At 66.4% G+C, this 55,473-nt stretch carries 54 protein-coding genes; 33 read left to right on the plus strand and 21 right to left on the minus strand.

The genetic code is table 11. The annotated features are described in order from the left end of the window. Positions 1-50 precede the first annotated feature (50 nt). Positions 51-1,625 (minus strand): S15 peptidase family protein, encoded by a 1,575-nt coding sequence (locus AC5P99_RS15195; RefSeq protein WP_495213298.1) that lies wholly within the window; start codon positions 1,623-1,625, stop codon positions 51-53. Positions 1,626-2,425: 800 nt separating this feature from the next. On the opposite strand from AC5P99_RS15195, the gene AC5P99_RS15200 reads away from it, so the two are divergent. Together AC5P99_RS15200 and AC5P99_RS15205 are read left to right on the plus strand one after the other, a co-directional pair. After that, a complete protein-coding gene (locus tag AC5P99_RS15200; RefSeq protein ID WP_495213299.1) occupies positions 2,426-3,166 on the plus strand; it encodes a DNA/RNA non-specific endonuclease in 741 nt (246 codons plus the stop codon). Between the two features lie 104 nt (positions 3,167-3,270). Continuing rightward, positions 3,271-3,966, plus strand: coding sequence for an HAD family hydrolase (locus tag AC5P99_RS15205; protein WP_099605217.1), 696 nt, complete (start codon positions 3,271-3,273; stop codon positions 3,964-3,966). 7 nt (positions 3,967-3,973) lie between these two features. Here the strand turns inward: AC5P99_RS15205 and AC5P99_RS15210 are convergent, their stop codons facing one another. Genes AC5P99_RS15210 through AC5P99_RS15225 form a run of 4 tightly spaced genes read right to left on the minus strand, consistent with a single transcriptional unit; the run spans position 3,974 to position 6,015 of the window. After that, on the minus strand, positions 3,974-4,204 hold the full coding sequence (locus tag AC5P99_RS15210; RefSeq protein WP_033834252.1) for a hypothetical protein: 231 nt from the start codon (positions 4,202-4,204) through the stop codon (positions 3,974-3,976). Further along, a complete protein-coding gene (locus AC5P99_RS15215; protein ID WP_049450762.1) occupies positions 4,201-4,626 on the minus strand; it encodes a VOC family protein in 426 nt (141 codons plus the stop codon). Before AC5P99_RS15215 ends, AC5P99_RS15210 begins: the two co-directional genes overlap by 4 nt. Positions 4,627-4,636: 10 nt before the next feature. Continuing rightward, entirely contained in the window at positions 4,637-5,092 is a 456-nt protein-coding gene (locus tag AC5P99_RS15220; protein ID WP_495213300.1) for a helix-turn-helix domain-containing protein, read from the minus strand. Next, complete coding sequence (locus AC5P99_RS15225; protein WP_049450765.1) at positions 5,089-6,015, minus strand: LysR substrate-binding domain-containing protein; 927 nt, start codon at positions 6,013-6,015, stop codon at positions 5,089-5,091. Before AC5P99_RS15225 ends, AC5P99_RS15220 begins: the two co-directional genes overlap by 4 nt. Positions 6,016-6,106: 91 nt before the next feature. Between AC5P99_RS15225 and AC5P99_RS15230 the strand changes: the two genes are divergently transcribed. The 4 genes from AC5P99_RS15230 to AC5P99_RS15245 all read left to right on the plus strand — a co-directional run bounded on the left by AC5P99_RS15230 (position 6,107) and on the right by AC5P99_RS15245 (position 8,931). Beyond that, on the plus strand, positions 6,107-7,147 hold the full coding sequence (locus tag AC5P99_RS15230; protein ID WP_149501126.1) for a twin-arginine translocation signal domain-containing protein: 1,041 nt from the start codon (positions 6,107-6,109) through the stop codon (positions 7,145-7,147). After that, positions 7,144-8,025 carry a TolB family protein gene (locus AC5P99_RS15235; protein ID WP_049450768.1) on the plus strand — a complete coding sequence of 294 codons (882 nt, stop codon included), beginning with the start codon at positions 7,144-7,146 and terminating at the stop codon, positions 8,023-8,025. The genes AC5P99_RS15230 and AC5P99_RS15235 overlap by 4 nt, the downstream gene beginning before the upstream one ends. Positions 8,026-8,093: 68 nt before the next feature. Next, positions 8,094-8,630, plus strand: coding sequence for a GFA family protein (locus AC5P99_RS15240; protein ID WP_164221250.1), 537 nt, complete (start codon positions 8,094-8,096; stop codon positions 8,628-8,630). Then, positions 8,623-8,931, plus strand: a complete 309-nt coding sequence (locus tag AC5P99_RS15245; protein ID WP_024957190.1) for a DUF6958 family protein — start codon at positions 8,623-8,625, stop codon at positions 8,929-8,931. Before AC5P99_RS15240 ends, AC5P99_RS15245 begins: the two co-directional genes overlap by 8 nt. Here the strand turns inward: AC5P99_RS15245 and AC5P99_RS15250 are convergent, their stop codons facing one another. Further along, positions 8,932-10,287 carry a sigma-54 dependent transcriptional regulator gene (locus tag AC5P99_RS15250; RefSeq protein WP_059034510.1) on the minus strand — a complete coding sequence of 452 codons (1,356 nt, stop codon included), beginning with the start codon at positions 10,285-10,287 and terminating at the stop codon, positions 8,932-8,934. It lies immediately after the preceding gene. Between the two features lie 396 nt (positions 10,288-10,683). On the opposite strand from AC5P99_RS15250, the gene AC5P99_RS15255 reads away from it, so the two are divergent. The 6 genes from AC5P99_RS15255 to AC5P99_RS15280 all read left to right on the plus strand — a co-directional run bounded on the left by AC5P99_RS15255 (position 10,684) and on the right by AC5P99_RS15280 (position 16,093). After that, positions 10,684-11,214, plus strand: a complete 531-nt coding sequence (locus AC5P99_RS15255; protein ID WP_005413539.1) for a FapA family amyloid fibril periplasmic chaperone — start codon at positions 10,684-10,686, stop codon at positions 11,212-11,214. Then, positions 11,211-11,828, plus strand: a complete 618-nt coding sequence (locus AC5P99_RS15260) for a FapB/FapC family functional amyloid domain-containing protein (RefSeq protein WP_049450774.1) — start codon at positions 11,211-11,213, stop codon at positions 11,826-11,828. Before AC5P99_RS15255 ends, AC5P99_RS15260 begins: the two co-directional genes overlap by 4 nt. Before the next feature lie 43 nt (positions 11,829-11,871). After that, entirely contained in the window at positions 11,872-13,188 is a 1,317-nt protein-coding gene (locus AC5P99_RS15265) for a FapB/FapC family functional amyloid domain-containing protein (protein ID WP_024957186.1), read from the plus strand. Positions 13,189-13,287: 99 nt separating this feature from the next. Further along, positions 13,288-13,992: a C39 family peptidase gene (locus tag AC5P99_RS15270; protein ID WP_012480358.1), complete on the plus strand. Its 705-nt coding sequence runs from the start codon at positions 13,288-13,290 to the stop codon at positions 13,990-13,992. Between the two features lie 12 nt (positions 13,993-14,004). Beyond that, on the plus strand, positions 14,005-14,754 hold the full coding sequence (locus tag AC5P99_RS15275; protein WP_149501129.1) for a hypothetical protein: 750 nt from the start codon (positions 14,005-14,007) through the stop codon (positions 14,752-14,754). 46 nt (positions 14,755-14,800) lie between these two features. Continuing rightward, entirely contained in the window at positions 14,801-16,093 is a 1,293-nt protein-coding gene (locus tag AC5P99_RS15280) for a transporter (protein WP_108269824.1), read from the plus strand. 16 nt (positions 16,094-16,109) lie between these two features. Here the strand turns inward: AC5P99_RS15280 and AC5P99_RS15285 are convergent, their stop codons facing one another. Further along, the gene (locus tag AC5P99_RS15285; RefSeq protein ID WP_123958614.1) at positions 16,110-17,522 is read right to left on the minus strand and encodes a ComEC/Rec2 family competence protein; all 1,413 of its coding nucleotides are present in this window, start codon (positions 17,520-17,522) and stop codon (positions 16,110-16,112) included. A gap of 222 nt (positions 17,523-17,744) precedes the next feature. Between AC5P99_RS15285 and AC5P99_RS15290 the strand changes: the two genes are divergently transcribed. The 4 genes from AC5P99_RS15290 (at position 17,745) to AC5P99_RS15305 (ending at position 20,954) form a co-directional block, all read left to right on the plus strand. Next, a complete protein-coding gene (locus tag AC5P99_RS15290; protein ID WP_005409782.1) occupies positions 17,745-18,884 on the plus strand; it encodes an SPFH domain-containing protein in 1,140 nt (379 codons plus the stop codon). A gap of 20 nt (positions 18,885-18,904) precedes the next feature. Further along, entirely contained in the window at positions 18,905-20,257 is a 1,353-nt protein-coding gene (locus AC5P99_RS15295; protein ID WP_108269823.1) for a hypothetical protein, read from the plus strand. Beyond that, positions 20,254-20,514: a hypothetical protein gene (locus AC5P99_RS15300; RefSeq protein ID WP_033834266.1), complete on the plus strand. Its 261-nt coding sequence runs from the start codon at positions 20,254-20,256 to the stop codon at positions 20,512-20,514. The genes AC5P99_RS15295 and AC5P99_RS15300 overlap by 4 nt, the downstream gene beginning before the upstream one ends. 65 nt (positions 20,515-20,579) lie before the next feature. Beyond that, entirely contained in the window at positions 20,580-20,954 is a 375-nt protein-coding gene (locus AC5P99_RS15305) for a hypothetical protein (RefSeq protein ID WP_088436530.1), read from the plus strand. Positions 20,955-21,053: 99 nt separating this feature from the next. Here AC5P99_RS15305 and AC5P99_RS15310 read toward each other — a convergent pair whose 3' ends face one another. Beyond that, positions 21,054-21,950, minus strand: coding sequence for a tyrosine-protein phosphatase (locus tag AC5P99_RS15310; protein WP_088436531.1), 897 nt, complete (start codon positions 21,948-21,950; stop codon positions 21,054-21,056). Positions 21,951-21,967: 17 nt separating this feature from the next. After that, positions 21,968-24,256 (minus strand): TonB-dependent receptor, encoded by a 2,289-nt coding sequence (locus tag AC5P99_RS15315; protein ID WP_495213301.1) that lies wholly within the window; start codon positions 24,254-24,256, stop codon positions 21,968-21,970. 123 nt (positions 24,257-24,379) lie between these two features. Here AC5P99_RS15315 and AC5P99_RS15320 point away from each other — a divergent pair, with 123 nt between their 5' ends. Further along, positions 24,380-25,021: a TetR/AcrR family transcriptional regulator gene (locus tag AC5P99_RS15320; protein ID WP_088436533.1), complete on the plus strand. Its 642-nt coding sequence runs from the start codon at positions 24,380-24,382 to the stop codon at positions 25,019-25,021. Positions 25,022-25,068: 47 nt separating this feature from the next. Here AC5P99_RS15320 and AC5P99_RS15325 read toward each other — a convergent pair whose 3' ends face one another. Beyond that, a complete protein-coding gene (locus tag AC5P99_RS15325) occupies positions 25,069-25,374 on the minus strand; it encodes a hypothetical protein (RefSeq protein ID WP_141097924.1) in 306 nt (101 codons plus the stop codon). Between the two features lie 227 nt (positions 25,375-25,601). Here AC5P99_RS15325 and AC5P99_RS15330 point away from each other — a divergent pair, with 227 nt between their 5' ends. From AC5P99_RS15330 to AC5P99_RS15345, 4 genes are all read left to right on the plus strand, one after another. After that, positions 25,602-26,561, plus strand: a complete 960-nt coding sequence (locus AC5P99_RS15330; protein ID WP_088436535.1) for a cation diffusion facilitator family transporter — start codon at positions 25,602-25,604, stop codon at positions 26,559-26,561. A gap of 78 nt (positions 26,562-26,639) precedes the next feature. Next, a complete protein-coding gene (locus tag AC5P99_RS15335; protein WP_049450784.1) occupies positions 26,640-27,275 on the plus strand; it encodes a DNA-3-methyladenine glycosylase in 636 nt (211 codons plus the stop codon). Continuing rightward, positions 27,275-27,469 (plus strand): hypothetical protein, encoded by a 195-nt coding sequence (locus AC5P99_RS15340; protein ID WP_049450785.1) that lies wholly within the window; start codon positions 27,275-27,277, stop codon positions 27,467-27,469. Before AC5P99_RS15335 ends, AC5P99_RS15340 begins: the two co-directional genes overlap by 1 nt. Positions 27,470-27,589: 120 nt before the next feature. Then, on the plus strand, positions 27,590-29,308 hold the full coding sequence (locus AC5P99_RS15345) for a sensor domain-containing diguanylate cyclase (RefSeq protein WP_005413551.1): 1,719 nt from the start codon (positions 27,590-27,592) through the stop codon (positions 29,306-29,308). On the opposite strand, the gene xth is transcribed toward AC5P99_RS15345, so the two are convergent. Next, on the minus strand, positions 29,309-30,100 hold the full coding sequence (xth, locus tag AC5P99_RS15350) for an exodeoxyribonuclease III (protein ID WP_329752914.1): 792 nt from the start codon (positions 30,098-30,100) through the stop codon (positions 29,309-29,311). 161 nt (positions 30,101-30,261) lie between these two features. Between xth and AC5P99_RS15355 the strand changes: the two genes are divergently transcribed. Continuing rightward, positions 30,262-31,848, plus strand: coding sequence for an alpha-amylase family glycosyl hydrolase (locus tag AC5P99_RS15355; RefSeq protein ID WP_329752915.1), 1,587 nt, complete (start codon positions 30,262-30,264; stop codon positions 31,846-31,848). Here AC5P99_RS15355 and AC5P99_RS15360 read toward each other — a convergent pair. Then, positions 31,818-32,804, minus strand: coding sequence for a TIGR03885 family FMN-dependent LLM class oxidoreductase (locus tag AC5P99_RS15360; protein ID WP_446832092.1), 987 nt, complete (start codon positions 32,802-32,804; stop codon positions 31,818-31,820). The two genes, AC5P99_RS15355 and AC5P99_RS15360, sit on opposite strands and share 31 nt — an antisense overlap. A gap of 59 nt (positions 32,805-32,863) precedes the next feature. Between AC5P99_RS15360 and AC5P99_RS15365 the strand changes: the two genes are divergently transcribed. From AC5P99_RS15365 to AC5P99_RS15375, 3 genes are all read left to right on the plus strand, one after another. Beyond that, positions 32,864-33,247, plus strand: a complete 384-nt coding sequence (locus AC5P99_RS15365; protein WP_005409793.1) for a sensory rhodopsin transducer — start codon at positions 32,864-32,866, stop codon at positions 33,245-33,247. Positions 33,248-33,347: 100 nt separating this feature from the next. Beyond that, entirely contained in the window at positions 33,348-34,214 is an 867-nt protein-coding gene (locus AC5P99_RS15370) for a glucose 1-dehydrogenase (RefSeq protein WP_108269817.1), read from the plus strand. A gap of 5 nt (positions 34,215-34,219) precedes the next feature. Then, the gene (locus AC5P99_RS15375; protein WP_012480370.1) at positions 34,220-34,813 is read left to right on the plus strand and encodes a mechanosensitive ion channel domain-containing protein; all 594 of its coding nucleotides are present in this window, start codon (positions 34,220-34,222) and stop codon (positions 34,811-34,813) included. 117 nt (positions 34,814-34,930) lie between these two features. Here AC5P99_RS15375 and AC5P99_RS15380 read toward each other — a convergent pair whose 3' ends face one another. Together AC5P99_RS15380 and AC5P99_RS15385 are read right to left on the minus strand one after the other, a co-directional pair. Then, positions 34,931-36,874 carry a MacB family efflux pump subunit gene (locus AC5P99_RS15380; RefSeq protein WP_329752917.1) on the minus strand — a complete coding sequence of 648 codons (1,944 nt, stop codon included), beginning with the start codon at positions 36,872-36,874 and terminating at the stop codon, positions 34,931-34,933. A gap of 2 nt (positions 36,875-36,876) precedes the next feature. Then, the gene (locus AC5P99_RS15385) at positions 36,877-38,058 is read right to left on the minus strand and encodes an efflux RND transporter periplasmic adaptor subunit (RefSeq protein WP_329752918.1); all 1,182 of its coding nucleotides are present in this window, start codon (positions 38,056-38,058) and stop codon (positions 36,877-36,879) included. A gap of 329 nt (positions 38,059-38,387) precedes the next feature. Between AC5P99_RS15385 and AC5P99_RS15390 the strand changes: the two genes are divergently transcribed. From AC5P99_RS15390 to AC5P99_RS15405, 4 genes are all read left to right on the plus strand, one after another. Further along, positions 38,388-38,852 (plus strand): hypothetical protein, encoded by a 465-nt coding sequence (locus tag AC5P99_RS15390; protein ID WP_005413560.1) that lies wholly within the window; start codon positions 38,388-38,390, stop codon positions 38,850-38,852. Positions 38,853-38,899: 47 nt separating this feature from the next. Then, positions 38,900-39,616, plus strand: a complete 717-nt coding sequence (locus AC5P99_RS15395) for a response regulator (RefSeq protein WP_123958618.1) — start codon at positions 38,900-38,902, stop codon at positions 39,614-39,616. 4 nt (positions 39,617-39,620) lie between these two features. After that, positions 39,621-40,697 carry an ATP-binding protein gene (locus AC5P99_RS15400; RefSeq protein ID WP_495213302.1) on the plus strand — a complete coding sequence of 359 codons (1,077 nt, stop codon included), beginning with the start codon at positions 39,621-39,623 and terminating at the stop codon, positions 40,695-40,697. Positions 40,698-40,852: 155 nt separating this feature from the next. Beyond that, the gene (locus tag AC5P99_RS15405) at positions 40,853-41,779 is read left to right on the plus strand and encodes an ABC transporter six-transmembrane domain-containing protein (RefSeq protein WP_059034526.1); all 927 of its coding nucleotides are present in this window, start codon (positions 40,853-40,855) and stop codon (positions 41,777-41,779) included. Between the two features lie 96 nt (positions 41,780-41,875). Here the strand turns inward: AC5P99_RS15405 and AC5P99_RS15410 are convergent, their stop codons facing one another. After that, positions 41,876-42,964 (minus strand): DNA glycosylase AlkZ-like family protein, encoded by a 1,089-nt coding sequence (locus AC5P99_RS15410; protein WP_495213303.1) that lies wholly within the window; start codon positions 42,962-42,964, stop codon positions 41,876-41,878. 77 nt (positions 42,965-43,041) lie between these two features. Next, positions 43,042-43,626, minus strand: coding sequence for a TetR/AcrR family transcriptional regulator (locus AC5P99_RS15415; RefSeq protein ID WP_495213304.1), 585 nt, complete (start codon positions 43,624-43,626; stop codon positions 43,042-43,044). A 229-nt stretch (positions 43,627-43,855) separates the two neighbouring features. On the opposite strand from AC5P99_RS15415, the gene AC5P99_RS15420 reads away from it, so the two are divergent. Then, positions 43,856-46,051, plus strand: coding sequence for a TonB-dependent receptor (locus AC5P99_RS15420; RefSeq protein WP_495213305.1), 2,196 nt, complete (start codon positions 43,856-43,858; stop codon positions 46,049-46,051). Between the two features lie 156 nt (positions 46,052-46,207). On the opposite strand, the gene AC5P99_RS15425 is transcribed toward AC5P99_RS15420, so the two are convergent. Further along, complete coding sequence (locus AC5P99_RS15425; protein WP_005409805.1) at positions 46,208-46,873, minus strand: TraX family protein; 666 nt, start codon at positions 46,871-46,873, stop codon at positions 46,208-46,210. Positions 46,874-46,986: 113 nt separating this feature from the next. On the opposite strand from AC5P99_RS15425, the gene pip reads away from it, so the two are divergent. Further along, complete coding sequence (pip, locus tag AC5P99_RS15430; RefSeq protein ID WP_495213306.1) at positions 46,987-47,946, plus strand: prolyl aminopeptidase; 960 nt, start codon at positions 46,987-46,989, stop codon at positions 47,944-47,946. A gap of 9 nt (positions 47,947-47,955) precedes the next feature. Here pip and AC5P99_RS15435 read toward each other — a convergent pair whose 3' ends face one another. The 4 genes from AC5P99_RS15435 to AC5P99_RS15450 are packed head-to-tail and all read right to left on the minus strand — an operon-like array spanning position 47,956 to position 54,279. Next, positions 47,956-49,317 (minus strand): heavy metal sensor histidine kinase, encoded by a 1,362-nt coding sequence (locus AC5P99_RS15435; protein ID WP_049450806.1) that lies wholly within the window; start codon positions 49,315-49,317, stop codon positions 47,956-47,958. Next, positions 49,314-50,003 (minus strand): heavy metal response regulator transcription factor, encoded by a 690-nt coding sequence (locus tag AC5P99_RS15440; protein ID WP_049450809.1) that lies wholly within the window; start codon positions 50,001-50,003, stop codon positions 49,314-49,316. Before AC5P99_RS15440 ends, AC5P99_RS15435 begins: the two co-directional genes overlap by 4 nt. Next, positions 50,000-53,113 carry a multidrug efflux RND transporter permease subunit gene (locus tag AC5P99_RS15445; RefSeq protein WP_495213307.1) on the minus strand — a complete coding sequence of 1,038 codons (3,114 nt, stop codon included), beginning with the start codon at positions 53,111-53,113 and terminating at the stop codon, positions 50,000-50,002. The genes AC5P99_RS15440 and AC5P99_RS15445 overlap by 4 nt, the downstream gene beginning before the upstream one ends. Then, the gene (locus AC5P99_RS15450; protein ID WP_187757128.1) at positions 53,110-54,279 is read right to left on the minus strand and encodes an efflux RND transporter periplasmic adaptor subunit; all 1,170 of its coding nucleotides are present in this window, start codon (positions 54,277-54,279) and stop codon (positions 53,110-53,112) included. The genes AC5P99_RS15445 and AC5P99_RS15450 overlap by 4 nt, the downstream gene beginning before the upstream one ends. Positions 54,280-54,541: 262 nt before the next feature. Here AC5P99_RS15450 and AC5P99_RS15455 point away from each other — a divergent pair, with 262 nt between their 5' ends. Beyond that, complete coding sequence (locus AC5P99_RS15455) at positions 54,542-54,841, plus strand: EF-hand domain-containing protein (RefSeq protein WP_049450813.1); 300 nt, start codon at positions 54,542-54,544, stop codon at positions 54,839-54,841. A gap of 293 nt (positions 54,842-55,134) precedes the next feature. Then, complete coding sequence (locus AC5P99_RS15460) at positions 55,135-55,434, plus strand: hypothetical protein (protein WP_005409807.1); 300 nt, start codon at positions 55,135-55,137, stop codon at positions 55,432-55,434. Positions 55,435-55,473: the final 39 nt, after the last annotated feature.

Below are 55,473 nucleotides of genomic sequence, written 5' to 3' on the forward strand. Positions count from 1 at the left end.
AGTTTTCCAGCCTGGCGTACCGCACCCACCGCAACGGGCGCGGCCTTCCATCAATGCAGCGGCACCTTCAGCACCGAAGGCGCGTTGGCAGGCGAACTGAAGGTCACCGTACCTCCCAACTGGCTGATACCCGAGTAGCGCAGATCCACCGTATCAACCACCAGGGTCAGGCGGCTGCCAGCCGGAATGTTCCAGCTGCTGGCTTCCAGCCGCAGGTCGAGCGTTTTCGCCTGGCCCGGCGTAGCACCGCGCAAGGTGTACGGCTTATGGCTGATCAACTGACCATTGCCCAGCACATCCTCGGCGTACAGGTAGGCGTACAGCGTGGTGTTGGCACGGCTGGGCGTGACCGTCAGGCGCACTTCCGGCGCACCGTCCAGGCGTTTGGCGCTCCACTGGATCGGCCCTTGCCAGACACCGGCGGCACTGCGGCCAACAAACGGCACGTAGGCACCCGGCGGCAGGTTGATCATCTGCAGCGCGCCGGAGGCCATCGCCACGCCGGAATTGGCCGCAGTCAGCAAACCGCTGCCGATGCGGTAGTTCCAGCCGGTGCCGCCACCGTGCTCGGCCAGGCCGCCGGTCGGCAGCAGCAAACCAGAGGGTGCGGTCAGGCCGTAGCTGACCGCACCCATGCTGGTCGCCTGCCAGTCCGGGTAGCGGCTCCAGCTGCCGGCCTGTGACTTCAGCTGCACCGCCGGCTGGCGGTCGATGCCGTTGGCCACTGCCTTCAGATAGTGATCGAACCAGTCACCCACCTGGTCATAGACTTCGTTGGGAATGCCCAGTGCACCGAGCGCTTCGTTGAGCGCGTGGTCACCGTGCCGCAGCTGCAGCTGCTTCGGGCCTTTCAGCCGGTTGAAGAAATCAACCAGCTGGCCCGGCGGGAACAGGCTGTCGTTGAAGGCGTTGGCCAGAAACACCGCCGGCTGGTTGGCGTTGATCTCGTCGATGCTGGCCGCGGGACTGCGCTGCGCCGCCACCGGCAACAGCGAATCCACCGCGCCCTGGTAGTTGCCGGCCAGAACATTGCGGTTGATCGTGGCCAGCTCCGCGCCTGGACGTCCGGTCACCAGGCCGGCCGCAACCAGCAGTGCGATGCCCTGCGCGCTCGGGGTGTCGTTGCTGTACAGCGAGGCCTGCAGATCGGCCCAGCCACTGAGCGCGGCCACGGCCTTGATGCGCGGATCGCGTGCCGCCGCCAGCAGGCTGGTGCCCGCACCGTAGGAGATGCCCGAAACGCCGATCCGGTCCGGGTCAGCGCGGGTGTTGTCCAGCGCCCAGTCGATCAGCGCGCTGACATCCTCCACCGTGGAGGGCCCGGCGATGTCGATGCTGCCGCCGGATTCCCAGAAGCCACGCGAGCTGTAGCTGATCACCACATAGCCGCGCTGTGCCAGCGACTGCGCTACCCCCACGTACTCCACGCTGGGCACCGCCCAGCTGCTGGGCATCACCAGCAGCGGATAGCGCCCGCCGCCCGCATCCTGCGGTTCGATGACGAAGGCCCCGAGAGGCGTTCCATCCCAGCCGGGAATGGTGCGATGGGTGGTCTTGACCGTCGTAGCCCAGGCAGTGGGCGCCAGGCCGGTCAGCAGGATCAACAGCAGCAATACCTTGCGCATCGTCGTCTCTCCCCGTCGGTGGTGGTGCAACGGATCGGACCGTACCAGTGCGAATGGTGGGTGGCACCTTGCGACGCAGCATGGCGCTTTCGAAGCCGGCGGCCGGCTGGATCGATGCAGGATCACATTCAGGCGCGGTGAATCACCCACGCCACCACGCCCGCAAGTGGCATCAATGCAAGTGCGGCAACGACGCCCAGGCATCCAGACGCCCCGCGGTGCGGCGCGGACGCCTGCGGATGCGATCGCAGCCAGGTGGCATGACACGCCCTGCAGTAGAAGCGCTGCTTCCCGGCGCGCCAGGCGCCACTGGTACGTTCGTCATGGAGGGCAGCGTTGCCGCAGCGCCCACACTTGAAGCTGCGATGGGGCGGGCGTCTCTGTCGACGCAGCGCAGCCACGATTGCAACCCCGATCAGGGCAGCCGCAGCGCCCCCTGCAAGCAGTTCACTGTGGATCATTCGCCTTGCTCGATCCTGCGGTTTCCGGTCCTGCTGCGCAGGATATCGAGTCGTACACCCCCTGCGCTACGACGCCCTAGCACGCGCGCATGTCACCCACGCGGCGCATGATCTGACACCTCTCCAGTGCTTGCGCGCTGTCACAGCTTCGCCTTTTCGTCGTTGACCGAAAGGCGACAGCTTGTGACGCTTGCGACACCGCAGGGCCTGCATGGCCCCACCGTGCGGTCAGGTCCCACCGCAATCCGTAGCACCCGTCTCCGCAACGCCCTCCCATGACTTCGCCTCGGCCTGGTCGTGGCGGACGGCTGCGCCCTGAACTTCTGCTGGAGAACCTCAATGCGCCTTGCAAGCTTCTTCTTCGCGTTCGTCCTCAGTGCCTTCGCCGGCGCTGCCCAGGCCCAGGTCGTCACCCTCAACAAGGGCGGCTTCGTGCTCACCTACGACTGCAGCATCCACAGCGCCACCCGCTACGAATACACCCTGACCGCAGACGCCGGTTCGGCCGCGCGGCCGTCCAGCTTCTACAAGGACCCCGACCTGCCGGTCGGCTGCCTCGGCCAGACCAGCACCGCTTCCTACGCCAGCATCAGATCCGGCTATGACCGCGGTCATCTGGTGACCTCCAACCACATGGACTACAACGCGACCTACATCCGCCGCGCCAACTACATGACCAACATCGTTCCGCAGGTATCCAGCTTCAACCAGGGCATCTGGGTGAAGGCCGAGAACGTGGCCGAGTGCTACCGCGACATCGCGCCGGTGGATGTCTATGGTGGCGTGGTCTACGGCGACGCCTCCAACGACTACTTCCTCTCCAGTCACGGCATCCCGACGCCGGAGTTCTTCTGGAAGACCATCATCACCCGTGACCCGAACACCGGCACGGCCAAGGCGATCAGCTGGATCATTCCCAACGAAGCCAATCTCGGCAGCCTCGACAGCTACCTGGTGACCATCGCCGATCTGGAAGAGCTGCTGGGTGCCAGCTACGTGGCGATCAACGCACCGGCCTCGCTGAAGAACATGCTGCCGGCCAGCACCTGGCCGCAGCCGGCGGGTTGTGATCTGGGCTGACCGGCCTGCCGGGAATGGGTGGCACCCGCTCCGGGTGCCACGCAAGGTTGGCTGTGGGAAAATGGCGGGCAATTGCACCACCGCATTGCCCCCTGGAGCTGTAGATGTCCCGTTTCCCGTTTGATGCCGTGCTGTTCGACTGCGACGGCGTACTCGTCGATTCAGAGCCGCTGGTCGCCCGCGTTCTCTCGGAAATGCTGACCGCACGCGGCTGGCCGCTGACCCCGGCGCAGGCGGGTGAAGTCTTCCTCGGCCAGTCCGTGGCCCATCTGGCAGGCCTGATCGAGGAGCGCACCGGCAAGCCGTTCACCGAGGAATGGCTGGAGGAGTTCCGCCAGCAGCGCAACCGGGCACTGGAACGTGACCTTGAAGCGATCCAGGGGGCACCCGAGGCCGTGCGTGCGATCGCTGCGGCCACCGGCGGGCGGATTGCCTGCGCTTCCGGTGCGGACCTGTTCAAGGTGAAGCTGCAGCTGGGCAAGGTCGGCATCCTCGATGCCTTCGGCGACCACGTCTTCAGCGGCCAGGACATGCCACGCACCAAGCCGCACCCGGACGTGTATCTGGCTGCTGCCGCAGCACTGGGCGTGGACCCGACGCGCTGTGCAGTCATCGAGGACACCGTCACCGGCGCCACCGCCGGCGTCGCGGCGGGTGCGACCGTGTTTGGTTTCAGCGAGGGCGGCCCGCACCACAGCACGCCGGAAGCCCTGCGTGCTGCGGGTGCGAAGGTGATCTTCCAGCGCATGGACCAGCTGCCTGCATTGCTTGCGGCCTACGCCGCCGACGCAGCCGCCTGAGGCGGCCTCAGCCCGCAGTGCCCAGTGCGGCGCTGCGGCGCTTTCCGGCGTAGTGCAGCGCGAACAGGTACAGGCCGGTGAACAGTTGCAGGAACAGCGGCGGCAGCGGCGAATAGGTGATCCACGCTGCAGGTTCGCCCTGCCCCAGCCCGCGAACGGCGAAGTTGGCGATCACCGCCAGGGTGAACACGATCGAGGTCCAACGATGCACGGGCCGTGCCCAGCCACCGCGGCTCATTGCCGGCGCCTCGCTTCGGAACGGGCTTCGATCATCTTCCAGCCATTGCCTGATGGGTCACGGAATCCGGCGTCGACGGCGCCATAGCGCTCGATCGGCTCCTGGGTGAACTCCACGCCCTGTGCCAGCCATTGCGTGTAGCGCGCCTGGCAGTCATCCACGGCCAGCACCAGCGGCGGCATTGCGCCCTTGGCCACCAGCTGCTGCAGCGAAAGCGCGGTAGCGGCGTCGTGGGTGGGCGGGCCTGGCACGAACAGGCCCAGCTGGAAACCGTCCTGGCCCGGACTGCGTACCGTCAGCCATCGGTAGCTGCCATTGCGTACGTCGGTATGCACTTCGAAGCCGAGCTTGCCGACGTAGAACGCCAGCGCCTCATCCTGGTCGCGCACATACAGGCCGACCGTGTTCACAGTGTTCGTCATGGGACCTCCCTCAGGTAGGGTCCACGTTAGCAACCGCCTCGCGGCGGCGCTTCTCCAAAACTGCGATCTTCAGGTCCGGGCGCTGCGCGGCGCGTGCATGGCATTCCGGCACGCTGGCCGACGCCGCCCGGCCCGCACGCTCACGCACATTGCCCGGGCTGTCACCGGTGATGTCACGGAAGATGCGGCCGAAGGTACCCAGGCTGCTCCACCCGGTCTGCGCGGCGATTTCGGTGACCGGCAACTCGGTGTCACGCAACATCGCCACGGCCCGTTCGATGCGCCGGCTGAGGAGATAGCGGTGCGGTGGCAGCCCGAAGGCCTGCTTGAACGAGCGGGCGAAGTGCGCCGGCGACACCGCACTGACCACGGCCAGGCGCGCGACCGGCCATTCCTCATGGCTGGCGCGGTCCATCCGGTCCTTGGCACGCAGCAGGCGCCGCAGCAGTTCGGGGCTCTGGTTCATGGCACCACCGCCTGGGCCAGGTAGTGGCGTGCCGCGTGCCGCGCCTCAGCGGCCTGCTCGACCAGCCAGTCACGCAATGCAATGACCTTGGCACTGCCATTTCGCGCCGTGGGTGCCACGAACCAGAAGCTGCGACCGTCGCTGGCGACACCCGGATGCGCCTGCACCAGCCGCCCGCTGTCCAGCTCGGCCTGGAACAGGATCGGCGAACCAATGGCGATGCCTTGCCCGGCGATCGCGGCGCCGATATCCAGATGTTCGACAGCAAAGGGCGCGACGACACTCTCCGGTGCCGGCGGTGGAATGTGCCCGTGCGCGGCAAACCACAGGGCCCACCAGTCCGGCCGCCCGAGCAGAGGAATCTCCAGCGCGCTGCTGCCCATCCCACGCGCCTCGTGCAGCAGCGCCGGCGCACACAACGGTGTGAACACGCTGGGAAACAAGGGAGTTGCCTGAAGACCCGGCCATTCGCCCTGGCCATTGCGGATGGCGGCATCGAAGTGACCGGCGGCCAGATCCTGCGGCGCTGCCGACAGGTCCAGTTCCAGCACGAACTGCCGGTGGCGGGCGCGGAACGTGCCCAGCCGCGGCGTCAGCCAACTGGTGCCCAGGGTCGGCAGCACGGACAGGCGCAGTCGCGCCGCATCCCTGTCAGCGGCGCGCATGAAGCTCGCGCGCAGTGCATCGAATGCCCGGGTCGCCTCCTGGGCGACGCTGGCACCCGCCACCGTCAGTTCCACGTGCTGTGCGTGGCGCAGGAACAGGCAGATCCCGGTCTGGGCCTCCAGCCGCCGCACGTGGTAGCTCACCGACGCCGCACTGGTGTCGAGCTCCTCGGCGGCACGCGCGAAGCTGCCCAGCCGCGCCGCCGCCTCGAAGGCACGGATGGCGGCAAGCGATGGCAGCTGACGTTGGGTGACCATAAGTGTGACTTAGCCTGAGCCCCGATATCTGCGTGGTCAATCCCCCTGGTACGCGCAACGATGGAGGCACCTTCGACAGGGGATCACGCACATGGATCGACGGCAGTTCCTGGCCACCCTGGCCGCCACGGCGGCATCTACGGCGCTGCCCCCCGGGTGGGCCCTGCCCAGCCACAGCGAAGACTGGCAATGGTTGCAGGGCAACTGGCAGGTCCGGCACCGACGCCTGAAGGACCGCCTGGTCGGCGATACCCGTTGGGAGTCCTTCACCGGTTCCAGCGCGGTCTGGCTCACCCTGGGCGGACTCGGCACCATCGATGACAACGTCATGGCGCTGCCTTCGGGCCCCTACAGGGGCCTGGGCGTGCGTGCATTCGATCCGGTGTCTTCCACGTGGTCGATCTGGTGGATCGATGGCCGCAACCCTGCCCATATCGAAGCCCCTGTGCGCGGCGCTTTCAAGGGCGATGCCGGCAGCTTCCGCGGCACCGACCGGATCGACGGGCGCCCCATCGAGGTCTGGTTCCGTTGGCACGACATCCACGGCGAGGAGCCGTGGTGGGAACAGGCGTTCTCCGACGATGCCGGTGCGCACTGGGAAGTGAACTGGCGCAACTGGTTCCGCCGCACTGCTGCGGTCCCCTCTCCGCTTCCGAAGCTGCCGGATGCACCGGGCGATTTTGATTTCCTGGTGGGCCATTGGAACGTGCGCCATCGCCGCCTGCGCGCTCGGCTGGCAGGCAGCGATGCATGGGACGCGTTCAACGGCACCCTGCACAACTGGCCGGTCCTGGGGGGATTCGGCAACGTGGGTGACAACCTGATGCACATGCCTGGAGCGCCGCTGCGCGGCATGGGCATCCGCGCCTGGAATGCGGCGGAGCGGCACTGGCTGAGCTGGTGGCTGGATGGCCGGGAGCCAACCCGGATCGGCGCGCCACTGCGCGGAGGTTTCCAGGCCGGTGTCGGCCGCTTCTTCGGCGAAGACCAGCACGACGGTCGAACAATCCAGACACGGGTGATCTGGTCACGCGTCACCCCGCGTTCGGCGCGCTGGGAACAGGCGGCCTCGACCGATGGTGGACGCAGTTGGGAAACCAACTGGGTCAGCGACTTCGAGCGACAAGCATGAAGGCGCTGCTGGCCGTGATGCTGCTGGTTGCTGCGTCGGCTCCCGCGCCTCCATCCAGGGTGCTGCAGATCGTCGGCCCGGCCGAGCGCTTTGCCCCGGGCGTTGCATCCACGCAGTACGACGAGATTCGACTGACCTTGAGCCCGGACGGAAAAACCGCACTGTGGTTCAGCCGCAACCGGCCCGGCGGTCCGGGCGGGTATGACATCTGGGTCTCCCGCAACGATGGGCAGCGCTGGCGGCCGGCGACGCCGGTGCCGTTCAACACGCCGGGGCGCGACTTCGATCCCGCCTTTTCCGCCGATGGCCGCGTGGTGTATTTCTGTTCGGATCGCGCAGGCGGCCAGGGCGGCGACGATCTGTACCGGGTCAGCATGGGGAGCGACGGTCGATTCGGGGAGCCGGTCAATCTTGGCCCATCAGTGAACAGCGCGGCCGATGAATTCGCGCCGATGCTCTCGCCCGACGCAGCCACGCTGCTGTTCTCCAGCGATCGCGCAGGCGGTGCGGGTGGCCATGACCTCTACGTCGCAGCGATGGTCCGTGGCATGGCGCAGCCGGCACGGCCGCTGCCGGGAGACCTCAATACCGCAGCGCAGGAGTTCGATGCCACCTTCCTGGGCGACGGCCGGACGCTGGTGTTTGCCCGCGCCCTGGACTTCGGCAGTGCACCGGTACGCCAGTTCATTGCCTACGCGCGTGGAGACCGTTATGACGCGGGGCTTGCATTGCCCTCCCCCTTGAACGAGGCCTCCGGCGACAGCTACGGCGCGATGCTGGATGGCTCGCAACCCGACACCTTGACCTATTCGGCGCGGCGCGCGGACGGCGCAGGGTTGGATCTGTACCGCATCCGCTATCGGATGATGCGCCCTTGAAGGCAGATGTTGTAGATTTTCGGCGCCCCGGTTCGTCGAGAGGATGACTACCCCAGGAGAAAACGCAGATGGCCTCACACCAGTCCCTTGCCTGCGCCTGCGGCCAGGTGCGCCTGACCGCCACGGGCCAACCCATCGCCACCGTCGAATGCTGCTGCGACAGCTGCCGCAAGGCCGGCGCCATGCTGCAGTCGATGCCCCGAGCACCGGACGTACTGGGCCCGCACGGCCAGACGCTCTTCCTAATGCACCGCAAGGATCGCGTCAGCATCGATGCCGGACATTCCATGCTGCGCGTGTTGCGGTTGTCCAGCAGGGGCGGCAGCCGCCGCGTCGTGGCGGGCTGCTGCAATACACCGCTGTTCCTGGAGTTCAGCGGTGGCCATTGGCTGAGCCTGTATGGCCTGTTGTGGCCGGCGTCGGCAAGACCCGCCGTGGAGATGCGGACCATGGTCCGTGATCTTCCTGACCCGTCTGTCCTTCCAGACGATGTGCCGAACCTGAAGACCCACTCGCTGCGGTTCTACGCCCGCCTGATGAAGGCGTGGATCGCCATGGGCTTCCGCAGCCCGCGCATCGAAGTCGCGGGAGATACCCATGTCTGAGCCCGAGCGGATCGAGATCGAGAGCATCACCACGCCCGGGCACATCCAGCGCGTGGATCGGGCCAAGTATCTCGCCATGCGCCACGCCTTGCTGTGGGTCCTGCCTGCGCAACCGCCCGGCCTGACCGTTGCGCAGGCAAAACAGGCACTGCTGCCACATCTGCCCGCCACCCTGTTCCCGGCAGGTGCCACCGCTGGCTGGTGGTTGAAGGCCGTGCAGCTGGACCTGGAAGCCAAGGGCGTGATCGAGCGTGTCGCGGGCAAGCCGTTGCGCCTGTTCAAGCACCTCGCGGCCGGCTGATCAGCGCTGCGCAGGCAGCTCCAGCCGGTGCTTGCGGCACAGGCGATACACCGTCACCCGCGATATCTGCATCTGCCGCGCACACTCGGATACGTTGTAGCCGGTCTGGCGCAGGGTCTGCAGCAGCACATCGCGCTCGGCCTGCCCCCGTGCATCGTGCAGCATCGCCGCCGGCAGGACCGCCGCCGATGCGCCCAGCTCCAGGTCACGCTCACTGATCAGCTCGCCTTCGGCCATGATCGCTGCACGCTGCACACGGTTGAGAAGTTCGCGCACGTTTCCGGGCCAGTCGAAGCGCCGCATGGCCTGTACTGCGGCCGGTGCGAAGCCGCGTGCACGCACGCTGTGGCGCAACCGGAAGCAGCGCAGGAAGTGCTCGGCCAGCAGCTGCACGTCGGCGCCGCGCTCGCGCAGCGGTGGCATCAACAGGCGCAGCACATTCAGGCGGTAGTAGAGATCGCTGCGGAACCGCCCCTGCGCTACCGCGTGTTCCAGTTCGACGTGGGTCGCGGCAAGCACACGCACGTCTGCGCGCAGCGGCTGGCTGCTGCCCACGCGCTCGAAGGTTCCCTCCTGCAACACACGCAGCAGACTGGTCTGTGCCTCTGCCGGCAGATCGCCCACCTCATCAAGAAACACCGTTCCGCCATGGGCCGATTCGAAAACGCCGATCTGCCGCTTGTCGGCACCGGTGAACGAGCCACGCTCGTGGCCGAACAGCTCCGACTGCACCAGGTTGGCCGGAATCGCACCGCAGTTCACTGCAATGAAAGGCTTGCCGGCACGCCCCGACAGCGCATGCAGCGCGTGTGCGGCCAGTTCCTTGCCGGTACCGGTTTCACCTGTGACCAGCACCGGCAGCTCCACCGGCGCAAACTTGTGCAGCACCGTGCGCACCGCATGCAACGCGGCACTTTCGCCAATCAGCGCGTGCGGTCCGTGCCCACCGCAGGTTGCGTCGACAGGCGGATCATCCGCGTCGAACTGCTGGCGCATTGCGCACACCAGGTCCTGCAGGCCGAACGGCAGCGTGAAGCGCGCGCAGCATCGCTGCAGCAACGGCAGCCAAGCCGGTGATGTGGGTCCGGCACCCGGTGGCAGTACCGCGAGCCAGGGTAGATGCTGGTGCTGCTCGATCCACGGCGCAAGCAGCTGCAGCGCGACCGCATCGAGATGGCGCAGATCGAGCACGGCGAGCAAACGATCGCGCCCGCGCAGGCCAATCGCCATGGCGGGATCGGGATGGATGCTGCGCACATACCAGCCCGCTGCCGCCAGCGCACTGCGCTCGTTTGCCAGCGGCTCGCCAAACCAGAGCACGCAACGTGACGTAGAAGCCTCCGGGACCGCTGCCATGCTTCCCCCAGCATCCGGACACCGTCGGCGGACTGTCAGGCAATCACCGGCGTGCCGCCCCCCGCCGGGACCTCTACGGCCACCGGGGTGGCCTTTGTTGGGCGGATCCTAGCGCTTCCCTAAACGGCGGCGCAATGAGCAGTGCGTCAAGAAATTCGAGGCTGAAGCGGCACCGTTGCAGACGGCGACGCCACCTGTAACACCGATGCGACAGTCGCCCGCCGCCCTTGCCCTGCGGTGCCTGGGGCTTCGAAACCCCAACAATTCCGCGACGTGCGTGTAACAGCATGGCAGCAGCCCGGTCAGGTGCTGCACGGTCACCCTGTTGGCGCGTGGGCACTTCGAAGTTGGCACGGTTGATGCGTGGTTCCGCCGCACCCATCGCGGGAGATCGGCATGGACGGCACCACCCTGATTCGCGGCTTGGCCGCAGCGCTGGCAATAGCTCTGCTGTCGGTTGGCGCCGACGCGTCCGCGTCGGGCGCCCGCCAGGGCGTGAAGGCACAACCGGGCGAAATCGTCTTGTTGCGGGACGTCTCCGCGCGGCCGGCCTATCGCATGGCACCACCGGGCATGGCGCTGATAGCCGACCCGAAGCCGCAGCGCGAGATCGCCGCCGCATTGGGGGGCGGCGGCACGACGACCGGCATGGACGAGTTGAGCGATGAGGACTATGCCGGCATGGGCGCCGGCCAGGCCGCGTCCATCGCGGCGCCGGGCGGAACCACCGTTGAACGGGTCACTCAGCAGGCCTTGGGCGGCACGCTGGGCCGCAGTGGCGACGGCATGGTCGGCAGCAGCCTGGGGGGCGCCATGAGTGGGCCGCTCGGTGCGGTCGGCAGCAGCACCCGCGGTATCGCCGATACCGTGCGCGGCGCACTGGCCCAGTTCCCGCTGCAGGGCACGGCCCCGGCAGGTGGAAAATGAAGCCTCTGCACGGCGTACTTCTGCTGCTCGCTGCTGCACCCTGGGCGACGCGGGCCGATGACTACAGCGGCATGCTCGCATATCTCGACGTGGCCCGGATCGACGGCCGCGCGCTGGCCGGGGCGAATGGCGCCATCGCCGTGAACCAGGCCGCCGGCGACCTCAATGTGCAGGCCAACCTGCGGGGTATCGCCAAGGGCGATCGCGCCGACGTAGCGATCAATACGCGGCAACTGCAGCAGGGCAGCCGCGTGCTGTCCGGGTCGCTGCAGGCCACTGCATTCATTGGCGGTGACGCACTGGCCGGTGCCAGTGGCATCGCATCCATCAACCAGGCCAGCGGCATCGCCAACACGACGCTCAACGTCGTCAGGGCGACGCTGGCCCGACAGGGCATACGCGAAACCGACGATACGGCCTTGGCCGCCGAGGGTTCCGCGTTGGCAGGGGGGCGGGACGACACCGGTCGCGGCGTCGCGACGGGCACCCGCAGCGCCGGTGTAGCCAGCACCGCGCTGCGGGGATTCGACGGGGTCCTGCAACTCAATCAGATCGCGGGCAACGGCAACGATACGGCCAACGTGCTGGGCCTGGTCGTGCAGGACCGCCCGTGACAACCACCCAACCGATGCACCACCTGATGAGAGAGAGGGCACCATGAAAGCGACCGTCAAACAGACCATGCTCGCCATGGCGATTGCCACTGCCTCGACCGCCGCTGCGGCCAATGGCTGGGACAACCAGAACGCCAACGCGAACATCAACCACAACCACACCGTCAGCGAAACCCGCAACGATACGCACAACCACACCGACAACGACGTGCGCAACCGCACCGTCAACGTCAATGTGCAGAAGCACAGCAACATCCAGGCCGACGAACGCAAGGAGAAGAACAACCACGGCGTCGACGTGAACCTGGAGAAGGACCTGCGGCTGAGCACCGACATCAATTTCTCCGGCGATCCGAACATCACCGGCGACATCGACCTCGACTCGGCGGCCATTGCCGTGATCGACAACCGCCAGTCGATCAGCAACAACGCCACCAGCAACAGCCTGGTCACCAACAGTGCGTCCATCGGTGACAGCGTGGGTGCCGGCGCATCGGGCAATCTCGGCTTCAACGTGGTCTCCGGCGACAACAATGCCCAGGACAATGCCGCGTCGTTGTCCGCTGCCGATGCGTCCTTCAGCTTCGGCATGGCTGACGCCGAGGTGTTCGTCAACCAGGCCGGCTTCGGCAACGCGACCATGAACTCCGGCGTCACCAACGCCGCAGGTCTTGGTGGCAACGCTTTCGGCGGCGCGTCCGGCAACATCGGCGTGAACATCGCCTCGGGCAACAACAACGAGCAGAAGAACGCGCTCGCGGCCTCGGTCGCGACCACCGCGGTGGCCCAGTCGAGCATCAGCTCCAACCAGGTCTCCACCGGCAACACGGTCAGCAACGCCGGCTTCGTGCAGTCCTACACCGATACCGTGCAGGTCGGCATGCGTGGCGGCGTCAGTGGCCTGACCCTGGCCTATGGCGCGGGCACCTACCGCGGTACCGGCAACGCCTACCAGATGGCCAACTACTACCTGGATACGTGGAGTGGCGAGCTGCCACACCCGGGTGGCAACAGCACCGGCCACATCGACCTGGACAACCAGATCCAGAACGCCACGATGAACCCCAACCGGCCGGGGGTGGGCGGCCTGGGCTTCGATACGCGTGAGAGTGGCACCAGCCAGTTCGTCGAACTGGGCGTGGCCGACCTGTATGCCAGCCTCAGCGGCACGGTCAGCACCACGCGCTGGGTGAACGTCAACGCCACCAACACCTCGGCATTGTCCGGCAGCGCCTTCTCCGGCGCCTCCGGCAACATCGGCGTGAACGTGGCTGCAGGCACCGGCAACCTGCAGGCCAACAGCCTGGCCCTGGCAGTCGCCCAGCCCAGCACCGGCGGCGGCGGTGGCAACGGCGAGTAAGCGCACCACCCCGGCCGTCCGCCAATGGCCGGGTTCCCGGGAGCCCCTGTCCCTCCTCCCCCTTGGGGCAGGGGCTCCCCCCTGCTGCCGGAGACTGTGATGATCCGTTGCCGTCTTTCGATGTGCCTGCTGGCCTGCCTGTTGCTGCTGGCCACTGTTCCTGCGTGGGCGGGCGACGTGCGCTTCAGTGGCGTACTGCCCAATGGAGCGCTGCTGCAGCAGAAGGTGGAGAGCATGCAGGAGCGGCGCTACCGCAACGTGGTACGCCAGCACACCGACTACAGCTGCGGGGCTGCGGCGCTGGCGACCATCCTGCGCCACGCCTACCACCTGCAGACCGACGAGGCGACGGTGATTGAAGGGATGATGGGGGTGTCCGATCCAGCGCTGGTAGCCGAACGCGGCTTCTCCCTGCTCGACATCAAGCGCTACGTGGAGTCGCTGGGCATGCGTGGCCGGGGTTACCGCATCGACGAAACACGACTGCGCACCCTTCGCGTGCCGGGACTGGTGCTGATGGACGTGCGTGGTTTCCGCCATTTCGTCGTGCTCAAGCAGGTGCGCAACGGCATCGTGGAAGTGGCTGACCCGATCCTCGGCAACCGCAGCCTGGCGCTGCCGGAGTTCCTGGCCGCCTGGCCATCGCGCGCGGTCTTCGTGGTGATCGGCAGCGACTTCGATCGCAACACCGCTCTTCTGCAACCCAGCGAACGGCCCAGTGCCCGCGCGCTCTTCGCGCGGCAAGGGCCGATCACCGATGCCGAACTGGTCGACTTCGGCTTCAGCCACGCCGACCTGTTCTGAGGAGGTACGACCATGTTCCGCCGACACGTATGGATGGCTCTGCTGCTGATGGCCCCTGTCCTGCCCCTGCAGGCCGCCGACGGCAGGACCGGGCGTGGCCTCACGGAAATCCCCGATCCGGAGCTGAGCCTGATGCGGGGGCGCTACACCGTGGGCGGTAACAACGTCGCCTGGTTCGGGGTCACCATGGTGTCGCAGTGGCAGGCCAGCAACGGCACGACCCTGCAGGGCAGCCTGACCCTGGGCATGGACTTCCGTGGCGGTGGCGCGCCGAAACTCAGCTTCCAGCCCAGCGTGCATGTCACGGCAGCCGATGCGCCGCTGCCCGATACCCACGGACGCAGGATCGACAGCAGCGGCCTGGCCAACGCCAGCGGTCTGGTGCAGAGCGTGCAGGTGGCCGGCGATGGCAATCTCGCGCGCAACGTCACCACGCTGACGGTTCGCGAGGGTGGCGTGCCGGCAGCTCTTTCTGATGGCGCAGGTAATGTCAGCGCGCAGCAGGGCGGCGCCAGCGCGACGGCGGTGCTGGAAGGCAACCAGGCACGCCTGCTGCTGCAGGTGGACGGCCAGGGATTGGTACAGCAGTGGATCCGCAATGGCAGCGTCGGCCAGGGCATCGCCCTCGCCGGTGACGGCCAGATCGCCAGCAACCAGTTGCGGCTGGAGCTGGTGCGCAACGCCGTGGGCGGCAATCTGCCGTTGAGCCAGAACGTGGCCCAGGCGATTGCGTTGAACCGCGGCATGGGGCCGGGCCAGTAGCAGGGCCTGGCATTGGGGGAAACGCTCCACAACGCAGGACACGGACATGCACACCCTGATGAGGATCACCCCGTTGGCGCTGGCGGCGCTGGCGGGCACCGCCCTTGCCGCACCGACGACGCCGGACGATGGCGCTGACGTGCAGGCCCTGGCCAACCAGCTGGAACAGCTGAAGGCCAACTACGCACAGGAAGTGCGGCGGTTGCGCGAACTGGACATGCAGGTGCAGGCCATGCAGGCGCGCCTGGGCGGGCGGGTTGGCCCAGCCTCGACCCCACCGGCCGCGCCATTGTCGCAGGCAGCGGCCGCCGCGGCTCCACCGAGCAGCGAGGGTTACGCCAGTACCGCCGCAGAAGCACAACAGGCCAGGCAGGAGTCGCGCCGCAGCGTGGACGATGTGAAGCAGCAGCAATCGGCCCTGTTCTCGCGCCGCTTCACCATCGAGAACAGCCTCACCTACGCACGCTACGACCGCAAGCAGCTCACCCTCAACGGCTTCCTCGCGTTGGACGCCATCTTCCTCGGCAATATCGCCATCGAGAACGTGGAGTCCGACTCGCTGACCTACAACGTGGCGGCCCGCTGGGGCGTCAGCCCGAACCTGACGCTCAACCTGGATGTGCCCTACCTGGCGCGGCGCACCGTGTACCAGAAAGGCGGCGCCGGCGGTGCAGCAGCCGCCATCGCGCAGGAGCAGACCAACGGCAACGGCCTGGGCGACATTGGCCTGAGCGCGAACTACCGGCTGTTCGGCGAACGCGGCTGGCGCCCGGAGACCGTGCTCACGGCCGGCGTCACCGCCCCCACCGGGCGCGCACCCTACGGCCTGGACTGGAAGGTGATCGAGCGCGATGACGATGACTACATCCGCTTCGCCGTGCCGCGCGAGCAGCCCACCGGCAACGGCGTATGGCAGGCCAACCTCGGCCTGTCGATGGTGAAGACCGCCGACCCGGCCATCCTGTTCGCCAATATCGGCTATGTGCACTCCATCCCGCGCGGATTCAACGACATCGACAGCAATCCGGACACGGTCAATCCGGGCGACGTGAAGCTGGGTGGCTCGGTGTACTTCGGCGCAGGCGTGGCCTTTGCGTTCAACGAGCGGACCAGCCTGAGCCTGTCCTTCAGTGACCGCATCAGCGCCCGCGCCTCCACCCGCTTCCAGGGCGGCAAGTGGATGAAGGTGATCGGCAGTGATGCCAATGCGGCATCCCTGAACCTGGGCGTGACATATGCGTTGAACCAGCACACCACGCTGGTGACGCTGCTGGGCATCGGGCTGACCCCGGATGCACCGGACTTCACGCTGGCGTTCAAGATTCCGTACATGTTGTAAGGGCGCACTTGAAGTGTCACGGACCTGTGGGCAGGCATATCTGCGCATGTTCCACGTGGGTACAGCCACATCGAGGTGGAGCTGCGAGCAAAGGTATGTACTTATGCCCGTGCTGCTTCTGGCATCTGCTGCAATAGGAGCGCCAATTGGTCTGTGTCACGATCCAGCCAGCCAATTGAGCTTCTGACGATGATTGGGAGGATGGATTGCCGGGATACGCACCATTGAATGTTGAAAATACCATTCGACCTGGGCCGACCCCTGCTGGCGTGCTGTTCGCAGTAACCTCACCGCCGTGGTGAGGAGCTACCATTCCGGTGAGATCCTGCTTGGCAGATGACGGAATGGATGGATAGTCAGCGTCACCGGTCAGCAGAACGCGCGCATGATCGGATTCCACTCTTAGCGCCAGGGAAGTGTTGTTCTTCAGATATGCAGGCGTGTTGGGCGTATTCGGGCCCGGATTGCATCGATGGATCACCACAGAGCCAACACTGATATCCGGCCAATTACTGTTCCAGATGTGAAGCGCGCTCGCCCCTCCAGCCAGTTTCCTGCTTTTGAGAGACAAAAGAAGGTGGAGGTGACTTGCACCCAGGGCCACCGTCGATGGCGGCAAGCGGACAACCCATGGCCTTTCCCGAGCCGTACGACGGTATACAGGATTCACTATCCAGGCACCCTTGCTCTTGTCCCAGCGAGCCACACCAGACTTGAATGCGAAGTGCCAATGATCCTGATCCAAATGAGACAGGACCACTGGCTCGTTGGATTTCCACGACTTGCTGAAGACCAGAGGATTGAAGTTATCCAATGCTGGAGAGCTGAAGCCTTTTATGTATATGGGCCGGCCAAAATCAAAGAACAGACGAGGATGTTCGTATTGATCCACAAGGGCATTGAAGTTGGCCTGCCCGACGTCGTAGACCGCAACGCCATGCAGCGACACATCGACGCTACGAAGCGCTGCCTCGACCTGCGACGTCTCGGCAGCCTCACTCAGAAAGGAGCGCAGGTTATTGCTCGAGGTCGCCGCGCGTCCTGTCTCGTCCTTCTGCACGGACATGTAGAGTCTTTCAGGCCTACTTCCCTCACCAGAGCCATCACCAATTGGAAGTGTCCGCACAGAGATGGCGCCGGCGAAGTTGCGGTTGGAAAGAGTGATTAGGCACCAAGCGTCTTCGCCACGCGCATACTCTTCATCGCTCAGCTCGTAGTCTTCAACCTCACGCGCGTCGACGCTCAGCAGAAGAAAGTCGACGTTATCCGGCGCCTCGTCCATCGTGGCAAATGACTCGGCCGATGCGACGGGAATCGCATCAATCAGAACCGGAGCGTCAAGGTTCCAGCGCCCATTTTCCAGAATGTCAGTCGGCTCGAAGAGTGCGTAGTACTGTGCACTGCGTTCCTCGGATTTGTAGCGCGGCATGCTCTGCACCCTCCTTGGCCAGGCCCGACACAGCGTCGGCTGGGACGTCATTGCCCCTCCTCCGATTAGGCCCGGAGTCGGCGGCGGAATCAACGTCCGGACTATTACCGGGGCCCCGTGGCGCCCATTCACCTGCCGGCACCACAGCCGCCCCCGGCCACTGCTATATTCAGCCAAGCTCGGCAGGCATGGTGCCTGCCCTCGAATCACAGGGAGTTGGACATGGGTCTGGTACAGGCGGTGAAGGGTGCGGTTGGCGGTGTGCTGGCCGACCAGTGGAAGGACTTCTACACCGTGCCGGCGGGCCTGCCGTCCACGGCCGCCCTGTTCGCGGCGGTGCCGCAGGGCACCAATGCCGGCCGCGGCTCCAACACCAGCGGCTCGTCCAACATCATCACCAACGGCTCGAAAATCATCGTGCCCGAAGGTTACGGCCTGCTGCTGTTCCAGGACGGCGCGATCACCGCATTCGTCGCCGAACCGGGTGGCTACGAATGGCGTTCGGACGACCTGAACTCGCAGTCGATCTTCGCCGGCGACGGCCTGGTCAGCACCTTCATCAAGCAGAGCTGGGAACGCTTCAAGTTCGGCGGCCAGCCGGGCGCGCAGCAGGCGGCCTACTTCGTCTCGCTGAAGGAACTGCCGGACAACCGCTTCGGCACCCAGTCGGAAATCTACTGGGACGACGGTTTCCTCAATACCCAGGTCGGTGCGATCACCCGCGGCTCGTACACGCTGAAGATCGTCGACCCGATCCTGTTCGTGAAGAACTTCGTACCGGCCAGCTACCTGCGGCCGGGCCAGGTGTTCGACTTCACCGATCTGGACAACGCCGCTGCCAGCCAGCTGTTCAATGAAGTGGTCGGTTCGCTGGCCCCGGCCTTCAGCCTGTATACTAACGATCCGGGCAAGGGCAACCGCATCACTAAGCTGCAGCAGGACTCGCTGGGCTTCGCGCAGAGCCTGTCGGCCGCCGTCGAGCAGGGTTACCAGTGGAAGTCCGACCGCGGCCTGGCCATCGTCAAGACCGCCATCGTCTCGATCGAGTACGACGCCAACACCCGCGAACTGCTGAAGACCGTGCAGCGCGCCGATGCGCTGTCCGGTTCGCGCGGCAATTCCAACCTGCAGGCCAGCGTCGCCCAGGGCATCCAGTCGGCCGGCGAGAACGGCGGTGCGGCGGGCCTGGTCGGTGTCGGCATGGCCTCGGGCATGTTCGGTGTCGGCGGCATGCAGCAGCCGGCCACCCCGGCTGCCGACGATCCGGTCGCCAAGCTGAAGAAGGCCAAGGAAATGCTGGACCTGGGCTTGATCACCCAGAGCGATTACGACGCGCTCAAGGCCAAGGCACTGGGCCTGTAACAGCAGGACGCACAACCGACATGTCCGATCCCCGAAACGGCCCACCGCCGCTGCCCGGATCCGCGCCCGCGACGCCGCCGCCCTTGCCGGCGGCGTCGTTGGATGGGCCCGGTTCGCCGCAGGACGTCCCTCCCCTGCCCGGCAGCTTCCCGCTGGACACCTCGAAGCTGCCGCAGGCCATCCGCGATGAAGTGGAAGCGCCCGATCCCGTGGCCATCGATACCTCGGCCAACGAGCTGAAGGACGGCCTCAACCGCTGCCCGAAGTGCGGCGCCACCGACATCCGGCCCAAGGCCGGCACCGACATCCTCGTCTGCCTGTACTGCCGTCACGAATGGCATGGCGCGCGGGTCGAGGAGGAATTCGGGCTGGGCGAAGCCATCGACCAGCTGCGCGGCACCGTCATCGCGTCCGGCGCACGCGACATCGATGCCGACACCTCGGCGTTGATGACGTTCAAGTGCACCGGCTGCGGCGCCGAAGTCACGGTCAATACCGAAAGCACGATGACGGCGCGCTGCCACTGGTGCCGCCACGTATTCGGCGTCAACGAACAGATCAGCAATGGCGCGGTGCCTGATGCAGTGCTGCCCTTCCATATCAAGAAGGACGACGCGGTCGCGCGCATCCGCCAGTTCGTCGACAAACGCCGCATGTTCGCGCTGAAGGCCTTCAAGGACCAGTTCACCCCGGAAAACGTGGTGGGCGTGTTCCTGCCCTACATGATCGTCGACAGCAATGTCAGCGCGGCCGTGGCCGGCAAGGGCGAGATCAAGACGCGCGAGTACACGGTGGGCAGCGAGAAGAACAAGCGCACCCTGTACGATGCCGATGTCTACCAGGTGGAGCGCCAGGTGGATTTCACCGTTGATGACCTGCCGCTGGAATCCTCGGCCGAGCGCGGCAATCTGGACACCCGCGCCAACACCAACAACATCATCAACACCATCCTGCCGTTCGATACCAAGAACGCGGTGAAGTGGAACGCGTCCTATCTGGCCGGCTTTACTTCGGAGAAGCGCAACCTGGATGTGGAAAAGCTGCGGCCGCGGCTGGAAGACCAGCTGCTGTCGATTGCCCGCGCGCAGGTGGAAGGTTCGGTGAAGCGCTACAACCGTGGCGTGCGCTGGGAGCAGGAACAGCTGGAGGTGCATGGCACCCGCTGGGTGTCGATGTACCTGCCGGTGTGGTTGTACTCGTACCACCAGCCCGGAAAGAACGGCGGCATGCTGCACTACATCGCGGTGAACGGCCGTACCGGCGAAACCATGGGCAGCGTGCCCGTGCAGCAATGGAAGATGCTGCTGGCGGCACTGGCCACCGGCACCGTCATTGAAGCCCTCGCAATTGCCTTCCTAGTGGCATCGACATGAGCGACGACAGTGGCCTCTGGCTGTTGGCGGCAGGTCCAGCCGGCGCAACCGCGCTGTACTGGGCGCTGTACCGCTATTACCGCAACACCGACAAATCACATTCCTTCGAGCACGAGACCGAAATCGAGGCGCAGCCCGTGACCGGTTCGGACCAGCAGGTGGGCCGGGTCACCGGCACCGAGGAAAAGCGCATCCGCGGTGACAACGTGTACGAGTACCGGAAACGGGTGGTGAGGGTGAAGCCGGACGGGGATTGAAAAACCTCGGACAGCGGTTCCGCGCTGCGCTACGCTGTTGCACAACCCAACAAGGAAGCAGGTTCATGCAGCGCATTAGGAGAGTAGTTGCGGGACTTCTGGTCGCCATGGCGGCAGCCTCCACGACGGGCCCCGCCCATGCCCAGAAGGTGTGCAACGTCATCGGAAAAGTCGCGGGCCTGATTCCGTCGCAGGGCGTCGCCGGCTTCGGCATGACAGTGCCGCTGACCGGCTGCTCCTGCGATCACGCCATGATCTGGATTGATACCGCTACAGAAGGTGGAAAAGCCATGTACGCGGCGGTTCTTGCAGCAAAATTGAATGGCAGCCTGGTGCAGGCGACCTTCCAGGATGGCCAGGGAGCCAGCTCGCCGGGAAATGCCTCGATCGCGTTCCGCTATTTGGCCACCTGCAAACTGGCAGCGTTCGAAATGATGTAGCTGGTGTGGGCCTCGGTCCACGACCGGTCGAGACCGATGTGGAACCCGTGGACCCACCTGCGGATCGCTGCGTGGGCGCCCTCCTGGCCACGGCCCGCCTCAGCCGGCCTGCCCCAGCCGCACCTTCAGCTGCTGGATCTCCTGTTCGCTGACCCCGATCGACTTCAGGTAGCCCTCCGCACCACCGTACTGGTTGTGCAGCGCTGCCAGGAACTGCTCCATGTTGTCCGGCGCGGTACCGGCCATGCCCGCCATCTTGCGACCGATCTCCGGGTTCTGCTTGACCAGCGCCATGATCTGCGCGTTCATCGCGCTGTCCTTCGGCTGCCCTTCCAGATAATGCGCGGAGATCGCGTAGTTGTGCACGATCTCGGCCTTGGGCACGCCGGCCAGGTCCAGCAGCAGCCCGGCGATGATGCCGGTGCGGTCCTTGCCGGCCGTGCAATGGAACAGAACCGCACCGTCCTGCTGCGCGGCAATGCGCTGGAACACCTGCTTGAACTGCGGCTGGCTGTGGCCCAGCCACTGCACGTAGGCTTCGCCCAGCGAATCGGGGAAGCTGGTCATCATCTTCTGCAGGTCCATCTTCTCGGTACCCATCAGCGAGATGCGCTGATAGTCGAAGCGGTCGTCCCTGGCCAGCAGGTCCGGCGACTGTGCTTCCTCATCGGCGGTGCGCAGATCGATGTCCAGCTTCACGCCAGCGGCAGCCAAAGCGTCACGGTCGGCTTCGGTCAGGCGCCCAAGATCAGCGGTACGCACGAACGCATCGGCTGGAATCGGGCCGTGGCGACCTTGCAGGCGGGCGAACGTACGCACGTTCCACGCGCCCTGCAGCGGAATCACACGCTGCGCATCGGCAGCGACCGGCTTCACGTTGGCAGCGGCGGGCGCCTTCGCGGCGACGGCCTGCGGCGCATCAGCGGCAACAGCCGTCGCGGCCAGCGGCAGGCTCAGCATCAGGGCCAGGGCGAGTTCGGTATGGCGGGTCTTCATGGGGTTCTCCGTTCGAATCAGAAGTTGACGGCCACATCCAGGCCGAAGGTGCGCGGGTCGTTGAAGATGCCGCTCTGGCCCAGCGCCGCGCTGTTGATCTTGTAGAACAGGTGCTGCTCATCCAGCAGGTTGCGTGCCCACAGCGAGAACGACATCGTGGTGCCGGTGCCGTTGACCGGCACATCCACCAATGCCACCCGTGCATTCACCACGAACGAGCTGTCGGTGAGTATCTGGTCGTACTCGCTGGTGTAGTAGCCGTCGGACCAGTTGCCGTCCACATGGAACTTCAGTGCAGAGAAGTTGGCGAACGGCACCAGATAGTCGGCCGACAGGCTGCCCGCGTTCTTCGGTGCCAGCAGCGGCTGCACGGTCACCTGCACGCCAGCGCCGAACGGGTCGGTTGCTGTCTGCGCATCGATCTTCGTGTAGGCGTAGTTGAGGCCGAGGGTGAGGTTGTCCACCGGCATCACGTTGAATTCCAGCTCCGCACCCCGGGACTTGCCATCGCTCAGTGCGTTGGTGGTGACCATGGTGGTGCGTGTTTCACCGCTGTTCGGATTGAACGGCAGCGAGAAGTCCATCTGCTTGTGCGCGATGGTCGAATCGAACACGGCCAGGTTCAGGCGTGCACGGTTGTCCCAGAACTGCGATTTGAAGCCCAGCTCATAGGCCGTCACTTCCTCCGGACCGAAGGCTGCGTAATTGGTCGAACGTGAGTTGGCGCCACCCGCCTTGAAGCCGGTGCTGTACTTGGCATAGACCATGGCGTGTTCGCCAAGGTCGTAGGCAATGTTGACCATCGGGTCGAAGCGGCTCCAGCGGTCCTTGAACGCAAGATTGGTGGCGGCACCGTTGACGATGTACAGGTTGCCCTTCTTGTCATCACGTGTGTAGCGACCGCCGGCGGTCAGGTGCAGGCGCTGCAGTGCTTCCGGTGTCCACGTGGCCTGGCCGAACACGCCCAGGCTGTCGGTCCACGCCTTGCTGGCACGGTCGATACGCACCCGGGAAAGATCCAGCGGATTGGTCGCGGGGTTCACCGTGTAGCTGTTGCCACCCGGCCCCCACACCAGCATGTTCGGGGTCTGTGCATTGTCGCCAGCGGTCTCGTGGTAGTAGAACGCACCGCCAAGGAACTGCACCTGCGAGGTGTTACCGATCAGCTGGAATTCCTGGCTGTACTGGTGCTGGTAGACCTGGGCCAGGCTGTAGCGGCCGAACGGCGTGCCGGCGCCACCATAGGCCGAGATCGCATCGACCAGGCCCATGTCGAACTGGCCCTGGGTCAGCTCGCGGTAGGAACTGATCGACTTCAGCTCAAGGTTGTCATTCAATGCCCACGACAGGTTCAACAGATGGCCGCTGGTGCGGCCGATATTGTCTTCCTGCGGCCCGCCCAGGATGGCGCTGTCGCGGCGGTCCTGGCTGGCACCTGCCTTCTGCAGCGGACTGAGGTAGGCGCCCGGTACCAGGACCTGGGTGTGATACGGCGTGGTGGCATCGTAGGAGCGGTCGAAGGCGTACAGCAGCGAGAAGTCATCGCTCGGCTGCCACAGCGCGCTCAGGCGTGCGCCGCGCTTGTCGTAGCTGTTGAAGTCACGCTCGCCGCGCATCGGGTTGTCGGTGGTGCCGTCTCGCTTGGCCTGCACGGCGTCGATCTTGAAGCTGACATCGCCCACCTTGGGCAGGTCCAGGTGCAGCGCACTGTTGTACCCACTGAAGTTGGATACCCCGGCGCTGACGCTGCCGCCAAACTCGCCGGTCGGCGCCTTGGTCACGATGCTCACCGCGCCGCCTTCGGTATTGCGGCCGAACAGCGTGCCCTGCGGGCCCTTCAGCACTTCGATGCGCTCCACGTCGTAGAGCATGCTGCCCAGACCCTGCGCGCGGCCCATGAACACGCCATCGACGTAGATGCCTACGCCGGCATCACGCGCCGGCTGGTTGGCGTCGCCGGAGGCGCCGATGCCACGGATGCCGATATTCAGTGCGGAACTGCGGGTGGCGAACGGTGTGACCCGCAGCGATGGGATGGAGCCATCGGACAGGGCGCCGAGCGAGATCGCGCTACGATCCTTCAGCGCTTCGGCATCGACCACCGACACCGAGATCGGCGTCTCCTGCAGGTTGGTGGCGCGCTTCTGGGCAGTCACCATTACCTGGTCGAGGGCGACCACGGTACGTGCGGCATCGGCGGACGCGCCGGCGTCGGCGCTGGGGCTGTCTTCGGCATGGGCCAGCGTCGGCAGAGCGGCGGCGATGGCGAGGGTGAGCAGCAGGCGGTGCAGCATAGCGTGGCGCATCGGACTCATTCGCGGAAGGAGGAGGCCGGCGCAGTCTGGGAGGCGGGAATTACAAATGAATGACCGTTCATTCACACCTTTTGTGACGTACTATCCCGCCTCTGGACGCCCTGACCTCACGCAATGACGCCGAAAACCGCCGTAACCACCGCCGAAGATCCTGCTGCCGCCCATGCCGAGGCACAGCGACGGCGCATTCTGGACGCCGCCCAGAAGTGCTTCATCACTCGTGGATTCCACGCCGGGTCCATCGGCGATATCGCCGCCGAGGCCGAGATCAGCCAAGGCTTGATGTACCGCTATTTCGCCAACAAGCGCGCCCTGATCCTGGCGCTGATCGAGCGCCAGCTGCGTCACGACCAGGCCTCGATCAGCGCGATGCCGGCTGGCTCCGACCTGGTCGATGGGCTACTGGAGTGCTACCAGCAATGGGCGCGCGGTGAAGTGCTGCCGATTCACGGCAATGCGATTGCAAGCGTTGCGCTGTACGCGGAAATCAATGCCGAAGCCCATCGCGATCCGGAGCTGGCCGGTGTGCTGCGTACCCATGACAAGCAGACCAGCGCCGCCATCCAGGCCTGGCTGCGCCAGCGCGATGCCAGCCTTGGCCGGGTTCTGGACGAAGAGCAGATTGCCCGCCGCACCCTGCTGCTGCGCTTGCTGGTGGAGGGCCTGGCCATGCGTGCGGTGCGCGATCCCGACCTGCCACCGGAACGGGTACGCGCCCTGCTGGCCGATGCAATTGGGCGCGTGATGGCGGATTGAGCGGTAGTGCCGGCCGCTGGCCGGCACCCCGGGCCGAAACGACTGTATCAGATGAAGAAGCGGGCCGGCAGAACCTTCTGTGCGGCCTTCACGCTTGCCTTGAAGTACCAGGACGCCAGCGCAAGGAACCCCATGACGATCAGCAGCCCGTATCCCGGGCGCCCCCAGCTTGCGATCGGTGCTGCACCTGCCACTGCAACAAACGGGCGACCCGCAATGTACAGCAGGGTGCTGGAGATCGATGCGACGGTAGCGCAGAGCGCCAGACTGATAATGGCGTACCAGACGGGCACCTCTCCACCGTTCGAGCGGGGAGTAGGGTCAGGCATCGGCGAGGAAAGTTTGCGATTCATCGAAGTCTCTTCAGGTCATGGAAAAATAGTCGACGTCGCTTCGAACAGGATCGGCAACGACGACTGACCCAAGCGTAGGGCCTGGCGTCCGCATTCCCGTCGTCTAACCGGCTTGATCGCAGCGGCAGTTGGGCCCCTGCCCGGCCCCGGCACATCGGACACCTGCACATCCCGGGGACATGCCCGTCCGGAAGATCAGGCATCCACCTGCCCTCCCCCTTGCCTTGATGTCTGCCCCCACCGGTTCCCGTCTGGTCATCTACGCCGCCCTCGCGGGCAATCTGGCCATCGCCATCGCCAAGTTCATTGCTGCCGGCATCTCCGGCAGCTCGGCCATGCTCAGTGAGGGCGTGCATTCGCTGGTCGACACATTGAATGAACTACTGCTCTTGTACGGCCTGCGCCGCGCCGGCAAGGCGCCAGACCCCGTGCATCCGTTCGGCTACGGCCGCGAGCTGTACTTCTGGAGCTTCATCGTCGCCCTGCTGGTGTTCGCCGCCGGCGCCGGTGTTTCGGCCTACGAGGGCATCCAGCACATCCGCCGGCCGGAGCCGGCCACCAACCACGCGTTGAGCTACAGCGTGCTGGGCATCTCCATCCTGTTCGAGGGGGCTTCATGGTGGGTCGCGCTACGGGAGTTCCGGCGTACCAAGGGCAAACTGGGCTACTTCGAAGCCTTCCGTCGCAGCAAGGACCCGTCCACCTTCACCGTGCTGCTGGAAGATAGCGCGGCCCTGCTGGGCCTGGGTTTCGCACTGATCGGGCTCGTGGCCGCCCAGGCCCTGGACATGCCGGTGCTTGATGGTGTGGCGTCGCTGTGCATCGCCGGCGTGCTTGCCGCCACCGCCTTTCTTCTCGCACGCGAAACCAAGGGACTGCTGGTGGGTGAGCCGGCCCACCCGGCCGTGGCCGAGCGGATCATGGCCGTGGCGGAAACCGATCCGGACCTGCGCCGCGCAAATGGCGTGACCACCATGCAGATGGGCCCTGAACAGGTCGTGGCCATGCTCAGCGCCGAGTTCGAGGATGACCGGAAGACACCGCAGATCGAGGCGTGCATCACCCGCATTGAATCAGCCGTGAAGCGCGAGTATCCGGAACTGGTGGCACTGTTCATCAAGCCGCAGACACCCGAGGTCTATGCCTCCCGCCGCGCGGCACTGGCCGTTCCGCCTGCGCAGGAATGACAATGACACTGCGTCTGCGCCCGTTTCACCTGTCTGGTGCCACAGTGCCATCACCGTTTTCCCGAGCCTGCCTCTACCGTGCCGGATTGGTTGCCCGCCTCTCTTCAGATCCTCCCCCGCAGCTTCTATCGGCGCCCGCCCGTCGAGGTTGCGCCCGAGCTGCTCAACAAACTCCTGGTCCGTGACGATGGCCGGGCCGGTCGCATCGTTGAAGTCGAAGCCTACGCGGGCAGTGTCGATCCGGCCGCACACTCCTATCGCGGGCAGACCCCGCGCACGGCCAGCATGTTCGGCGAGGCCGGCCACCTGTATGTCTACTTCACTTACGGCATGCACTGGGGCAGCAACGTTGTCTGCGGCGAAGTGGGTGAAGGCGTGGCGGTGCTGCTGCGGGCCATCGAGCCGCTGGTGGGCCTGGAGCGCATGCGCGAACTGCGTCCCGCCGCGCGCCGCGACCACGATCTGGCCAGCGGGCCCGGCAAGCTCTCGCAGGCCTTCGGGCTGGACCGCAGCTTCGACGGCGCTGATCTGGTGACCGGCAACCACGGCATTGTCATCGCCAGCGACGGCGTGCCGCCGCCGGAGGATCCAGTGGTCGGGCCCCGCATCGGCATCACCCGCGCTGTTGATTTCCCCTGGCGTTGGCACATCCGTGATCACCGTCACGTATCGATCCAGCCACGTCGCGCTTCCGCCCCAGCGAGGAAACGATGATGACCCCGCTCGACAAACCACTGCGCCGCGAACTGCGCATCGACGGCCAACCCTACACTCTCACCGTGGCCCCTGAGGGCCTCAAGCTGGTTGAGAAGGGGCGGCGCAAGGGCATCACACTGCGCTGGCAGGACCTGGTCTCCGGAGACGCTGCACTGGCCACCGCCTTGCAGGCCTCGCTCCAACGGCACTGAGCCGGCGCGCCCACCTCACATCGGCATCACCCCGCCGTGGCGATACATAACGGCGCGCGCACTAGCGTAGCGCCAGACAGCCGCCGCAACCGCCCTCGCCACCCAGCCCTGAAAAGCGCCATGGACGAAGCCGAACGACTGCTCGAAATCGAACGACTGCACCTGTTGGATACGCCACCGGAGCCGGTATTCGATGCCATCGTCGCCGCGGCCCGCGCCGCGACCGGCCTGACCATGGGCCTGATCACCGTGGTGGCCGAAGACCGCCAATGGTTCAAGGCCAACATCGGTCTGGAGGGCGTCAGCGAGACCGCCCGCGAGATCTCCTTCTGCACCCATGCCATACGCCAGGACGAGCTGTTCGAGATACCCGATGCGCGCCAGGACCCACGCTTTTCCACCAATCCGCTGGTCACCGGTGGGCCGCGCATCCGCCACTACGCCGGCATTCCCCTGGGATCGACGCACGGCGCACGCATCGGCACGCTGTGCCTGCTCGACCCGATGCCCGGTGTGCTGTCACCCTCCCAGCGCGAACTGATGGTGCATCTGGCTCGGGTCACCACCCAGGTGCTGGAACAGCGCAGCACCCTCATGGCGCAGGTTGGCCAGGCCAAGGCGCTGCATCGCGAGCTGAAACGCAGTGAGGACTTCCTGGAGCGTACCAACCGTGCCGCACGGGTAGGCGGCTGGGAGATGGACCTGCTGACCAACGAGGTGCGCTGGACACGGGAAACCAAGCAGTTGCATGGCGTACGCAGCAACTTCACGCCCACGTTGGAGACCGCACTCTCGTTCTATCGCGAGGACAGCCGCAACATCATCCAGGCGGCGGTACAGCGCTGCATCGACGAGGGGACATCGTGGGAAGTACAGCTGCCGATGACCACGGCCGACGGGCGCGCGATCTGGACCCGGGTGGTCGGCAGCCGGCAACAGGTCGACGGCCATCCGCGCCTGGTCGGGGCGATCCAGGACATCACGGACGAACGAGCCGCGCTGGACGCGCTGGAAGCGAGCGAAACCCGCTACCGTCGGCTGTTCCACTACAGCCTGGGCCTGATCTGCACCCACACGCTGGACGGCACATTGACCTCGGTGAATCCGGCGGCGGTGCAGTCGCTGGGCTTCGAGGAAAGCCAGATGATCGGGCGCAGCCTGTGCGACCTGATGCCGCCGGAAAAACGCGAAGGCTTCAGGGCCTACCTCGCCCGGATCCAGGCAAACCACACCGACGCTGGCGTGATCGAGCTGATTGCCGCCGATGGTACGCGCCACTACTGGGCGTACCACAACGTGCTCGACAACGAAGCCAGCCCGCCCTACGTGCTGGGGCATGCACAGGACGTCACCGCGCTGAGGATGCAGGAGCAGCAGCTGCGCGACATGTCCTTCAAGGATCCGCTCACGCAGTGCTACAACCGGCGTTACCTGCACCGGCTGGATGAACTGATTGACGAGCGCTGGGCCTGCGTGATGTTCGATCTGGACCATTTCAAGCACATCAACGACACCCAGGGCCACCGCCGTGGCGATGCCGTGCTGGTCGAGTTCGCCACCTTCCTGCGCTCGCCGCTGGGCAAGGACGAGACCGTGGTACGGCTGGGGGGCGACGAGTTCATGGTAGTGCTGGTCGCGCCAGCGAATGGCCGCCTGAGCGAACTCGAGCACTGGTACCAGGACCACGCCGCGCTTTCGCCCAGCGCGTTCTCGATGGGCGCGGCCATCAACACGGCCGGTGAACCCGTGGCCGACACCATCCAGAAGGCGGACAGCCGCCTGTACCGAACCCGCGCGCGCGTGCGTCGGGAGCGACGCGAAGACCCTGCCGCGCGTTGATCACGCACGCACCGTCACCCAAGCCGGTGCGTGGTCGCTGGCCTTTTCCTGCAGCCGCACCCAACGGTCGACGCCCGCATCCTTCAGTCGTTCCGCCAGTACGGGATTCAACAGCAGATGATCGATGCGCAGCCCACGGTCGCGCTCGGCATGCTGGCGGAAATAGTCCCAGAAGGTATAGATCGTGGCGTCGCCGTGCACCTTCCGCAGCGCATCGGTCCAGCCCTGCGCGAGCAGCCGCTCGAAGGCATCGCGAACCTCGAGCTGGAACAGCGCATCGCGCCGCCAGGCCTTGGGATCATAGACATCGGCGTCAGTGGGAATCACGTTGAAATCACCCAGCAGCAGCGCCGGCTGCGGCAGCTCGACCAGGCTGCGTGCATGCCGGATCAGGCGTTCCATCCAGCGCAGCTTGTAGTCGAACTTGGGTCCGGGCTGCGGGTTGCCGTTGGGCAGGTAGAGGGCACCCACGATGACGCCGTGCACCGCCGCCTCCAGGTAGCGACTCTGCGTATCCTTGGGTTCGCCCGGCAATCGGCGGCGGCTCTCGACCGGCATGGCCCCCCGGGCCAGCAGCGCCACGCCGTTCCAGCGCGCCTCACCCTGCCAGAGCGCACCGTAGCCGGCCTCTTCCAATGCCGCAGCGGGAAACGCGGCGTCGGTGGCCTTCAGCTCCTGCAGGGCAACCACGTCCGGCGATTCCCTGTGCAGCCAGTCCAGCAGCTGCGGCAGGCGCGTGCCGATGCCGTTGACGTTGAACGTCGCAATACGAAGCGTTTTGCGGCGGGGCATGGATAAAGGCTCCTCGGCGCAGCGGGACGAGCATTCACTCTGCGCGCCCGGGCATGCATGGGCCGTGGATGCCACGTCATGATGCGGTGCCATTCGGTTCACGAACCGCTGCCACGGCGCACAGCAGGCTGGTCACCCGTGAGCAGTGCCGGAGAAGCCCCATGGCGGTGCGTCCGCTGCGCGCGATCTACCAGGTCGACCCGTATCTGTTCCGCGACAGCCAAGGCCGCGGCTGGGGCACCCTGGATGGCATCACCGAAAAGCTGGACTACCTGCAGTGGCTCGGCATCAGCCATGTGTGGCTGCTGCCGTTCTACTGCAACGCCGGCCGTGATGGCGGCTACGATGTCACCGATCACTACCGCATCGATCCACGCCTGGGCGACGAGACCGCCTTCCAGCGCCTGGTCGATGCGGCCGACGCGCGCGGCATCGGCATCATCGTCGAACTGGTGATGCAGCACACCGCCAGCGCGCACCCGTGGTTCGTCGCCGCACAGCAGGGCGACCCGGCCTGGCGCCGCTGGTACCTGTGGAGCGACCACATGCCTGACGACGGCCTGCAGCCGATGTTCCCGCCGATCGAGGCCTCTGTCTGGACATGGGATGCCACGGCCGGCGCGTTCAACCGGCACATGTTCTACCGGCACGAGCCAGACCTCGACCTGGCCCATGCGCCGGTACGCGTGGAACTGCTGCGGGTAATGACGTTCTGGCTGCAGCGCGGCGTGGCCGGCTTCCGCGTGGACGCCGTTCCGTACATAGTCGAGCGCGCCCGCCACGCCGACCCGCGCGACGATGGGTTGTGGCTGCTGGAGGCGATGCGCGCCACGGCAGACGCGCAGCAACCAGGGCTGCCACTGATCGGCGAAGCGGATGTCCGCGCGTCCCACTACGGTGACTTCCTGTGCCACGGGCGGCGGCTTTCGCACCTGCTGGATTTCCACCTCAACAATCATTTCTTCCTCGCACTGGCACGTGGCGATGCCAGCGAAGTGGCGCGGGTCATGGCCGAGTACGGCCCGCACGCGCCGCCGGACACACGCATTGCCTGGCTGCGCAACAATGATGAACTGGACCTTGAGCAGTTGGAGCCGGATGAGCGCGAAGCGGTGATGGAACGCTTCGCCCCTGAGCGTGGCATGCGCATCTATGGCCGTGGCATCCGCCGCCGGCTGGCACCGATGCTGGAGGGCGACATCGCATGGCAGGCCATGGCCTGGGCGGCGCTGCTGTCGCTGGGCCAAGTGCCGGTGATCCGCTATGGCGAAGAGATCGGCCTCGGTGATTGCCTGGAACTGCCCGAACGCAATGCCGTGCGCATGCCGATGCACTGGCATAACGGCCCAGGGGCTGGGTTCACCGACGAACCGCGGCATGCCTGGCGCGCGCCACCGGCAGACGGCCCCTACGGTTACCGCACGGTGAACGTCGAGGCGCAACGCGCGACGCCAGGTTCACTGCTGCTGCGGGTGCGCGAGCTGCTGCAGCAGCGCAATGCACATCCCGTGCTGCAGCAGGGTCCTCACACGCTCGACCCGCCCTCACCTGCGCTGCTGATGCTCCGCTACGGTGAGGCACCCCATCAGGCACTGGCACTGATCAACTTCGGCGACGAGCCGGTCGAGGTGGACGTGCCCCTGCGCGGCCCGCTGAACACGCTGGTGGGCCACGGCGCCAAACTGCAGGGTCGCCGCTGTTACCTGCAGGGTCACGGCTATACGTGGCTGGCTGCCGAAGGTGCCTGAGTGCGCAGCGCGGGCAGCACGTGTTCGGCGAAGTCGTCGATGAAGCGTTCCTGCTCGCGGTTCACGTTGTGCAGGTAGATGCGATCGAACCCCAGTCCCTGCAGCTCCTGCAGCCAGGCCCGATGCTGGCCCAGGTCTGGCGAGACATGCACGTGCTGGCGCACCACCTCGGCGCTGACCGATCGGGCCTGTGCTTCGAACTGTTCGGGCTGGTCCAGGCCTTCGGCCAGTTCCGGCGACAGCACGTTGGCACTCCACTGCTCCATCGCACCTTCCAGCGCCGCCTGTTCGGCGCGCGCGTAGGAGAGCTTGGCCTGCAGGTACATCGGCTTGCCCCTGCCACCGCCTTCCTCGAACGCCGCAACCACACGCCGCAACTGCGCCAGCGGTTGGCTGATGGTGATCAGGCCATCGGCCCAGCCCCCCATCCAGCGTGCGGTTTCCTCGGTGACGGCCGCCCCCAGCAGCGGCAGGGGAAGCGCCGGTCGGCTGTACAGGCGTGCCTTGCGCACCTGGAAGCCACCGTCGTGGTCGACCTGCTCGCCACCCCACAGCCGCCGCATCACCTCGGCCGCATCGCGCAGTGCCTTCTGCCGCTCCCACTTGGCTGGCCACGGCTGGCCGGTGATGCGCTCGTTCAGGGCCTCGCCGGTACCCAGCGCCAGCCAGATCCGTCCCGGCGCCAGCTGCTCCAGCGTCGCCGCTGCCTGTGCCACCAATGCCGGGTGCTGGCGCAGCATCGGGCAGGTCACCATGCCCAGGGTCAATGCGCTATGCACCGCCAGCGCGCCGGCCCACACCCAGCTGTGGCCGGACTGCCCTTGCGCAGTCGTCCATGGGTGGAAATGGTCCGAGCACATCACGGCCTCGAATCCCGCCTGTTCGGCGCGCAGCGCCAGGCCCAGCAAGGTGGCGGGCGGGAACTGCTCATGCGATGCGTGGTAGCCGATGGTCATCACGGATTCCGTGCGGGGACTGGACACGATGGCAACACCCCTCCAGCTAAAACGGCGTCATGGAAACGAACGCTTCCTGCATCGGGCATCGACGCTGGGCTATCGCCGAGGGCTACATTCCAGCCTGGAGCAACGGCCCGTCACCGGAGATGCAGAGTCACGAAACCTGCTGCGTACTCAATGCCGGCGACGAGCCCGCGCATGTCACGCTCACCCTCTACTTCGAAGACCGTGATCCGGTGGGCCCCTACCGGGTCACCGTGCCGGCGCGACGCACCTGTCACCTGCGCTTCAACGACCTGCAGGATCCGGCGCCGGTGCCGCGCGGCACCGGCTTTGCCACCCTCGTTGAATCCGACCAGCCGATCATCGTGCAGCACACGCGGCTGGATTCACGGCAACCGGCCAACAGCATCATGACCACGATCGCCCATCCGTTGTGAAGTCCTCCGCGCAGGCGTCCACGCTGCAACGACACCGCGCCCTCCGGCCGTTTACCCGTATAGGGGGAGACTGGCGCCGGTTTCCTTACGGAGAGTGACGATGGCCCTGCCCGACTACCCACGCCCGCCCTTCCCCGCCCAACAGCAATCCTTCCCCGGCAAGACCGCGCAGATGCAGCCGCGGCCGGACCACGGCGAGAACAGCTATCGCGGCCATGGCTTGCTGCAGGGCAAGAAGGCACTGATCACCGGCGGTGACAGCGGCATCGGCGCAGCCGTGGCCATCGCCTTTGCGCGCGAAGGCGCCGACGTTGCCATCGCGTTCCTCGATGGTGAGCAGGACGATGCCCGCCATGTGCAGCAGCAGATCGAACAGGCCGGGCGCAAGGCCGTGCTGGTGCCTTGTGACATCAGCGACCCGGCACAGGCGCGCTCGCTCGTGGACCGCGTGGCCAGCGAACTGGACGGCCTCGACATCCTGGTCAACAACGCGGCCTACCAGCGCTACTACGAGCACTTCGATGACATCACCCTGGATGACTGGAAGCGGACGTTCGATACCAATGTCCATGCCGTGTTCAATCTGACCCGGTTGTGCGTCCCGCACCTGCGCGGTGGCGGCGCGATCATCAACACCGCATCGGTCAATTCCAAGCGGCCGACCCCGAACATCCTTCCGTACTCCGCGACCAAGGGCGCGGTGGCCAACCTGACGCTGGGGCTGGCGGGCCTGCTGGCCGAGCATCAGATCCGCGTCAATGCGGTGCTGCCCGGCCCGATCTGGACGCCGTTCATTCCGGCAGGCATGGCCGCCGAGGAGGTCGAGCAGTTCGGCTCGCAGACGCCGTTCGGCCGCCCCGGGCAGCCAGCCGAACTGGCATCGGCCTATGTGATGCTGGCTTCGGACAGTGCCAGTTATACCTCTGGTGCACTGCTGACCATTTCTGGCGGCGCGGCGACGCTGTAGCCTCCATGACCGGATTGCCTGCCTGGATCGAGGACTGGCTGACCGTGGTTGTGCCGGTGGCGGAGGTGCTGGCCATTCTCGGCGTCGCATGGGTGATGGTGCGTGCGCTGGCGTGGCTGCTGGTGCAGGCCCGGCAGCGCGGCAGGCTGGCTCCAGAGCTTCATGTGGGCCTGCGCCGCGGCGGTGCCTTGCTGCTGTATCTGGCGGCCGCGCTGCTGATACTGGAGCGGTTGGGCGTTTCGCGCTCGGTGCTGTGGACCGCGCTGACCGGGTTCATGGCGGTCGGTGCGGTGGCGTTCTTCGCCGCATGGAGCGTGTTGTCCAACCTGTTCTGTTCGTTCCTGATCGTCGCCACGCGCCCGTTCCGCATCAATGACACCATCGAAGTGCTGGAAAGCGTGGACAAGCCGGGCCTGTGTGGTCAGGTGGTGGACATCAACCTGATCTACACCACGCTGAGTGATCGTGGCGAAGGCGCGCGCGGTTGCCTGCTGCGCGTGCCCAACTCGTTGTTCTTCCAGCGCATCACCCGACACTGGGGCGACAGCGGCTATTCGCAGCTGCCAGGAAGCGTGGCGATCAAAGGCAAGGCGCGCTGAGTCGCTGTAGCGCCGAACCCATGCTCGGCTCGCTGCGCGCGGCGCAGGGCGCAGCGCGGTCTGAACGGAGAGTAGCCGAGCGTGGGCTCGGCTTTACACGTGCCATAGCAGGCGAGCCTACTCCGCCGCCAATGCCTGGATCGGGTCCAGCTGTGCGGCATTGCGGGCCGGGAAGTAGCCGAAACCCAGCCCGATTGCAGACGAACATGCCAGCGCGGCGAGCACCGGCCCAGGCGTGAACAGGAACGGCACGCCCAGTGACAGCAGACTGGACAAGGCCCCTACGCCCAACGCGGACAACACGCCCAGCACCCCACCGAACAGGCAGATCAATACGGCCTCGATCAGGAACTGGCGCAGGATGTCGCCCTGCCGAGCCCCCACCGCCAACCGCACACCGATCTCGCGCACGCGCTCCTTCACCGACACCAGCATGATGTTCATCACGCCCACGCCGCCGACCACCAGCGCCACCGCCGCAATCGCCGAAACCAGTGCCGCCATCGTCTGGCTGGACTTCATCACCGCCTTGCGGATCTGGTCCGAGTTGTAGATGAAGAAATCGCGGCGCCCATGCAGCCGCTGCAGTTCCGCACCCAGCGAGGACTCAGCTGCACGGGTTGGTACGTCATCGCGCACGCGTACGGTGATGCTCTCCAGCCGCTGGCTGCCAAGCAGGCGCGAGGCCGCCGAGGTGTAAGGCACGTAGACCGTGGGCGTCGCGCCGCCTGCGAATGCACTGGCACCCACCACCCCGATCACGTCCACCGGCATGCCGCCCAGCAGCAGCGTGCCGCCGATCGGATTGCCGTTGAACAATGCCTTGGCCGCCTTCTGGTCGACCACGCCCACTGCGCGATGCGCCTCCACCTCGGCATCGGTGAAGAACCGGCCCGCCTTCAGGCGCAGCCCGCGCACTCGGGGTAGATCAGCGCCCACGCCAAGGACCTGTGTATTGGCGCGCCGGTTGCCCTGCAGAGCGGCCACCGAGCTGCTCAGGTTGGGGCTTACGCTGTCTACGTAACTCAATGCGGCCAGGTGATCGGCATCGTCCACGACCAGCGTTTCAATCTCGGCCGAGCGCGGGTCGCCGAAATCCGCACCCGGGAAGATCTCCAGCGTACTGGCACCCAGTTCGTTGATCTGTGACTCGACCTGCGCCTGTGCGCCCTTGCCCAACGCAACCACGGTCACCACCGCAGCCACGCCGATGATGATGCCCAGCATGGTCAGCAAGGTGCGCAGGCGATGGGCCAGCATCGAACGTACCGCCATCCGTGCCGCTTCCCTGGTCGCATCCAGGCGCGCGCGGCGCTCGGCGCCCGGTTCCGTGCTGCGCTCGGGCGCGACGGCCTTGCGTGCGACCGCAGGATCACCCGTACCACGGTCGGATACGACCCGGCCGTCTGCGATCTCGATCACGCGTGAAGCGTGCGCGGCAATCGCCGCATCATGGGTCACCAGGATCACGGTATGGCCTTGCGCATGCAGGCGCTTGAGTTCGACCATCACCTGCCTGCCGCTGGCATGATCCAGCGCGCCGGTCGGCTCGTCGGCCAGCACGATGGCGCCGCCGTTCATCAGCGAACGCGCAATGGAAACGCGCTGCTGCTGGCCGCCGGACAGCTGGCTGGGCCGGTTCGCGGTCCGCTCGCCCAGGCCAAGCGTTTCCAGCAGCAGGCGGGCACGCGTGGTGCGCGCATCGGCCTCCACCCCGGCATAGACGGCGGGCAGGGCCACGTTCTCGGTAGCGCTCAGGTTCTCCATCAGGTTGTAGCGCTGGAAGATGAAACCGAAATGCTCGCGACGCAGGTGCGCCAGTTCATCGGGCGACATCTGCTCGGTTGCTGCGCCCTGCACCCGGTAGCTGCCTTCGGTTGGCCGATCCAGGCAGCCCAGAATGTTCATCAGCGTGGATTTGCCCGAACCGGACGGGCCGATGATGGCGATGAACTCGCCCGCCGCGATGCGCAGCGACACGTCCTTCAACACCACCACCTCGCCCGCGGCCGAGCGGTAGGCGCGCGATACGCCATGCAGTTCCAGCAGCGCGTCGGCCATGCTCACATCCCCAGCAGGCTGGTGGGCTCGGCTTCCGCGCCACTGGGCGCCTGCCCGACCACCACGTTCTCGCCTGCCTTGAGGCCGGACAGGATCTGCACCGCAGTAGCGGTGCGCAGGCCGGTCGTCACCGCGCGCTCGCGGGCACGGCCCTTGGCGTCGATCACCTGTACGGTCGCGCGGTTGCCCGCCTTGTCATCGCTCTCGGACACTGCTGTCAACGGCACCTGCAGCGCGTTGGCGGCGCGCGCCAGCTGGATCGTCACCTTCACCGTCATCGACGGCTTCAGTTTCAGGCCCGGATTGGGTACGTCAAACAGCCCGGCGTAGTACACCGCCTTCGGCGTCTGCGCCGATCCACCGATGTTGCCGGTGGCCACATCGGCAATCGACGATGGCGCAGGTTCAAGCTGCTGCAGATGCGATTCGTAGCGGCGTCCGCCCGGCCCCAGCGTAGAGAACCACAGGGGTTGGCCAGGCGCGATCAGCTCCACGTCGGCCTCCGCGATCTCGGTGCGAACCGTCATCGTGTCCATCTGTGCCAGCATTACGATGGTCGGCGTAGTCTGCATCGAGTTCAGCGTCTGCCCGGCCTTGGTGACGATGGCCACGATGTAGCCGTCGGAAGGTGAGACGATGCGGGTGTAGCCCAGGTTGATCCGCGCCGTCTCCACCTGGGTCAGCGCCTGCTCGATCTGGGCCTGCAGCGCGGCGACGTCAGAGCGCGCCGCTTCGCGCGCCACCCGCGCGGACTCGAAACCTTCCTGCGAAACCAGCCGCGACGCCACCAGCTGCGACTGACGCTCATACGCGCGGATGGCCTGGGCATAGCGCGCCTGGCTGGCCGCATGTTGGGCACGCAGCGTGTTGGCAGCCGCTTCGGCGCTGCGCAGGGCGATGCGCTGGGGCTGCGAATCCACTTCGGCAATCAGGTCGCCAGCGTGCACACGCTGGCCCAGCACCACATGCAGGCGCTTGACCTGGCCCGATACCTGCGCACCCACCGCCACCAGTTCCTTGGGGTTGACCCGGCCAACGGCCTGCACGGTCTTTTCCAGGTCCGCCACCCTTGCCGGGGCCGTGATCAGCGCGGCATCATCACTTTCGGCGAACAGCCACACGCCGGTGCCGCCTGCCAGAAGCGCAACGATTGCGGCAATGATCCAGGTCCTGCGGTTGTTCATCGGAAGGCTCGCATGCACGCAGCCACCGGATGTGACCGCAGAATCCGCAGTCTGGTAGTTGGTGGTGGATGTTTCTTGGAGCCACTGTGGAGATTGCATGGAGGCCGCACATCCGTTCAGGCACGGGGCCCGCTCCTGAACGGCACGGATCGCGTCCACGAAATCTCGACACAATCTCGACCAAGTCTCCATCAACGGCCCCTAGCCTTGTCGGCCTCGCCGACTGCGTCCCCGCCGTGTCCTTCCCGTTTCCTGACCTGCCTCCCATCGATGTCCGCCGCGCCTACCTCGCCTGGTGCGCGCCTTCGCCGTGGCTGCTTGCACTGGTAATGGCGTCGACCAGCGCCTGGATGCTTGCCAGCGCAAACCCGGCGCCGCCCCTGCTCGCGGGCGCCGGTGCCGCCGCGCTGGTGTGCTTCCGCAGCGAAGGCCCCGCCCATTCGGCGCGCACGGGCACCCTGGCGTCGCTGGTGCTGATCGGCTTCGCGGCCTGGTCCGCCTCCAGCGCTGGCCTGAGTCTCATGCCTGCAGGGATAGCGGCGGTCCTGGTGGCTGCGTTGCTTGCCCGGCGCCTGTGGGCCCTGGTCCGCATGGCCCGCCGCTTGCAGGACCGGGTGGACGCAACGGGCATGCAATCACGGTGGAGCAAGCTGCCTGCGGCCGTATCGGCCCTGCTCGCACAGCACCTGCGCGGGACCGCAACGCTGGCGCCCGCCCTGCAGCACACGCTGGTGCTGGCCACCCTCGCCTGGGCCGCCCACGAAGAAGCACAGACCCTGGAACGGCCACGATGACACCGCCGCCGGCACTCCCCATCTCGCACTTGAAACTGCAGCGTTCAATGAAGACCGATGCACGCACGCACCAGGCGCCCCTGGTGCTGATTGCCGAGGATGAAGGCGAAATTGCTGACATTCTCGGCGCCTACCTGGCCCGCTCCGGGTTGCGCAGCGCCCGCGCCGCCGATGGCGAAGCCGCCCTCGCCAGCCACCGCCAGCTACGCCCCGACCTGGTGCTGCTGGACGTGCAGATGCCGAAGTTGGATGGCTGGCAGGTCCTGAGTGAGCTGCGCCGGCGCGGCAACACCCCGGTGATCATGCTCACCGCACTGGACCAGGACGTGGACAAGCTCACCGGCCTGCGCGTCGGCGCCGACGACTATGTGGCCAAGCCCTTCAATCCGGCCGAGATCGTCGCCCGCATCCAGGCGGTGCTGCGCCGTAGCGCAAAGCCCATGGCAGAAGAACCCAACGGGCTGATCCGGCAGGGCCCGTTCGAGATCGACCTGCGCAGCCATGAGGTCACCGTGCGCACTGATGACCATGTGCACGCTTTGAATTTCACACTCACCGAGTTCCGTCTGCTGGTGCACATGGCGCGCGCACCGCGCATGGTGCACAGCCGGCTGGATCTTCTCCAGACCTGCCTGCCGGAAGGCGATGCGCAGGAGCGCACCGTGGACAGCCACGTTAGCAAGCTGCGCCGCAAGCTGGAGGACGTCGGCATCATCGGCATTCCCGCTACCGTCCGCGGTGTCGGCTACCGCTTCCTGGACTGAACCGATGAACCGCAAAGGCAAGAGCATCGGGCGCCAGATCACGCTGTCCATCACGGTCGCGTCGCTGTGTTCAACCGTACTGTCGATCAGTGGTTTCTACCTGTTCTATTACCTGATGGAGGTGTTCTATCCCCGCTGGTATGACGAGCCGGAAACCATCATGCCGTCAGGGCTGGAGTGGCTGTGGATCGGCCTGACCGCCACTGTGGTGGTGGCACTGGCCACGTTGATCGCCTCGCGCCTGACCCGGCGCATCATCACCCCGCTGAACTCAGTGGCCGAAAGCCTGCGTCGCGTCGCCAGCGGTGATCTGGAGGCGCGTGCGCGCGGCGGCGACACCTCGATGACCGAGGCCGCCACACTGGTCAGCGACTTCAACTCCATGGCCGAGCGGCTCAGCCGGATGTCCGAGAACCGGGTGTTCTGGAATGCAGCGATCGCACACGAACTGCGCACGCCGATGACCATCCTGCGCGGCCGCCTGCAGGGCATCGCCGAAGGCGTGTTCGAGCCGGGCCCCGAGCAGTTCAACAGCATGCTCACCCAGCTGGAGGGCCTGACCCGCATCATCGAAGACCTGCGCGTGGTGAGCCTTGCCGAAAGCGGTCACCTGGATCTGCGCCTGCAGCGCAGCGATGTCCGCGTGCAGGTGGCGGCAGTGGTGGACGCGATGTCCGAGGCGCTGACCGAGAGTGGCTTCTCGGTGACATTGGAGGCACGGCCTTCACTGGCCGACTGCGATCCGGCACGCATCCGCCAGGCGGTGCTGGCGCTACTGGAGAATGCGCGGCGCCATGCGATCCCCTGCCCACTGCGGGTCCGTGTCACGCTGGCCGAAGGCCATTGCACCGTGACCGTTGAGGATGGTGGTCCCGGTGTGCCGGACGACCTTCGCGACAGCATTTTCGAAGCCTTCCAGCGCACCGATGTCTCGCGCTCGCGGCAGAGTGGTGGTTCCGGGCTTGGCCTGGCGGTGGTGCGCGCGATTGCCGTGGCCCATCACGGAACGGCGCGATGCAGGGCGACCGAACGCGGTGGTAGCGCGTTCGAGATCCGCTGGCCGGTGCACGCGCGTCGTTGAGGGCCATCGCTGCCCTGGAAAGCCCGAAATGCCGGAACTGCCTGGGTGGCGTCGACTGTCAGTCGACTTGCGCGCGCAAGCGCGGGTTCTTCCAGCAGTTCGCAAAGAGCAGTCGACCAACAGTCGACTCTACCCCCGACCCCCCCAGGGATCCCATGAAACACCCCCACGATCCAGCGGCCGCCGCCGGCAGCATCGGCCAGCAGAATGCGGCCGCCACCCTGAAGGCGATCCTGCGCACCTATCCCTGGCAGCTCACCGGCACGTTCTCGCTGGTCGCACTGGAGAACGCACTGCTGCTGGCCTATCCGCTGTTCGCCGGCTTCGCGGTAGACGCGATCATCAGCGGCAACATCGGCCATGCCATCTCCTACGCCGGCGTGGTGCTGCTGTTCTGGTTGGTCGGTGCCGCCCGCCGCGCGGTCGATACCCGGACGTTCACCCGCATCTATGCCGATCTGGCAGTGAGCGTAGTGCAGGCGCAGCGCCGGTTGGGCCAGGCGACCTCCACTTCGGCGGCACGCGTGGTGCTGGCCCGCGAGTTCGTCGACTTCTTTGAAAAGCACGTGCCGATCATCGCCACCGCACTGGTATCCATGTTTGGCGCTGCGGTCATGCTGCTCGCAATTGAACCGCTGGTCGGTGGAGCCGCTCTCCTCGCGCTGTTCGGTGCTCTCCTGCTGCTGCCGTCGTTCGCGCGTCGCAACGAGCAGTTGCATGGGCGCCTCAACAACCGCCTGGAACAGGAAATCCGACTGGTGGACCGGGTCAGTCCCTCGGTTTTGCGCCGTCACTACACCACGCTGTCACGCCTGCGCATCCTGCTCTCCGATCGCGAAGCCGGCGCCGTGCTGGCCGTCGGCGCGACGGCAGCAGCCCTGTTCGCACTGACCATCGGCCGCCTTGCCACCACCGATGGCGTTACCCCCGGTCACGTCTATGCGGTGATGACCTATCTGTGGACCTTCGCCGGCAGCCTGGACGATGCACCGTCGATGGTGGATCAGCTCGCGCGGCTGAAGGACATCGGCCGGCGAGTCAGCCCCGGCATGGACGATGCAGACCACAAGGACGCCGCTTGACCGGTAGATGCCCACCTTGGTGGGCACCGATGAAAGCCCGCGCCAACCAAGGTTGGCGACTACCGGGCGCGATGGGTACCCATGCGCCGCTTGGTGCTACAGGAACCCCGCCATGCGCTGCAGCTCGTCGTCCAGCGCACCACGAAATACCTTGTCGCGGGCCAGCGACTTGCCGGCATAACCCACGTTCGATACCAACTCACCGTCGTGCACGCTGAGATTGGCCCAGCCCACCACCTGGTCATGCCACAGCACCGGCAGTGCGTAGTACCCATATTGGCGCTTCGGTGCAGGCGTGTAGGCCTCGAACTTGTACACCCATCCCCACAACAGCTCGAAGCGGCGGCGGTCCCACACTACCGGATCGAACGGGGCGAGCAGGCGCACCTGTTCGTCCGGTGCATGGCGGCGCGAACGCGGATTCTCGTCCGGCGGCCAGTACCAGGTGGTGCCGTCCAGCATGCAGCTGGCCAGGTGCTGCTTGGCCAGCGCCAATGCCTTGCGGGTCTGCTCGGCCAGATGTGGGGCGCCATAGCCCAGCAGGCGCACCAGATAGGTCAGGCTGGCCGAAGGCAGCGGTGCGTACTTGCGCACCACCAGATCGATCAGGGCAGCGGCACGTTCGATCTGCGCCTGTTCGCTGGAATCGGGCTCGGCATGATCGGCCACCGCGTAGATGCGCGTACCGCTGTCGCGCCGCTGCACGCGCAGCAGGCCACGGTAGTGCATGCCATCCAGCAGATGCGTACTGGCGTTGCTGGTGCCGCCCCAGTAGTTGGTCACCCGCCCATGCGCGAACGCCTGGTCGACCTCGCGTGGGTGCACGCTGCCGCGCTCGCGCACGAAGGCCAGTACATCTGCTGCGCGGCGATGGGTTTCGGCATCCCACTCGCGTTTGGAGACACGCGGGTGCATCAGTGCCAGATGCTCGCGCGGCAGGAAGCCGTAATTCACCAGGCAATCCTCTTCCACCGGCAGACGCGTGTAGCGGCGCTCCAGGTCACCGGCGCGGTAGTCCTTCACCCGGTGGCGCAAGGTCAGGTCCTGCGCGCGCGCCGGTGCGCGGATCGGGTCGGCCTGCACGAAGCCCAGCCGCCGGATCGCGGTCAGCAGCGTGGTCGGCTTGAACAGGGTGCGCGCCACCGCGTAGCGGCGAAGGTCATCAAGGGTGGGCGTGGCAGGCATGGCCGCATTGTAGATCCACGCCATCCGTAGATGGGGCCGTGGCGAACCGTGCAACGGCACCCACGCATGGCGTGGATCTACCGAAGCCGCGATACTTCCAGCGAACCGATCACCAACGCCCGCATGCCCTGCTTGAACTCGGTGATCACCTGCCCCTCCTCGTCGTCCGCAATCGCATAGATCGTGTCGGCGCCGGCGATGCAGTAGAACGCGATCGTCGCCAGCAACCAGCGCGCCTTGTCCGCCGGCAGGCCGAAGACCTCGGCCACATGCGCCTGGTGCGAGGCAATTTTCTGCAGCATCGGCGTCGTGGCCACCGAACGCCGCAACAGGTAGGGCGGCAGCCCGGGATGCGCCTTCACCACCTCGCACAGTGACTCCACGAACCCCATCAGGTAGGCCTCCAGCCCACCCGGTGCGTCAATCGACGCGCGCGGAATCTGCCAGCGCTGGAACACCGCCTCCGCCACCAGGCGTTTCAACGCCTCCAGGTTGGCCACGCGCTTGTACAGCGCTGCCTGGGTCACCGCCAGTTCGGCGGCCACGTTGGCCATGGTCAGGTTGGGCAAGCCCAGGCGGATGCCGATGTCGGCCAGGCGCTCCGGGGTGATGGTGGGCGGGCGGCCACGGGTCGGCGCCGTTGGATCGGGGTGGGTGTTCATACCCTGCTGAGGGTGCCAGCAAAGGGACCCTCTTGTCCGCTTGGATTGATTTAGTTTACTTTACTCAACTAATTAGGAATGCGTCCAGCACGCTGCCCGTAATCGAGCCCATGGCTCACCTCCCGCCAGGTCCCCACCCAGCCAACAACCCTGCGCTGCGCCCTACCCCCGTGCTTGCCGTCGGCAGCGCGCCAGGCGCGCTCGCGCCTGCGATTCACAGGACTCTGGCATGACCGTTTACAACTTCACTTCTGCGCAGCTTCGCGCTGCGGCCGCATTCTCCGGCCTGATGCATCCGCCGGGCATGCCCATGCGCTACCGGATGTCAGCCCTCGCGCTGGGGCTGCTGGCCTCGTTTGCCGCGCTGGCCGACACCGCACCGTCTACCCTGCCCTCCGTGCAGGTGCAGGAACAGCGCCGGGTCACCGCAGACTATGCGGGCGGGCAAGTGGCTGCCGGCAGCCGCGTCGGCCTGCTCGGTGACAAGGACTTCATGGACATGCCGTTCAGTACGGTCAGCTACACCGAGTCCTTCATCCGTGATCGCCAGGCCAAGAACCTGACCGACGTCATCGCGGCCACCGACCCCACGGTGTTCAGCAATGGCGTCACCGGCTCCTGGAGCGAGAACTACGCGATCCGCGGCTTCGCCTCCAACACCAGCGACACCACCTTCAATGGCCTCAGCGGCATGGCGCCGTACTATCGCACCTCGCCGGAAATGTTCGAGCGCATCGAAGTGCTGAAGGGCCCCTCCGCGCTGCTCAACGGCATGCCGCCGGGTGGTTCGGTCGGTGGCAGCGTCAACCTGGTCCCCAAGCGTGCCGGCGAGCAACCGCTGCTGCGGGTCAGTGCCAACTTCGCCTCCGATGCGCAGTTCGGCACCCACGTGGATATGGGCCGTCGCCTCGGCGCCGACAAGCAGTTCGGCATCCGCTTCAACGGTGCCTACCGTGATGGTGACGGCGCCGTCGGCAAGCAGCGCAAGAAGGTACAGCTCGGTTCGCTGGCACTGGACTGGCGCGGCGAACGTGCGCGGCTGTCGGCCGATCTGTACAGCGCCGACGATCGCGTGGACGGCCCGGCACGTGGCGTCGGCCTGGCGCCGGGCGTCGCCATTCCACGTCCGCCACGCGGCGATACGCTGATCAACCCGGACTGGGCCTACGTGGACAGCCAGGACAAGGGCGCGATGCTGCGCGGAGAACTGGATGTCAACGATAGCCTGATGGCTTACCTGGCCTACGGCACCAGCAAGACCGACTACCGCTACAACGGTTCGATCAGCGCGCAGATCCTCAATCCGGCCGGCGACTTCACCACGGTGATCGGCCAGCTCGCCTTCGACATCAGGAAGCAGTCCGGAGATGCCGGCCTGCGCGGTTCCTTCCACACCGGCAGCGTCGGCCACCAGTGGGCCGCCAACGTGACCCACTACCAGCACACCCAGAACGACTACGGCCGCCGCAGCGTGCCGGGCTGGGACTGGACCACCCATCTGTACAACCCGGTGTGGGGCCCGGCCGCGCCGTTCGTGGCGCCGCACATCTCGCACACCGAGCTGCGGCTGGACAGCATCGGCGTCGCCGACACCCTCGCCTTTGCCAATGACCGCATGCAGTTGACGCTGGGTGTGCGTCGCCAACAGGTGGTCAGCGAGACCTTCAGCGTCGCTACCGGTGCACGCACCTCGCGCTACGACGAGAGCGCCACCACCCCGGCAGCAGCCCTGCTGGTGAAAGCCACCGACACGCTCTCCCTCTACACCAACTACGTCGAAGGCCTCAGCCAGGGTGCTACCGCGCCGATGACCGCCGCCAACGCCGGCGATGTGTTCGCACCGTTCCGCACCAAGCAGAAGGAGCTGGGCCTGAAGCTGGACCTGGGCAGCTTCGCGCACACCTTCAGCGTGTACGAGATCAAGCGACCGAGCAGCTACACCGATCCGGTCACGAGTATCTTCTCGTTTGGTGGCGAACAACGTAACCGCGGCGTGGAATGGGGCTTCTTCGGCGCACCGCTGGATGGCGTGCGCCTGCTCGGTGGCGTGGCCTATGTGCAGCCGAAGCTGACCCGCACGGCCGGCGGCGTGAATGAAGGACGCATCGCCACCGCCGTGGCCCAGCGGCAGGCCAAGCTGGGCATGGAATGGGATGTGCCGACCTTGCAGGGCCTCACCTTGACCGGCAATGCCACGGCGATGTCGAAGCAGTACATCAGTGCCGACAATAGTCTGTCGGTGCCGGGGCGTACGTTGTTCGATGTCGGGGCGCGCTACAGCACCACCGTGGCGGGTCGACCGCTTGCGCTGCGCGCCAGCGTGAACAACGTGACCAACAAGGCGTACTGGGGCGTGCCGTTGCTTTCAAGCCTGGCGCTGGGTGCACCGAGGACGGTGTTGCTCTCTGCGACGATGGACTTCTGAGCCGGGCGACAAACTGTCAACGGGATCCACGCATGGCGTGGATCTGCCGGAAACTGTAGAGCCAGGCCATGCCTGGCTGGTTCCATGGTGATCCGCCAAACGCATCCACGCCTGGCGTGGATCTACCGACACAAGGCACGACCACGCACGCACTGATCACGAAAGCACGCGCGCCACCACCGCCAGCACCGCCAGATGCCCCACGTAGTACCCATAGAACACCCAGCGCCAGCGCGGCAGTCGCCACGGCACCCGCGTCGCCAGCACGACCACCGGAACAGCCAGCAGTGCCCAGCCGTTGTGGTTGACCCCGCACACCGCTGCAAGCCCAACCAGCAACAGCCACCACGCCCGATGCCGGAACGCGATCCAGGCCAGCAGCACGGCGCCAACACCGGCCCACTGGTAGTCCACGAACATCGGCAGCACGCCGGCAGCCAGCAACAGCAGCACAGGCCGATTGTTCGCAAACGCATGCACGGCCACCACTGCCAAGGTGAAGGTGAGCAGGATGTTGAGCGGCAGCCAGGAACCGAACGCCAGTGCGTGCAATGGCTGCGCAATCAGCCCCCATAGCGCCAGCCGGCGGATCGATTTGCGCAGGTCGGCGCCCGGCTGGGCCAGGTTGCAGGCCATCACCAGCGCGAACAGCGGGAAGGCGATACGCCCCAGTTCGCTGACCACCGGCACGTAGCCCCCGAAGACCACCTTGGCCACGTGGTCGCCGGTCATGGCCAGCAGCGCGATCCACTTCAGCAGCTCGCGCGCGCCGCTGCCGAGGGTGAGGTTGAACGTGGACGTCCCGGTCGTGGTCGCTTGCATCGCGGAAGCTTATGCGCATCGGCCAGCGCATTTCCAGCGCCGCGCAGGAGGCCACCGCTGCAAGCCGCAGGTGGCGGCGCTATGCTGGCCACCCTGCTTGTGAGATGCCCGCCATGCGCACCCTGTACCCCGCCATCGAACCCTACCGCGAGTTCACCCTGAAGGTGAGCGATCTGCACACGCTACATGTAGAAGAGTGCGGCGCGCCCGAGGGCATTCCGGTGGTGTACCTGCACGGCGGCCCGGGCGCCGGTATCTCGCCGACCCATCGCCGCTTCTTCGACCCGACGCGCTACCGCATCGTGTTGATCGACCAGCGCGGCAGCGGCCGTTCCACGCCGTTCGGCGAGCTGCGCGACAACACCACGCAGGACCTGGTGGCCGATATCGAGAAGGTGCGTGAGCATCTGGGCATCGAACGCTGGCTGGTCTATGGCGGCTCCTGGGGTTCGACCCTGTCACTGGCCTACGCGCAGGCGCATCCCGAGCGCGCCACCGGCCTGATCGTGCGTGGCGTGTTCCTCGGCCGCGAAATGGAGAACCGCTGGTTCGCCGAGGCCGATGGGGGTGCGCGCTGGATCTTCCCGGAGCGCTGGGACCGCTATCAGGCCTATATTCCGCACGCCGAACGTGGCGACATGATTGCGGCCTACTGGACGCGCATGGATGGCCCGGATGAGGCAACCCGCATCGAAGCCGCGCAGGCCTGGCTGGGCTGGGAAGACAACGCCGCCACCCTGCAGCACGACGTGGATGCGCAATCCACCGATGATCCGCTGGATACGCTGGCCAAGGCCCGCATCGAAGCGCACTACTTCCGCAACGGCATCTTCCTGGAACCGGACCAGCTGCTGCGCAACATTGATCGCATCCGCCACCTGCCCGGCGTGATCGTGCAGGGACGCTACGACATCATCTGTCCGCCGCGCAGCGCGTGGGACCTGGCCAAGGCGTGGCCGGAAGCGCGCCTGGAGATGGTGACCTCCGGCCACAGCGCCAACGAGCCGGCCACGGTCGATGCGCTGGTGCGCGCCACGGATGCGTTTGCCGACCGGTTCGGCAACGGCACCTGATCCGCAGCGTCAACACGCCACCGTGAACCCCACCGTGGTCAGCCCGTCGCGGCTGGCCACGAACACATCGCCACCATGCAGCACGGCGATGGCCTTGACGATCGACAGGCCCAGGCCGTGGTGGCGTTCGCCCCGGTACTCTCGGGCCTGGTCAACCCGGTAGAAACGCTCGAACAACAGCGGCAGGTGCCCGGCGGCGATGCCATCGCCTTCGTTCAACACCGCAATGCGCGTGCCCTTGCCTTCGGCCTGCAGCTGCACCCGTACCTCGGTGCCGGGCCGCGCATGCTGTACGGCGTTGTGCAGCAGGTTGGTCAGGGCACGCCGGAACAGCGATGGATCGATGCTGGCGGTTGCTTCACCTTCGATGCGCAGGGTCAGCCCGGCCTCCTCGAACAGGAACTCCAGGAAGTCCCCGGCGGCGGCCACTTCGTCGGCCAGCGCCACCGGCCGGGTTTCCATCGCGATGTCGCCCTGCCCGGCCCGCGACAGGAACAGCATGTCGTTGACGATGGCGCGCAGCCGCTCCAGCTCTTCCAGGTTGGACTGCATCACGTCCTGCAGCTGCGCGTTGTCGCGCGGCCGTGACAGGGCCACCTGGGTCTGCCCCATCAGGTTGGCCAGCGGCGTGCGCAGCTCATGCGCCACGTCTGCGTTGAACGCATCCAGCCGCGTGTAGGCGGCCTCGAGGCGATCCAATGCACCATTGAAGGCATGCGTCAGGTGCCCCAGCTCTGCCGGCAGCGCCTGTGTGCCGAGCCGCTGTGACAACCGCTGTGGGCTGAGCGAGCGCGCCTCGTCCGAAAGCGCGCGCAACGGTGCCAGTCCCAGGCGCGCGATCCAGTAGCCGAGGCCGGCCACCAGCAGCACGCCCAGCCCACCGGCAACCCACAGCGCCACGGCGAAGCGCTGCAAGGCATGCGTGTACGGTTCGGAGTCGATACCGATCCACAGGTCCACCGCCGGCCGCACGCCCTTGCCGGGCACGCGCTCATAGAGCGTACGCAGCGGATGCTGGCCCTCGCGCTGCAACGTGCCCATGCCGCTGTCGTTGCCATTGGGTGGCTGCACCTGTGGGCGTTCACCACCGATGCGGAAGGTGGGGTCGTCACTCCAAGCCCAGACCAGCGTGTCGCGGTCGCCGGAAATCAGGTTGCCGACCTTGTCGCGCACCTTGCTCCAGCGCTCGCGGGTATCGCAAATCGCCACACTGCCGCTGACCGCGTGCAGCTTGGTCTGCAGCTCGGCGTGCTGGTAACGCACCACCTGCCGTTCCAGCACGCCATACACGCCGATGCCCAGCAGGGCGAATACCAGCAGCGCGGCCAGCGCGAACATCGCCGACAGGCGCTGGGCGATCGACCACCTCATCGACCGTCACCCTCGTCATCGCGCACTTCCAGCACGTAGCCCATGCCGCGCACCGTATGCAGCAGCTTGCTGGGGTACGGGCCGTCAAGCTTGCTGCGCAGGCGCTTGATCGCCACTTCCACTACGTTGGTGTTGCTGTCGAAATTGATGTCCCAGACCTGCGCGGCGATCACTGTCTTGGACAGGATCTGCCCGCGCCGCTGCGCAAGCAGGGCCAGCAGCGCGAATTCCTTGCCGGTCAGGTCCAGTCGCGTACCGTCACGATAGGCGCGGCGCGCCAGCAGGTTGACCTGCAGGTCGCCCACCTGAAGTTCGGTCGGCTCCTGCTGGCGACCGCGCCGGACCAGCGCCTGCAGGCGCGCCAGCAGCTCGATGAACGAGAACGGCTTGACCAGGTAGTCGTCGGCACCCTGCCCCAGCCCGTGCACTCGGTCATCCACGCGGTCGCGCGCTGTCAGCATGATCACCGGGGTCTGCTTGCTGCGGCGCAGTTCGCGCAGCACGTTGAAGCCGTCCATGCCGGGCAGCATCACGTCCAGCACGATCACGTCGTAGTCGAACTCGCGGGCAAGGTGCAGGCCGGTCACGCCGTCGGCGGCCAGGTCGACCGCCCAGCCCTGCTCGGCCAGGCCGGTGCGCAGATAGTGTGCGGTCTTGCTCTCATCCTCGACGATCAGCAGTTTCATCCGGGCTCCGTCAGCGCGGCACCGGCGGCCGCCCTGCGTTCGCGTCGGCGCTGCAGGAACAGCCGGTCCAGGGCCAGGTAGATCACCGGGGTACTGTACAGGGTCAGCAACTGGCTGATCAGCAGGCCACCCACCACCGCCACACCCAGTGGCTGGCGCAGCTCCGAGCCGGTGCCGAAGCCGATCATCAGCGGAATGGCACCCAGCAGCGCCGCCAACGTCGTCATCATGATCGGGCGGAAGCGGGTCAGGCAGGCCTCGTGGATGGCCTGCAGCGGGGTCAACCCGCGGTTGCGCTGGGCGTCCAGCGCGAAGTCGACCATCAGGATGCCGTTCTTCTTGACGATACCGATCAGCAGCACGATGCCGATCAGCGCCATGATCGAGAAATCCAGCCCCCACAGCCACAGCATCAGCACGGCACCGATACCGGCCGACGGCAGCGTGGACAGGATGGTGAGCGGGTGCACGAAGCTCTCGTACAGCACGCCGAGGATGATGTAGACGGCCAGCAGCGCGGCCAGAATGAGCAACGGCTGGCTGGCCAGCGATTCCTGGAACGCCTGTGCGGTGCCCTGGAAGCGCCCGTTGATGCTGTCGGGCATGCCGATCTGCGCCTGTGCCTGCTCGACCAGGGAAACCGCCTCACCCAGCGAGACGCCCGGCGCCAGGTTGAACGACAGGTTCACCGCCGGCAGCATGCCGTTGTGGCTGATCGACAGCGGCCCGTTGCCCGGCGGCTGCACCTGGGCCACCGCCGACAGCGGCACCACCTGCCCGGTCAGCGGCGAACGCAGGTGGAAGTAGGACAGCGCATCGACCTGGCCAAGCAGGCCGGGCGCGATCTCCAGAATCACCCGGTACTGGTTGGTCTCGGTCTGGAACTCGTTGATCTGGCGCTGGCCGAACGCATCGTAGAGCACCTGGTCGATATCGTTGGCAGTAAGTCCGAAGCGGGCCGCAGCGGTGCGATCGATCTGCAGGCGGGTAACGCTGGCGCCGACCTGCTGATCGTTGGACACGTCACGCAGCTGCGGTAGCCCGCGCAGGCGTTCGGTCAGCTGCTCGGCCCAGCGTGACAGCTCGCGGCTGTCCTGGCCGCGCAGTGCGTACTGGTACTGCGTACGCGCCGGCCCCGCGCCCAGGTTGATGTCCTGCGCGGCCCGCATGTACACGGTGATGCCCGGCACGCTGGCCATCTTCGCGCGCAGCCGGTCGATGAAGCCGTGCACATCCACGTCGCGGTCGCCACGGTCCTTCAGGATGAACCAGAAGCGGCCATTGGACAGGGTCTGGCTGCCACCGGTGGCACCCACCGCATGGTTGTAGGCCTGCAGCGCAGGATCCTCGGCGGCGATCTTCGCCAGCTGCTGGTGCTTGGCCACCATCTCCTCGAAACCGATGTCCTGTGCCGCCTCGGTGGTGGCGAACACGAAGGCCGTGTCCTGCAGCGGGAAGAAGCCCTTCGGGATCACCACGTACGAGGCCACCGCTACCGCCACCGTCGCACCGAACCCGACCAGCACCAGCCGCTGGTGGCCCAGCGCCCACTGCAGGCTGCGGTCGTAGCCGGCCAGCAGGCGCCCGGCCAGCGTCTCCTGGCCGTCGCGATGGGCCGGCATGCGCTTCATCAGGTGCGCAGCCATCATCGGCGCCAGCGTCAGCGAGGCCACGATGGAGATCAGGATCGCGACCGTGATGGTCATCGCGAACTCCGCGAACAGGCGCCCGACCACGCCGCCCATGAACAGCAACGGGATGAACGCCGCGATCAGCGACAGGCTGATCGACACCACGGTGAAGCCGATTTCCCCGGCACCCTTCAGTGCCGCTTCCACGGGCCCCAAACCGGCCTCGCGATGGCGGTGGATGTTCTCCACCACCACGATGGCGTCGTCCACCACGAAGCCGACCGCTACCACCAGCGCGACCAGGGTGAGGTTGTTGAGACTGAAGCCGGCCACATACATCGCCGCGAACGTGGCGACCAGCGCAACGACCAGCACCGCACCGACGATGAGCGTGGCCGAGAGCTGGCGCAGGAACAGCCCCATCACCAGCACCACCAGCACGATGGTCAGCACCAGGGTGACCTCCACCTCGTGCAGCGACGCGCGGATGGTGCGCGTGCGGTCGTTGAGCACTTCCACATCGACGCTGGCCGGCAGGTTGGCGCGCAGCTCCGGCAAGGCCGCCAGCACCGCATCGGTGGTGCGAACGATGTTCGCGCCCGGCTGCCGGCTGATGATCAGGCCCACGCCCGGTTGCCCGTTCGGCCACGCCTGCACATAGGCGTTCTCGGCACCGTCGACCACTTGCGCGACATCGCCCAGCGTGACCGGTGAACCCTGCCGGTAGGCGACCACCAGCTGACGGTAGTCCTGGGCATCGAACAGCTGGTCGTTGGCCTCGAAGGTGGACGTGCGCTGTTCGCCCATCAGCGCGCCCTTGGCCTGGTTGAGGCTGGCGTTCTGGGCCACGCCGCGCAGGTCGGACAGGGTCATGCCCATCGCTGCCAGCCGCTCCGGCTGGGCCTGGATGCGGATGGCCGGGCGCTGCTGGCCGACGATATTGACCTCGGACACGCCACTGATCTGGCTGATCGAACGCGCCAGGCGGCTCTCGGCCAGGTCGCTCAGCTCGGTCATCGACATCTGTGCCGAGACCACGCTGAGCACCAGGATCGGGCTGTCGGCCGGGTTGACCTTGCGCCAGGTCGGCAGGTTCGGCAGGTCGCTGGGCAGGCGCCCGGCCGCCGCATTGATTGCCGCCTGTACTTCCTGTGCGGCGGTATCGATGTTCTTTTCCAGATCGAACTGCAGCGTGATCGAGGTGCTGCCGAGCGCGCTGGTGGAGGTCATCTCGATGATGCCGGGCACGCCGGTCAGCTGCGTTTCCAGTGGCGTAGCCACCGCCGACGCCATGGTCTCGGCGCTGGCGCCGGGCAGGCTGGCATTGACGCGGATGGTCGGGAATTCCGCTTCAGGCAGAGGTGCCACCGGCAACCGTGGCAACGCAGCCACGCCGAGCAGTATCACCGCCAGCGTCAGCAGCATGGTGGCCACCGGATGCCGGACGAACCAGCTGGACAGCGAAACGCGGGTGCTCATGGTGCGGCCCCGGCCCTGGCAACCGGTGCGCCGGCTTCAGTGACGACCACACCCGGGCGCAGGCGCGACTGGCCATCGCGCACGATCACATCACCCACCCGCAGCTCGCCCTGTATGGCCACCTGCCCGTCCTCGGCTTCACCCACGATGACCGGTAGCACCTCGACGCTCCCATCTCCCACTACGCGGTAGACGAAGCTGCCCTCGACACCGCGCTGGATTGCGGCAGCGTCCACTACCAGTGCGTCCGTGGTCTGGCCGATGCGTACCCGCACGCTGACCAGCTGCCCGGGCCACAGCCGGTCGTCGGCATTGGCGAAGCGGGCACGCAACCGTACCGTGCCGGAGGTCTCGTCGATCTGATTGTCGATCACCTGCAGGGTGCCTTCGGCGAGGCGCTGGCCACCATCGCGGTCCAGCGCCTGCACCGCCACGTCGCCGGCAGCCAACGCCTGCCGCAACTGCGGCAATGCGTCCTGCGGCAGCGCGAACACCACCGAGATCGGGTCGGTCTGCTGCACCGTCACCAGGCCCTGCGTATCGGTGGCCCGCACCAGGTTGCCCGGGTCCACCTGGCGCAGGCCGATGCGGCCGTCCATCGGCGCCAGGATACGGGTGTACGACAGCTGCACCTGTGCGGCGTCCACCGCCGACTGGTTGCCACGCCCGGTGGCCTGCAGCTGCTGTACCGTGGCCGCCTGCTGCTCCAGCATCTGCCGCGAAACCAGCTGGTCGGTAGACAGGTGCTGCAGCCGCGCCAGGTCCGAGCGCGCGGCATCCAGCGTGGCACGGTCGCGAACCACCGCAGCCTGTGCGCCACCCAGGTCGGCACGGATCGCGCGATCATCGATACGGGCCAGCAACTGGCCCTTGCGCACCTTCTGGCCCTCCTCGAACAGCACCTCGGTCAGAACGCCATCGACCTGCGGCCGCAGCACGGTGCTCTGCAGCGACTGCACCGTGCCTACGCCGCTGCGCCAATGCGCCACGTCGCGCTGCTCGACACGGCCGGTCACCACCGGTACCGGCGGCGGCGCATTGGCCGGTTGCGCGTCGCTGCGCGACACACCCTGGAACAGCATCACCAGCGACAACACCACCAGCAGCAACACACCCAGGACAAGGTGGCGGCGACGCATTCGTGCGGACAGGAAGGGAATTCGCATGACAGGGATCCATACCAGTGCCGGCGCGGGGGCTGCGCGGGCCTGATGCCATCCTCCCGGCTGGCCTCCGGCGCCTTGCTGTCGCCTGCCTGACAATTTCGTCAGGTGCGGCCGGTACACGCATGGGGCGTGCGGGTGAACGGTGGCCCACCGCTATCTGGCGACCCGGTCGGTTCTTCGCAGCTCGCTTACAGATCCGGGCCGAAGATCCGGCCGTGGCCATCCACAACCGTGGCCCGCGTCCCCACTTTTGGAGCCTGTCATGACCGGTACTCGCTGCGTTCCTGCTGTCCTTGTCGTTACCATCGGCCTGCTGCTGGGCGCCTGTTCCAAGACACAGGAGGCAAGCAACGCCACCGCCGCCGAGGACGTAACCGAAGTGAAGCTGATACCGCCGTATGAGTCGCTGGACAAGGACAAGGACGGCATCGTCACACTGGCCGAGGTGGATGCCGTGGCGCCGGACTGGGCCGAACGCCTGCATACCTGCGATACCGACCGCAACAAGACGTTGACCCGTGGCGAGTACGACGTGTGCAAGCAGACCAGCGCTTCGCATTGATCCATCACTGAAACCTCGATTGGCGCTGCGCATGCCCGGCTATACCAAGGTATAGCCCAGCTAACCCACGAGCCTCTAGGCCAGCCCCATTCAGGGGCGGACAATAGCGCCATTGGCCAGGGCAATCCTGGCCGGCACCCTCCCCTCCTGGAGACGCAGATGGACCCCGACCCTGCCGGGCGCACCGCGCCCCCGATGCCCGCAATCCGCCTGTTCCTGGCGCCTGCCCGCCGGTCCCTGCCTGCCTGAGTGACGGGGGACCGCCAGGCGCCGCTTGCCTGGAGATCGCCCCCATGTCCTACAAGATCCTCTACATCACCCTGCGCCGCCTGATCGGCGAGCGCGATGTTGCCGGCCTGCGCAGCCAACTGTTGCAACACGGCCCCGTGATGTTCGCCCGTTCGCTGTCGCTCGGTTCGCCGCGCGTGGTGGCCGATGCGCTGTCGCTGCTGCCGATCAGCGAGCGCATCACCGTGCTGCGTCATCTGCCCTACCCCCTGCGCGATGCCATGAAGCCGCTGTGCATCGGCGGCAGCCAGCGCCTGCACATGCAGCCGTGGTCGCCGGCGGTGCTGGCGATGCGCCACGCCTGACCTGTTCCAACCGTTCCGTTCGTGTTCCGGCCGCGGCCG

Source organism: Stenotrophomonas sp. YJH_SMC_80 (assembly GCF_059372495.1).

Excerpts from the sequence above, each read along its gene's own strand:
- AC5P99_RS15320 (WP_088436533.1), top strand. The coding sequence starts at position 24,380 with ATGACGCCGAAAACCGCCGTAACCACCGCCGAAGATCCTGCTGCCGCC.
- AC5P99_RS15290 (WP_005409782.1), top strand. The coding sequence starts at position 17,745 with ATGGGTCTGGTACAGGCGGTGAAGGGTGCGGTTGGCGGTGTGCTGGCC.
- AC5P99_RS15225 (WP_049450765.1), bottom strand. The coding sequence starts at position 6,015 with ATGGTCACCCAACGTCAGCTGCCATCGCTTGCCGCCATCCGTGCCTTC.
- AC5P99_RS15345 (WP_005413551.1), top strand. The coding sequence starts at position 27,590 with ATGGACGAAGCCGAACGACTGCTCGAAATCGAACGACTGCACCTGTTG.
- AC5P99_RS15275 (WP_149501129.1), top strand. The coding sequence starts at position 14,005 with ATGTTCCGCCGACACGTATGGATGGCTCTGCTGCTGATGGCCCCTGTC.
- AC5P99_RS15305 (WP_088436530.1), top strand. The coding sequence starts at position 20,580 with ATGCAGCGCATTAGGAGAGTAGTTGCGGGACTTCTGGTCGCCATGGCG.
- AC5P99_RS15435 (WP_049450806.1), bottom strand. The coding sequence starts at position 49,317 with ATGAGGTGGTCGATCGCCCAGCGCCTGTCGGCGATGTTCGCGCTGGCC.
- AC5P99_RS15460 (WP_005409807.1), top strand. The coding sequence starts at position 55,135 with ATGTCCTACAAGATCCTCTACATCACCCTGCGCCGCCTGATCGGCGAG.
- AC5P99_RS15295 (WP_108269823.1), top strand. The coding sequence starts at position 18,905 with ATGTCCGATCCCCGAAACGGCCCACCGCCGCTGCCCGGATCCGCGCCC.
- AC5P99_RS15385 (WP_329752918.1), bottom strand. The coding sequence starts at position 38,058 with ATGAACAACCGCAGGACCTGGATCATTGCCGCAATCGTTGCGCTTCTG.
- AC5P99_RS15285 (WP_123958614.1), bottom strand. The coding sequence starts at position 17,522 with ATGCCGCGCTACAAATCCGAGGAACGCAGTGCACAGTACTACGCACTC.
- AC5P99_RS15445 (WP_495213307.1), bottom strand. The coding sequence starts at position 53,113 with ATGAGCACCCGCGTTTCGCTGTCCAGCTGGTTCGTCCGGCATCCGGTG.
- AC5P99_RS15370 (WP_108269817.1), top strand. The coding sequence starts at position 33,348 with ATGGCCCTGCCCGACTACCCACGCCCGCCCTTCCCCGCCCAACAGCAA.
- AC5P99_RS15390 (WP_005413560.1), top strand. The coding sequence starts at position 38,388 with ATGGCGTCGACCAGCGCCTGGATGCTTGCCAGCGCAAACCCGGCGCCG.
- AC5P99_RS15420 (WP_495213305.1), top strand. The coding sequence starts at position 43,856 with ATGACCGTTTACAACTTCACTTCTGCGCAGCTTCGCGCTGCGGCCGCA.
- AC5P99_RS15255 (WP_005413539.1), top strand. The coding sequence starts at position 10,684 with ATGGACGGCACCACCCTGATTCGCGGCTTGGCCGCAGCGCTGGCAATA.
- AC5P99_RS15330 (WP_088436535.1), top strand. The coding sequence starts at position 25,602 with ATGTCTGCCCCCACCGGTTCCCGTCTGGTCATCTACGCCGCCCTCGCG.
- AC5P99_RS15230 (WP_149501126.1), top strand. The coding sequence starts at position 6,107 with ATGGATCGACGGCAGTTCCTGGCCACCCTGGCCGCCACGGCGGCATCT.
- AC5P99_RS15315 (WP_495213301.1), bottom strand. The coding sequence starts at position 24,256 with ATGCGCCACGCTATGCTGCACCGCCTGCTGCTCACCCTCGCCATCGCC.
- AC5P99_RS15400 (WP_495213302.1), top strand. The coding sequence starts at position 39,621 with ATGAACCGCAAAGGCAAGAGCATCGGGCGCCAGATCACGCTGTCCATC.
- AC5P99_RS15425 (WP_005409805.1), bottom strand. The coding sequence starts at position 46,873 with ATGCAAGCGACCACGACCGGGACGTCCACGTTCAACCTCACCCTCGGC.
- AC5P99_RS15375 (WP_012480370.1), top strand. The coding sequence starts at position 34,220 with ATGACCGGATTGCCTGCCTGGATCGAGGACTGGCTGACCGTGGTTGTG.
- AC5P99_RS15380 (WP_329752917.1), bottom strand. The coding sequence starts at position 36,874 with ATGGCCGACGCGCTGCTGGAACTGCATGGCGTATCGCGCGCCTACCGC.
- AC5P99_RS15245 (WP_024957190.1), top strand. The coding sequence starts at position 8,623 with ATGTCTGAGCCCGAGCGGATCGAGATCGAGAGCATCACCACGCCCGGG.
- AC5P99_RS15395 (WP_123958618.1), top strand. The coding sequence starts at position 38,900 with ATGAAGACCGATGCACGCACGCACCAGGCGCCCCTGGTGCTGATTGCC.
- AC5P99_RS15365 (WP_005409793.1), top strand. The coding sequence starts at position 32,864 with ATGGAAACGAACGCTTCCTGCATCGGGCATCGACGCTGGGCTATCGCC.
- AC5P99_RS15210 (WP_033834252.1), bottom strand. The coding sequence starts at position 4,204 with ATGAGCCGCGGTGGCTGGGCACGGCCCGTGCATCGTTGGACCTCGATC.
- AC5P99_RS15235 (WP_049450768.1), top strand. The coding sequence starts at position 7,144 with ATGAAGGCGCTGCTGGCCGTGATGCTGCTGGTTGCTGCGTCGGCTCCC.
- AC5P99_RS15455 (WP_049450813.1), top strand. The coding sequence starts at position 54,542 with ATGACCGGTACTCGCTGCGTTCCTGCTGTCCTTGTCGTTACCATCGGC.
- AC5P99_RS15410 (WP_495213303.1), bottom strand. The coding sequence starts at position 42,964 with ATGCCTGCCACGCCCACCCTTGATGACCTTCGCCGCTACGCGGTGGCG.
- AC5P99_RS15260 (WP_049450774.1), top strand. The coding sequence starts at position 11,211 with ATGAAGCCTCTGCACGGCGTACTTCTGCTGCTCGCTGCTGCACCCTGG.
- AC5P99_RS15270 (WP_012480358.1), top strand. The coding sequence starts at position 13,288 with ATGATCCGTTGCCGTCTTTCGATGTGCCTGCTGGCCTGCCTGTTGCTG.
- AC5P99_RS15250 (WP_059034510.1), bottom strand. The coding sequence starts at position 10,287 with ATGGCAGCGGTCCCGGAGGCTTCTACGTCACGTTGCGTGCTCTGGTTT.
- AC5P99_RS15340 (WP_049450785.1), top strand. The coding sequence starts at position 27,275 with ATGACCCCGCTCGACAAACCACTGCGCCGCGAACTGCGCATCGACGGC.
- AC5P99_RS15310 (WP_088436531.1), bottom strand. The coding sequence starts at position 21,950 with ATGAAGACCCGCCATACCGAACTCGCCCTGGCCCTGATGCTGAGCCTG.
- AC5P99_RS15240 (WP_164221250.1), top strand. The coding sequence starts at position 8,094 with ATGGCCTCACACCAGTCCCTTGCCTGCGCCTGCGGCCAGGTGCGCCTG.
- AC5P99_RS15360 (WP_446832092.1), bottom strand. The coding sequence starts at position 32,804 with ATGACCATCGGCTACCACGCATCGCATGAGCAGTTCCCGCCCGCCACC.
- AC5P99_RS15355 (WP_329752915.1), top strand. The coding sequence starts at position 30,262 with ATGGCGGTGCGTCCGCTGCGCGCGATCTACCAGGTCGACCCGTATCTG.
- xth (WP_329752914.1), bottom strand. The coding sequence starts at position 30,100 with ATGCCCCGCCGCAAAACGCTTCGTATTGCGACGTTCAACGTCAACGGC.
- AC5P99_RS15440 (WP_049450809.1), bottom strand. The coding sequence starts at position 50,003 with ATGAAACTGCTGATCGTCGAGGATGAGAGCAAGACCGCACACTATCTG.
- AC5P99_RS15265 (WP_024957186.1), top strand. The coding sequence starts at position 11,872 with ATGAAAGCGACCGTCAAACAGACCATGCTCGCCATGGCGATTGCCACT.
- AC5P99_RS15220 (WP_495213300.1), bottom strand. The coding sequence starts at position 5,092 with ATGAACCAGAGCCCCGAACTGCTGCGGCGCCTGCTGCGTGCCAAGGAC.
- AC5P99_RS15325 (WP_141097924.1), bottom strand. The coding sequence starts at position 25,374 with ATGAATCGCAAACTTTCCTCGCCGATGCCTGACCCTACTCCCCGCTCG.
- AC5P99_RS15415 (WP_495213304.1), bottom strand. The coding sequence starts at position 43,626 with ATGAACACCCACCCCGATCCAACGGCGCCGACCCGTGGCCGCCCGCCC.
- AC5P99_RS15450 (WP_187757128.1), bottom strand. The coding sequence starts at position 54,279 with ATGCGAATTCCCTTCCTGTCCGCACGAATGCGTCGCCGCCACCTTGTC.
- AC5P99_RS15300 (WP_033834266.1), top strand. The coding sequence starts at position 20,254 with ATGAGCGACGACAGTGGCCTCTGGCTGTTGGCGGCAGGTCCAGCCGGC.
- AC5P99_RS15215 (WP_049450762.1), bottom strand. The coding sequence starts at position 4,626 with ATGACGAACACTGTGAACACGGTCGGCCTGTATGTGCGCGACCAGGAT.
- pip (WP_495213306.1), top strand. The coding sequence starts at position 46,987 with ATGCGCACCCTGTACCCCGCCATCGAACCCTACCGCGAGTTCACCCTG.
- AC5P99_RS15405 (WP_059034526.1), top strand. The coding sequence starts at position 40,853 with ATGAAACACCCCCACGATCCAGCGGCCGCCGCCGGCAGCATCGGCCAG.
- AC5P99_RS15205 (WP_099605217.1), top strand. The coding sequence starts at position 3,271 with ATGTCCCGTTTCCCGTTTGATGCCGTGCTGTTCGACTGCGACGGCGTA.
- AC5P99_RS15200 (WP_495213299.1), top strand. The coding sequence starts at position 2,426 with ATGCGCCTTGCAAGCTTCTTCTTCGCGTTCGTCCTCAGTGCCTTCGCC.
- AC5P99_RS15195 (WP_495213298.1), bottom strand. The coding sequence starts at position 1,625 with ATGCGCAAGGTATTGCTGCTGTTGATCCTGCTGACCGGCCTGGCGCCC.
- AC5P99_RS15280 (WP_108269824.1), top strand. The coding sequence starts at position 14,801 with ATGCACACCCTGATGAGGATCACCCCGTTGGCGCTGGCGGCGCTGGCG.